This is a genomic window from Streptomyces sp. NPDC051219 (genome assembly GCF_040682335.1).
GTDB lineage: Bacteria > Actinomycetota > Actinomycetes > Streptomycetales > Streptomycetaceae > Streptomyces.
In genome coordinates this window covers 53,673-108,417 of record NZ_JBFBAS010000010.1, presented here as the reverse complement: position 1 = coordinate 108,417, position 54,745 = coordinate 53,673, and the positions used below count along the sequence as shown (strand labels likewise).

Below are 54,745 nucleotides of genomic sequence, written 5' to 3'. Positions count from 1 at the left end.
TTCGGCGACGGCAAGGCCGATGCCCTTGCTGCCACCGGTGACGACGGCGACCTTGTCCGTGAGGTTCAGCTCCATCGAGATCCCTCTGCGTCGTGAGCGCAACATGAAAAGTACGCATAAGTCGGGTTGATGCACTCAGTATCAGGCCTCCGCCGGTCTGTGCACGTGCCGATCACCACGAGTTTCGGCGCCGAAGATTCCTGAGCCCCCGGCAGCAGGTCGCCCGGCCCTGCCCTGTGCTGGTCAGCCGGCGTCCCACCTTGATCTGCATCGTCCGAGACAGCGGAGTCGGTCCCCGCCCCCGAGTCCGCCATCTGCGCGATCACCTGGGCGTGGCACGCCTGCGGGCCGCGCCAGCAGCCCAGTCGGTGCCCACGGAGCTCCGGGAGGAGAGCGAGGAGGTCCGGACGGCCGACGAGCCATTCGCGGTACCGCTCGACGACCTCCTGCCGGCTGCCGTCGCGACCGGGACGGAAGGGGCTCGCCAGCGGGGAGGCGCGGAGATCCCAGCCGCCCCGGTGCATGGCCCGCCCGACGTAGACCACATCCGCGAACTCCGGATCGTCACGGTGGCCTCTGAGATTGACGACCGTGGTGCCACTCATGTCCTCAGTCCTCCAGGCTCACCCGGCGCCCGGCAGGGCGAAGACCGCGCAGGTCGTGGTGCCGTGTGCGTACAGCTTGCCGTCCACGGCCCCGAAGACCCGGGCCTCCGCGGTGGCGGTCGTGCGGCCCACATGGATGGTCGTGCCCTCGCAGCGCAGTGTCGGGGTGTGGCCGTACACCGGGCGTACGAGATTCACTCCCTGCTGCATGGTCGCGTAGGCGCGCCGGGTGGGCAGGGCGCTCATGACCGCGGTGCCGAGGCCCCGCGGTGACGTAACTGCACGCTGCGCCGGAGAGGGGAGGTCTCCGAGGCGGCTTTGCGTGCCCGACTGGCTATAAGGTGCCCAGGACCGCGTGAACTTCGTCGAGACCATTGCGTACTCTCCCGTCGGCAAGATGCCGCGCCGGGACCTGCGCGATTCCCCGTGGGAGGGCGAGCGATGAGCAAGCGTGAGGCGGTACGGATCGAGCGGGACGGTCCCGTGTTCACCGTGATCCTGGCCCGCCCCGAGGTCCGTAACGCGGTCGACGGCCCGACTGCCGCCCAACTCGCCGGCGCTTTCCGCCGGTTCGAGTCGGAGCGGGATGCTGCCGTCGCCGTCCTGTGGGGCGAGGGCGGTACGTTCTGCTCCGGCGCCGACCTCAAGGCCGTCGGCACGCCTCGGGGCAACAAGGTCCTGGCCGAGGGCGACGGTCCGTTGGGCCCCACCCGGATGCGGCTGAGCAAGCCGGTCATCGCGGCCGTCTCCGGCCATGCAGTGGCCGGCGGACTGGAGCTGGCGGCCTGGTGCGATCTGCGGGTCGCCGAAGAGGACGCGGTCTTCGGGGTGTTCTGCCGCCGCTGGGGCGTACCTCTGGTGGACGGAGGCACCGTACGGCTGCCGCGGTTGATCGGCGAGAGCCGCGCCATGGACATGATCCTCACCGGCCGCCCCGTCCCGGCCGCCGAGGCATACGCCATGGGGCTCGCCAACCGGCTCGTGCCCACCGGCACCGCCCGTCGGGCAGCGGAGCGAATCGCGCGCGAGATCGCCGCGTTCCCCCAGCTGTGCCTGCGCCACGACAGGCTCTCCGTGGGCGAGCAGCACGGCCTGAACGAGGCGGACGCCCTGGCCGCCGAGTACCGCCACGGTATGGTTCCGCTGGCCGCGGGGGAGACGCAGTCGGGCGCCGACCGGTTCGCGGGCGGCGCGGGACGCCACGGGTCCTTCACCGAGTCGACTGCCCAGGACTGAAGTTGCCGCGCCCGGCCGAACGTAACTCGGGGATTGCGGCACCGGGTAGTCGCCCGCCGCGCGCAATGACTGTGGTCAGTGGCGGCTGCGGCGTGTGCTTGTCTTGCGGTAACCGAAGGGGCCGGGAAGATCCATTGAGGTCGTGCGCCGGCCTGTCGACGAGTAAGTACGCCTGGCACCATCGCCCTTGCCGACCGTGATGGAGACGGACTTGCGGTTGACGTTGAGGCGGACGCCCGGGAATATGCGGAAGCTCTTACGGAAGGTGACGGGCATGGTGTTCTCCTTTAGTTGATCGTTCGTCTTCCCGGAGTTCCCGTGATTACGCGGTTCGGTGCCGACGGCGGCGTGACTCCAACGCTGTTGGGCCGCCAACTGCACCAAACACGCAATCCGCAGGGGGAGTTCCAGGACATTGTGGACAACAGCGGTGCGCCGCGGAGCCGGCGGACCTCGACCGGTTGCGGGGCGTCCGCGACCGGAACGCCACCCAGGTCTGACCCAAAAGGGACTCCGGCCCCCGCCCCCGAAGTACGTGGGTGCGTTGACACCGGCCGCGTTGATCCGCAGCGGTCGGCGGGGAGTCGATCCCGTCGGAACCGGTCGTCCAGAAGCAACTGGACGGGATGGGGCGACTCCCGCACCGACGGACCAGCCGCCGGGAACTGTCGGGCCGCGCGTCGGCGTGCACGGTGGCGCCGGTTGCGGGGTCCCGTAAATGGGTGGAAAGCTGAAGTGCAGGGCCCCGGAAGGGACCTCCGCAGTCCGCTCGGCTTTGCAGGCCGTGGCCGGTCAGGCATGTGTGCACCGCGATTGCCCGCCGGGGCGATGCCGCTCGGTCCAACCAGCTCCGAGTTGTTGATCCGAAGTGCGAAAGCACTGCGGGCCTGCTGGACGGCTGTCCGTCAGCCCCCTGCCCCGGAAGGAGCGCTCATGCAGCAGGACAAGCACCCGGAGTACCGCCCTGTGGTGTTCCGCGACCGTGCGGCAGGCTACGCCTTCCTCACTCGTTCCACCGCGACGAGCGACCAGGTGATCGAGTGGGACGATGGCGAGACCTACCCGGTCGTGGATGTGGAGATCTCCTCGGAGAGCCACCCCTTCTACACCGGCAAGGCACGGACGGTGGATTCGGAGGGCCGCATCGCCCAGTTCGAACGCCGCTACGGCAGCACGGGCGACAAGCCCGACGACGGGAACGCCTCCTGATCCTCAGCGGGTACCAGGGGTCGGCTCGGCCCCGTGGGCGACATGAACGCCACCGCGGCCGTGAGGCTGAGCAGGAGGGCCAGGTGGCCGTGTGAACGAGACTGGACTCATGCAGGCCAACGATTCCGTCCGTCTCATCGTGGTCCGGCACGCGAAGGCCGCACGGCCGGACGTGCCGGACGTGGAGCGGCCACTCGCCCCCAGGGGCCGGCGGGACGCGCCGGCTGTCGGCCGGTGGCTCCGGGACCATGCCTGCGCGCCTGACATGGTCTTCTGTTCGCCGTCTCGCCGTACCCGGGAGACCTGGGAGCTGGCACTTCCACACCTCGGTACGGCGCCTCAGGTCGTCTACGACGCCAGGGTGTACCACGGCGACGGCGACGACCTGCTCGAGGTCGTACGCGAAGCACCGCAGAGCTGCAGGACCGTGTTGCTGGTCGGCCATCGGCCCGCCGTCCAGGAACTGGTGCTGGAGCTGGCCCGAGAAGAGGACAACCCGCACCTCGGCGCCGTGCGCGACAAGTTCCCCACCGCCGGGGTAGCCGTGCTCAAGGCTCCGGGGACCTGGGCAGGCCTGGCCCCCGGTAGGGCGACCCTCGCCCACTTCGCAGCGCCCCGCGGCGTTAAGGGACCACGGACGAACTGAGGTCGCTGCCGGCCTCCGCCCCTCGAATGCGAAGCAGGTTTCCGCCGGACAGGGCTCGGTGAGCTGATTCAAGGCCTGGTGCGGTCGGGCCGGCGCTGCTACGCACGGTGATGGTCCCTCCCCGGGGAGTGCTGCCGCGGGGCCGGCGGCCATCCGGGCGATGGTCTCGTCGTCCTTCCCCCGGTCGGCGGGCTCACGAGGTCGCAGCGCGTCCGCGCCTGCGGCGGCGACCGCAGCGACGTAGGCGCGCCCGCCGAGGGCGTCCAGCTGAGGGGCCCGGTGCCAGCCGAGCCGGTCGGCTTGGGCGCGTTTCATGCCAGAGCTTGAATGCCCCGATCTGTGGCTGCGGCAGCGCCCGTCAACTGCCCGGTTGGCACGACAGCGAATGCTGACTGCCGCTCCGGGCACACGGGTGAGGAACCTCAACGCAGGGAGCTCACCATGATGGTCGTCGGCATTGTCGCCGTATGTATCGTTCTTGCCGTCCTCGCCTTCTTCGTGCCGCGCATCTCCAGGCATCCGCAGCGCGGCACGCAGCGCGGCCTCGGGGTCGGATCCCGAGCCGGGAGCAAGGCGCCCGGCATCCTGGGGAGGCTGTTCAGCAAACCCTTCCGCAGCAGCTCCAAGGCTGTGAATCGCAGCGGCTCCGCCGGCCGCCGAGCCCGCGGACGTATGCCGTTCTAAGGACAATGGCGCAGACCCTGCTGCCTCTCTCCCCACATCCACATCCCCTGGCAGCCGAATCGAACAAAGCCGGGGCGCAGTCGAAAGGGAATCGATCGCATGGACCCTAACCTCTGGACTTACACGCCCACTTCCGGCCGCGAGACCGGAACCAGCCTTATCGGCTACAGGGTTGAGGCGACCGACGGCAGCATCGGCAAGGTCGACAAGCACTCCGACGATGTGGGCTCCGCCCACATCGTGGTCGATACCGGCCCGTGGATCTTCGGGAAGCATGTTCTGCTGCCTGCCGGCACTGTCTCCAGCATCGACCTCGTGATGGAAACCGTCCACGTCTCGCGCACGCGGGACGAAATCAGGAACGCGCCCGAATTCGACAAGGACAAGCACGGCGGTGATCAGGGCTACCGTGAGACGCTCGGCGGGTACTACGGCGGCTTCATGGGCTGACACATCACCCGAGGCAGCAGTGGACCGGAAGCATGGGCTTCCGGTCCGCTTTTCATGCTCCGCTTCTCATGCTCCGACGGAAATGGTCGGGTTCTGAACCCTCCCGCTCACCAGGGTGTACCAGCACTCAGCCGCTTTCGGTCCAACGGGTGGTCCGGAACGTTGTCAGGGTTCTTCGCGGTTCGCCGTCCTCGGCGAACCGGCGTCCGCGGGGTGTGTCGATGCGAGGCACCTGCTCAGACGACCGGCTGTCCCACGCCCAGCATGTTTCCCTCGCTGTCACGGAACCAGGCGCCGCGCTCACCCATCGCCCCTTTGCTCGGGTAGTTCCCGTCGATCTCGGCGATTCCGTCCCTGGTCCGCAGTCCGGGCAGGTCGACCTCCTCGAACACCACGCCGCGCCGTTTGAGTTGCGACACCACATTCTCGATGTCGTCGACTTCCCAACCCATCTGAGTGAAGGTGCCGGGCGACGCTCCCGCCGATTGGAACAGTGCGAAGTCCGCACCTGCGCAGCGATACAGCAGCCCGCCGGGTCGCTCATCGATGGGCTCAAGGCCGAGCTTCTGGGAGTAGAACCGTCGAGCCCGGTCCAAATTCTGTGCCGGCAGTCTGGTCGCCACGCGTGCCCGGGCCAGAGGGTTCTCGTCGTCTGCGTTCATGCCACCACTGTGCCGTGAACAATGGCTGGAGGGCGTGAGGCAGCTCAGGGCCACGGACAGTTACGATGGAAATCCTCCGCCGCGTCATTCGGCACGGAGCGAGCAGGATGGGTGTGAGCGGAAACCTGGCCTCGCGGGGCCGGGACTGCACGCGCTTCGGGCGGCTTCACCGGACTGCCGCCGGCTGCGGCGGCGAAGCGCGGGTGGCGCAGCGTCACGCCGTGTAGAAATGCCGAAGCGGTGGAAGCGTGAAACAGCCCGGTGCAGGTGATCATGTTGATGATCGTCTGCATGAATGCAGCAACGCGTAACGGAGGGTGTGCCATGTCGAAACCGCCGCTTCCCGAAGAGGCAGTCGCGATGTTGACGAAGGCCAATCCGGCCGTTATCACGACCCTGCGCTCGGACGGCCAGCCGGTGTCCACGGCCACCTGGTATCTCTGGGACAACGGCCGGGTACTGGTCAACATGGATGAGGGACGCAAACGGCTGCAGCATGTGCGCAACGACCCGCGGGTGTCGCTCACCGTGCTCGACGAGAGCAACTGGTACACGCACATCAGCATCATCGGGCGCGTCACCGAGCTCTACGAGGACAAGGAACTGGCCGACATCGACCGGTTGTCCCGGCAATACCTCGGCCAGCCCTACGGGCAGCGCGGTCGCCGCCGGTTCAGTGCTTGGATCGAGGTCGATCGCTGGCACGGTTGGGGCACCCTGAAGGACAGCAGCCAGGCCGGGTGACCTGAGGGGCAGCCGCGGCAACGTGCGTGCCTGGATCGCCGCGCGGCTCGTCGGCCGGCCGCCGTCGTCACTCCGGCGACCGGCGACCATGCCGCCGTCCTTGTCCCACGTCGTCCCACGTCCCGGATTCTTTCGCTCACACTTCGCCCCGGTGGAGGCAGTCCAGGACGGCCAGCTCGTCCTCGGAGAGGCGCAGTGGGCCGGCGGCCACGTTTGCGCCCAGGTGATCCGGGTTGCCGGTACCGGGGATGGCCAGCACATGTGCCCCGCGGTGCAGCGTCCACGCGAGCCGGACCTGCGCCGCACTCGCCCCGTGTGCGCGCGACGGCAAGGACCTCCTCTCTGTCGGCGTCGCGCGCGCCCATCTCGCGCCCAGCACCGGCGATCGCGTAGAACGGCACGAACGCGACACCCTGCTCACCGCAGGTCCGCAGGAACTCGTCCTGCTCGGGCCGCGCGCCGATGCCGTACTGGTTCTGTACGCAGACCACTGGCGCGATGGCCTGGGCCTCGGCGAGGTGCTCGGGGCGGACGTTGGAGCTGCCCAGGTGACGGATGAGCCCGGCGTCGCGGGCCGGCATGGGGTAGCCACTCGCCCGAGGGGTCCCGGCCCGGCCCGACCTTGGTGGTGATGACGAGGTCGTCCGGATAGGGGGCCAGGGCTTGGTTGATCAGCTCGTTGGCCGAACGCAGCGGCGAGAAGTAGAACGCGGCGGTGTCGATGTGGTTCACACCGAGCTCAACCGCGCGCCGAAGCACGCTGATAGCCCGGCCACGATCGCTCGCAGTGGCGTCGGCGCCGAACGACTCACCGTTCTGCGTCAAGCGCATCGCGCCGAAACCGATCCGGTTGACCGGCAGGTCCCCCAGCTTCCACGTGCCTGATGCCGCCGCGGCCGCAAATCGAAGTCGTACCACTTCTCGGGACCGACGACGCTGTCGAGCACCATGCGGCCACACGCTGCGGGAACAGCTCGGCATAGGCGGCTCCGAGGTAGCTGCCGTACGAGACGCCCAGGAAGCCGATCCGCTGTTCGCCGAGTGCGGAGCGTACGGCGTCCATGTCCCGTGCGGTCTGGGTGGTCGACAGATGCGCCAGGGCGTCACCGACGCCGGCGGCGCAGTCGTCCGCCATGCGCCTCAACGAGTTGAGGTACGCCTTCTCCGCCGTGTGGCCGGACGGCACGGGCTCGGGTCCGGGACTCGCGAAGAGGCCGCCCATCGAGCCGCAGCCCGCGGGCGCGCTCCGCCCCGTACCGCGCGGGTCAAACCCGATGACGTCGTACGAGCGGCGTACGCGCTCGGGCAGCTTGGCCCGTTTGGTAATGGCGTAGGCCAGCCCCGGGCCGCCGGGCCCGCCGGGGTTCACCAGCAGGATGCCGCGCCGCTCGTTGGCCGGCCCAGAGGCGCGTACCCGCGAGACGGCGATACGGATGTGCTCGCCGTCCGGGTGTTCCCGGTCGAGCGGGACGCTCAGCCATCCGCACTCCACCCGCGCGGGAGCGGGCGGGACCGGTGTGGACTCCGGGCAGGCGCCGAAACGCGGCGACGGATCCGGGGCGGCGGCGTGGACCGGCGCGATCGGGACGAGGGCGGCAGTGGTGGCCACGAGGGCGCACAGCATGCCCCAGTGGCCGTACAGCGGGAGTCACGGGTCTCGCATTCAGAGAATCGACGGTGGATCAGATGACAATGAAAACGATTACCGTTAACGTGTGGCCGAGTCAAGGCAGGCAACCCCGACGGGTGCCGCCTGCGCGTCCTGAGGTCAACCCGCGTTCTGAGAAGGGGAAGCCGTGGCCCATCTGCTGATGGTCGAGAGCTGGGTCGGATCGATGAGCAGACTTCTGCCACGAGCGATCCGTGAAGGCGGGCACGAGTTCACCTTCCTCACCCGTGATCTCCACCACTACGTGCGCTCCGCCCCTGAGGGCACCGCACACCCGCTGCTCGCGGCACGCAACGTGCTGACGGCCGACACCAACGACATCGAGGCGTTGCTCCCGCTCGTCGAGCGCGCGCACGGCGCGCTGGAGTTCGACGGGGTGATCACCTCCTGCGACTACTACCTCCCGACGGCCGCGCGTATCGCCGGCAGCCTCGGGCTGCCGGGCCCCGCTGCCGCGGCCGTCGAGAACGCCTGCCGCAAGGATGCGACCCGCCGGGTCCTCGCCGATGCGGCTGTGCCGGGTCCCCGCTTCGCAGTCTGCGCCGACATGACCGAGGCCGCCGACGCGGCGCGGGAAATCGGATACCCGCTCGTGCTCAAGCCCGTCGACCTGTGCGCAGGGATGTTCGTACGGCGCGTCGACGACGAGTCGGAGCTGGCCCGCGCCTACCGGGCGCTCGCGGACTTCCCCGTCAACGCCCGAGGCCAGCGACGTGAACCTGCAGTCCTGCTCGAAGAGCTACTCCGGGGCCCCGAAGTCAGCGTCGAGACCGTGTCGTTCGCCGGGGCGGCGCAGGTGGTCGGGGTGACCGACAAGAGCGTCGGCGGGGCGCCGGCGTTCATCGAGACCGGTCACATGTTCCCCGCGGCGCTCGCTGCCGCTGACGCCGAGGCGGCTGCGGAGACGGCGCTGCAGGCGCTCCAGGCCCTCGGCCTGGACGGGGTCGTGGCGCATACCGAGATCAAACTGACGCCCGACGGGCCCCGGGTGGTCGAGGTCAACTCCCGGCCCGCCGGCAACCGCATCACCGAACTGATCCGTCACGTCACGGGGATCGACCTTGCCGCCGCCTGCGTCGACGTCGCCCTCGGCCGCGAACCGGATCTGCGCCGACGAGCCACCGGGCTGCACAGCGCCGCCATCGGGTTCCTGGTGCCGGAGACCGGGGGCGTGCTGGAGTCCATCGACGGCTCCGACGAGGTACGTGCGGCCGTGGGACTGCTGGAGATCCAGCTCTCCGAGCCCGGCAAGCCGGTCAAGGCAGCGGGCAGCAACAACGACTACCTGGGACACGTCATGGCCGGCGATGCCGGTGGTCTAGGGGCCCGTGAAAGGGTCGAGACGCTGCTCTCGGCGCTCTGTCCGAAGGTGGTGGGCCGATGACCGCCATCACCGACGCGGATGTCACCCCGGCCTCCTACGACGACCTCGTCGACCTGGTGCTCCGCGGTGGCTTCGGGCCCGACCCGGGCACCCAGCGGATCGCCGTGGCGTTCACCACGCGCCAGGCCGTACGGCACGACGGGCGCAGCGGCGGCTACCGGAACGAAGTCCTGAGCCTGCGGCTGGCCGCAGCGGTGGGATCCTGCGCGGTCGAGCCGGGCGAGCTGCCCGACGGCGCGATCGACGACTGTGTCGGCGCCGACGTCGCCCGGCTGCTGGAGCACGAACTGCTGCCGGTGCGGGTGGCGGCGCTGGACGCCTATCTGATGCACGTCCTTCCCCATGGGCGCGCGGTCGGCGCGCTGCCCAGTGACTTGCCCGCCGGGAGCTCACTGGAGAGGTCCCGGGCGAGGGCCGAGGCCGTCGTCGATCTGCTCGATGTCACCCGGGGACGCACCGTGCTCGTCGTGGGCGTGGTCAACTCGCTGCTGGAGGCGCTACGGGCGCGTGGTCTGGCGTACATACCCTGCGACCTCAAGGGCGGCGCGACGGAGTGGGGCGAGCCGGTCCGGACCGACGCGCTGTCCGAACTGGAGCGCTGTGACGCGGTCCTCGCCTCGGGCATGGTGCTCGGCAACGGCAGCTTCGAGCCGTTGCGGGAGCACGCGCTGCGGCACGGCAAACCGCTGGTGATGTTCGCCCAGACCGGCAGCGCGGTGCTGCCGCGCTTCATCGGCGCCGGAGTCAGCGCCGTGTGCGCGGAGCCCTACCCCTTCTTCTGGCTCGACGGCGGTCCTGGAATCATCCACCGCTACGGCGGCAGTGAGCGCTCCGGAGCCGCCCTGTGACCACCGCCGTCCTCAGCCCCGCGGGCAACCGGGAACTGCTCGCCCTGCTCGGCCGTACCCCGCTCGCCCGCATCACCGTCGACCTGCCCTGCCCGCAGCCGGGCTTCTGGGCCAAGCTGGAAGGTCTCGGCGCCGGCGGCATGAAGGCGCGAGCGGCCGTCTCCATGCTGCTCGGCGCCAAGGAGCGCGGCGAACTGCGGCCCGGCGCACCGGTCGTGGAGTCCACCTCCGGAACGCTCGGCATCGGGCTGGCCTTCGCCGGCCAGGCCCTGGGGCACCCGATCGTGCTGGTCGGCGACACGGAGCTGGAGCCCTCGATGCGACAGTTGCTGCGCGCGTACGGCGCCCGGCTGGAGCTGGTCGACCGCCCGGCGGCCGAGGGCGGATGGCAGGCCGCCCGACTGGGCCGGCTGCGCGAACTGCTGTCGACGCTGCCGGACGCCTACTGGCCCGACCAGTACAACAACCCCGACAACATCGTCGGCTACGCCTCCCTCGCTGCCGAGCTGGCCGCTCAGTTGGACCACCTCGACGTGCTGGTGTGCAGCGTCGGCACCGGCGGCCACAGCGCCGGTGTGGTGGGACCGCTGCGGCGGCACTGGCCCGAGCTCCGGCTGATCGGCGTGGACGCCACCGGCTCGACGATATTCGGCCAGCCCGCCAGGCCCCGGCTGATGCGCGGCCTGGGCAGCAGCATCCACCCGCGCAACGTCGCCTACGGCGCCTTCGACGAGGTCCACTGGGTCGGCCCGGCCGAGGCCGCGGGCGCCTGCCGGAAGCTCGCTGTCGGCAACTTCGTCAGCGGCGGCTGGAGCACCGGAGCCGTGGCCCTCGTGGCCGCGTGGGCCGCTCGAATACACCCGGGAGCCGTCGTCGCCACCGTCTTTCCCGACGGACCGCATCGCTATCTCGGCAGCGTCTACGACGACGACTTCGCCGCCGCCCACGGGCTCGACCCGGCCACCGCGGCCACGCGCCCCGTCGAGATCCCGCATCCGCGGGCCGTGGAGGCCACCGGCTGGGCTCGGTGCCGCGGCGTCACCGACCCGCTGGACAGCCGAACCCCACGTACGGAAGAGAGCTCGTGAAAGTCAGTCAGCGCACCGTGCGTCTCCAACTCACCGAGCCGCTGCGCATATCCCGCTCGACGATGGCGGCCCGTGACGCCGTCTGGCTGTCCATCGAGCACCAGGGCCGGAACGGCCACGGAGAAGTCGTCGCGAGCCTGTACTACGGCCTCGACGCGGGCACCATCGCGAGGCTGCTGAATGAAGTGGCCCTGGACCTGGCCCGGTTCGGGGACCCGGAGACCGCACTGGCCGCCCTGCGTACCGGCGGGCTGCCGGCGGACGGCACGCCCCCCGCCGTGACCGCGGCGCTCGAGTCGGCGCTCCTCGACCTGGTCGGCAAGCGCGCTGACCTCCCGGTCCACCAGCTCCTCGGTACATCCGCAGCACCCTTCGCGGCGACCGCACGCACCATCGGCATCACGTCGCCGAGGCGGGCCGAAGCCCAGGCCGCCCGCCTGGTACGGGACGGTTTCTCGGTTCTCAAGCTCAAAGCGGGCACCGCCGACCCCGAGGACGACCTGAAGCGCGTACGAGCCGTGCGGGCCGCCGCTCCCCACGCCCGGCTGCTCCTGGACCCCAATGGAGCCTGGACCGTCTCCACGACGGAGAGGCTGCTGCCCCGCCTCGCGGAGCTGGGAATCGAGGCCGTGGAGCAGCCGATCGCACCCGGCGACCCCGAAGCGCTGGCGAACCTCGCCGAACGGTCGCCGCTGCCGGTCATCGCCGACGAGGACGCGGTCGGTCACGAGGACGCCCGCCGCCTCGCCGGGCGGGTACAGGGCATCAACGTCAAGCTCGCCAAGTGCGGCGGCATCACCGCCGCACTGCGGATCGCCGAACTGATCGCCGGTACCGGCACCGAGCTGATGCTCGGCTGTCTGACCGCCAGCACGCTCGGCATCGCCCCCGCCGTGCACCTTGCCGATCGCGCCCGATGGGTCGACCTCGACGGGCACCTGCTGCTCGCCCACGACCCGTGGACCGGCACAGGCGGCACCGACGGCAGCGTCCGGGCGAGCCGGAGCCCCGGCCTCGGCGTGCGTCGGCGCACCGCCGAAGGGGCAGCGCCCGAAGGGCAGCAGTCGTGAAGACATGGCATGAGATACGCGGATTCCCCCTCGCGATACGGCTCCTCCTGGTCAACCAGCTCGGCGTCAACACCGGCTTCTACCTGCTCATCCCGTACCTGGCCGTGCATCTGAGCGAGGACCTCGGGCTGTCGGCCGCTGTCGTCGGCGTCGTGCTCGGCGTACGCAACCTCAGCCAGCAGGGCCTGTTCCTCATCGGCGGATCGGCGTCGGACCGGCTGGGAGCGCGAGGCGTCATCATCGCCGGATGCGCGCTGCGCACCGTCGGCTTCGGGCTCTTCGCACTCGGCGACGGACTGGCGGTGCTGCTGGCCGCATCCGTCCTCAGCGGACTGGCCGGGGCGCTGTTCAACCCGGCCGTACGCGCGTACCTCGCCCTGGAGGCAGGGGAGCGCAAGCCCGAGGCGTTCGCGCTGTTCAGCGTCTTCGCCACCACCGGCGCGCTCATAGGGCCGCTGCTCGGCAGCGCGCTGCTGCTCGTCGGCTTCCGGGCCTCCGCGCTCACCGCGGCCGGGATCTTCGCGGTGCTCACGATCGCCCAGGCCGTTGTGCTTCCGGCACGTGAGGTCACGCCGTCCTCGAACAGCGTCCTCGGCGACTGGCGGGAGGTGATGGGCAACCGCGGCTTCGTCGCGTTCGCCGTCGCCATGGTCGGCATGTTCACCATGGAGAACCAGCTCTATCTGCTGCTGCCGGACGGCGCGCGCCGGGCCACCGGCTGGGACGGCGCGGCCGGCCTGGTCTTCCTCGTCGGCACCCTCACCAACCTCTGGCTGCAACTGCGCATCACGCGGGCGCTGAAAAGCCGGGGCACCCGGGCGAGATGGATCAGCGGGGGGCTCACCCTGATGGGGCTGGCCTTCATACCGCCGATGACGATGGCCGGGACCCGAACATCACACGGCGGCTTCGGCGACGCGGTGCTCGGCGCGCTGCCTGTCCTGGCAGGGGCCCTGCTGCTCTACCTGGGGGTCATGATCGCCCAGCCCTTCGTGATGGAGCTGATCCCCCGCTTCGGCCGACCGGAGCTCACCGGCACCTACTTCGGCCTCTTCTACGTGGTCTCGGGCGTCGCCGCGGCCGTGGGCAACAGCGTCGTCGGCTGGGCCATGGACACCGGTGAGCATGCGGGGGCGCAGTGGCTGCCGTGGGCGTGCTGCCTGGCCTTCGGCCTCGCCTCCGCCGTCGGCGTCGCCTGGCTGCACCGCCGGCGAGTGCTTCCCGCCCAAGTGACGCCCGTACCGGTACCGGCGTGAGGAGACACCTATGAGCAGCGCGAACCTGCTGACCGACAACCCGGTCCTGTACGAGGCCCGTTTCCCCGACGAGACGCGCCTGGCGGGGCGTTGGGCCGAGGACTGCCTGCGGCGGTACGCGGCAGGCCTGCGGGTCCTGGACATCGGATGCGGCACCGGCCGTGACGCCGCACACCTGCAACGGGCCGGCCGTACGGTCGTCGGCGCGGATCTGTCCGAGGCGATGCTGGAGTACGCCCGCGTGCACCACCCCGGTCCGGAGTACTTCCGGGCAGACCTGCGCGGATTCGACCTCGCGGAAGGGTCCTTCGATGCAGTGGTATGCCTCGACAGCGCCCTGCTGTACTGCCACACCAACGCCGAACTCGACGGCTTCCTGACCTCCTGCCGACGCTCGCTGGCGCCCGGAGGGCTGCTCGTCGCGGAGATGCGCAACGGGGCCTTCCTCCTCGGCCGTACGGAGCTTCTGGACAGCCCGTCGGTCAACGGATTCACCTGGCAGGGCACCGCCTACCGGTCCACCACCACGCTGCACGTCGACCGGGCGGCGCAACTGCTGCGCCGCACCCGTGTGTGGACCGCCGACGACGGATCGCCGCCGGTCGAGCAGTGCTCCGCGTGGCGTCTGCTGTTCCCCCAGGAACTGCGGCATGTCCTCGCCGTTCACGGCTTCGAGGTGCTCGCCCTGTACGACGGGCCCGGTCCTCGTACGGACCCGCCGTGGCAGGAGGGCGACACGCCGACCGCCTCGGCCGATGCCGACCGGCTGCATCTCGTCGCCCGGCTCATGCGCGCCCAATGACCCCACGCCGTCGCCCCCACGGCGACAGGCACACCCCCACGCCGTCGCCTCACGGCGGCAAGCACACCCCCGGCCGACAAGCACCCGAAGGACACCGTCATGCACGACCAACCCGTCGACAACCTCCGCTTCCCCGGTCTCCGACGCCGGGGCTTCCTCGCCGCAGCCGGCGGCGCGGCCGGCCTCGGCGCGCTCGCCCTCGCAGGCTGCGCAGGCTCCGGCAGCGCCGCCGACCCCGCCAAGGCAGACGGCAAGCCCAAGCGCGGCGGACGGCTCCGCGCCGCTTTCGCGGGCGGCGGTGCGAGCGAGACCCTCGACCCGCACCTGGCCAACCTCTTCGCCGATGCCGCCCGTGCCAAGGCCCTCTTCGACAAGCTCGCCGACTACGGACCGGACCTCTCCGCACAGCCCCGGCTCGCCTCCGCCTGGGAGCCGAACGCGGGTCTGGACCGCTGGAAGGTCACCCTGCGCGAGGCAGTCTTCCACGACGGCAAGCCGGTGACCGCCCAGGACGTCCTTCACAGCTACCGCCGCATCGGCGACCCGGCGAAGGCATTCCGGGCCAAGGCGTCCCTGGAGCCCGTCGACCTGAAGGCCAGCCGCGCTCTGGACGCGCGCACCGTCGAGTTCGTCCTCAAGCGTCCGACCGCCGAATTCCCCAACGTACTCGCCGCGTTCGGCGCGTACATCGTCCCCTCGGGTGCTCAGGACTTCGACAAGAAGCCGGTGGGCAGCGGTCCGTTCCGCTTCGTGTCCTTCACGCCCGGCAAGTCTGCCGTCTTCAGGCGCAACGACGCCTACTGGGACGACGCCCCCCACCTCGACGAGCTGGAGTTCGTCGTCGCCAACGAGGAATCGGCACGCGCCAACGCCCTGCTCGGCGGGCAGGTCGAGTACGCCCACGAACTCAACCCCGCCACCGCCCGCGCCCACGAGGACAAGGGGCAGATCCAGATCGTCCGGCTGCGCAACAGCGCCATGCAGGGCTTCGTCATGAAGACGGACCGGCCGCCGTTCGACGACAAGCGGGTTCGTGAGGCGTTCTTCCTGATCGCAGACCGCAAGGAACTGGTCGACGGCGCCCTGTCCGGCGCCGGCGAGATCGGCAACGACCTGTTCGGCAAGGGCTACGAGTATTACCCCGGCAACCTGCCGCAGCGCGAACAGGACCTCGACCGGGCCCGCAAGCTGCTGAGGCAGGCCGGCGCCGACAAGCTCAAGGTCACCCTCGACACGTCGCCGGTCGCGGCCGGATTCACCGAGGCCGCGGCGATCTTCCGCGACCAGGCGGCCCAGGCCGGAGTGACCATCGAGATCAGGACGGGCAGTAAGGACAGCTACTGGAAGGACATCCTCGACTCCGGGACCTTCGCCTCCTACCGCTCGGGCGCCATGCCCATCGAGTCCCACATCTCCCAGCGCCTGCTCACCGGTTCCACCACCAACGCGACCCACTGGAAGCACAAGGACTTCGACGCCCTGTACCAGCAGGCACAGTCCACGAAGGACAAGAAGGACCGCGCCGCCGTTTACGCACGCATGCAGCGCCGCCTGCACAGCGAGGGCGGCTTCCTGATCTGGGGCTTCGCCGACTGGATCCTCGGCACCGCCCGCAACGTCCGGGGCGTCGAGCAGAAGGCACCCGCCAACTCCCTCGACTGGGCGCGCTTCGACAAGGTCTGGCTGGCGTGACCGGACTACGGTCCTGGGTCGCCCGGCGGCTGCTGCTCGGCGTGGCGCAGACGGCAGCCGTCGTGCTGCTCGTCTTCGCCCTCACCGAGGCGCTGCCGGGCGACGCCGCCGTGGCACTCGCCGGCGACCAGCCCGACCCGGACCGGATCGCGGCCATCCGCGAGGCGATGCACCTGGACAGGGCGGTGTACGAACGTCTGGGGGACTGGGCGGCGGGGCTGGTGCACGGCGACTTCGGCACGTCACTGGTCTCCGGGCGACCCGTCAGCTCGTACATCGCGGACGGTTTCGGGCCGACGGTGCTGCTCGCCACGCTCACGCTGGTGCTGCTGGTGCCGGCCGGGGTCGGCCTCGGTGTGCTGGCCGCCCGCCACGAGGGGCGGTTCGTCGACCGGCTCGTCAGTTCGGTGACGCTCGGCGTGTACGCGGTCCCGGAGTTCGCCTTCGGCGTGCTGCTGGTCACCGTGTTCGCCCTGCGACTGGGCTGGCTGCCGCCGACCGCCGTCGGATACGGCACCGACCTGCTCGCCCACCCCACGGCGCTGGTCCTGCCCGTCGTCGTCCTGCTCTCCCGGCCGGTGTGTTCACTGGCCCGCCTGGTGCGCGCGGGCATGATCGACGCGCTCGCCTCGCCGTACGTGGCCCAGGCCCGCCGCTACGGAATCTCCGGCACCCGCGTCCGTTACACGCATGCCCTGCCCAACGCCATCGCGCCCGCCGCCCAGCAACTCGCGCGGACCGTCGACTGGTTGCTGTGCGGGGTCATCGTGGTGGAGGCGCTGTACGTCATCCCGGGTCTCGGAACGGTGCTGATGAGTGCTGTCGCGGAAAGGGACGTGCCAGTGGTGCAGGCCCTCGCGGTGGTCTTCGGAATGACCGCCGTCGCCCTCAACCTCGGCGCCGATCTGGTCGCCCACCGCTTCGCGCCCCGGGCTGGGGTGGCGGCATGACAACGCTCGCAGAGGTGCGGCCGGGACGCTTCGTGCTCGGCCTGGTGATCGCTGCCGTACCGCTCGCCCTGGCGCTGCTCGGGCCGCTCTTCACGGGCGACCCCGGGCCACGGGCGCCCTCCTTCACCATCGGCGGCGGGCACTGGCTCGGCACCGACTTCGTCGGCCGGGACGTATGGCGGCAGGTGCTGCTCGGCGGACAGTCGGTGGTCCTCGTCGCCCTGGCCGCGACCGCCCTGGCCTACTTGGTGGCGCTGCCGCTCGGGCTCGTCAGCGCGCTCACCCACCGGACATGGCTCGAAGAGCTGCTGATGCGGCCCCTGGACGTGCTGCTCGCCGTTCCGTCCCTGCTGCTGATCCTTTTGGTGGCCGCCGTCATCTCGCCGGGGGCGGTGGGCCTCTCACTGCTGGTGGCCGCCGTCAACATCCCGGATGCCGCGCGGATCGTCCGCGCGGCCGCGGCAGAGGCGGCCTCGCGCCCGGCCGTCGAGGCACTGCGCATGCAGGGGGAGACGTGGTGGCGCATGGCCTTCGGCTATGTCGGCAGGTCGATCGCGCGCACACTCGCCGCCGACGCGGGCGTGCGGCTCACAGGTGTGCTCTACCTCGTGGCCACGGCGGCGTTCCTCGGCGTCGGAGTCGCGCCGGACGCCTCCGACTGGGCGGTGATGGTGGACCGCAACCGTACGGGGCTGTTCGTCCAGCCCTGGGCCGTGGTGGTGCCCGCCCTGCTGATAGTCGCACTGACCACGGGGAGCAACTTGCTCGTCGACGCCGTGCTGGAAAAGCCTCACCGGAAGAGAGGGAACGGGCGTGAACGCGGTCGCTGAGGTCAAGGACCTTCGGGTCGAGGTCGACGGCCGGGCCATCGTCGACGGCGTCACCTTTCAGGTCCGGCCAGGGCGGGTCACCGCGCTCGTCGGCGCGTCCGGAAGCGGCAAGACGACCACGGGTCTCGCGCTGCTCGGCGAGTACCCGGCAGGTGCCCGGGTGACCGGTGACGTACGCGTATCCACCAACGGCCTCGTCGGATACGTACCCCAGCACCCCGGCGCCGTCCTCAACCCCGCACGCCGGGTCGGCGCACTGCTGCGCGACATCACCCGGGACCAGGTGCGGAGCCTGCCCAGGCCGGAGCGCCGGGCCGCGGCCCGGACGCGCATCCTGCACGCCCTCTCCGCCGCCCAGCTCCCGGACGGCGAGTCCCTGCTCCGGCGCTATCCGCACCAGCTCTCGGGGGGCCAGCAGCAGCGCGTCGTCCTGGCACAGGCACTCCTGCTCGGCGCCAGGGTGGTCGTCGCGGACGAGCCGACCACGGGGCAGGACGCGCTGACGAAGCGGCGTGTCGTCGACCAGCTGGCGGCAGTCGCCCGGCAGGGCATCGCCGTGGTCCTGCTGAGCCACGACCTGGGCGTCGTCAGGACGCTCGCCGACGAGGTTCTGGTCATGCAGGGCGGCCGGGTGGTGGAGGCAGCTCCCGCAGAGAGACTGTGGCTCGCACCTCGGCACCCCTGGACCGTCGAACTCCTCGCGGCGGAAGGTCGGATGGGTGACAGCCCGCACGCCGGCGACGGAGACGCGGCACTCCAGGTACGTGACCTCACCGCGCGTCACCGCGACGGCGCCCGCGGCGTGAGGGAGGTGGTGCGCGTCCCTGAACTCACCCTCCGCGCGGGCGAGTACCTGGCCGTAGCCGGCCGCTCCGGCAGCGGCAAGACCACGCTCGCACGCTGCCTGGCCGGACTCCACCGGGACTACGGAGGCGATGTCCTGCTCGACGGCACCCCGCTCCCGCGCAGCCTGCGCGGCCGAACCCGGGAACAGCTGGCAGCGGTCCAGTACGTCTTCCAGGACGCAAAGGCCGCGTTCGACGAACACCGTCCGGTCCTGGACCAGGTGGCACGAACGGCGGTGCGGCTGCGAGGACTGGACCCGACAGAGGCTCTTGCCGAGGCACTGAACACCCTGACCGGCCTCGGCCTCACGGAGGAGCTGGTGCGTCGCACACCCGGGCAGCTCTCCGGCGGCGAACTGCAGCGGACCGCGCTCGCACGCGCCATGCTTGCCCGGCCCCGGGTTCTGATCTGCGACGAGATCACCTCCGGGCTGGACACGGTCAACCGGCGCGGCCTCCTCGACACGCTCGCCGGGCTGCTGCGCGACCGGCCCGAACTCGCCCTGCTCCTGATCACCCACGACCTCGACGCCGCGGCGGCTGCCGCCCGGATCGCCGTCCTGGACGCCGGCGAACTGGTTGAGCAGGGCCCGGCGCGTCGAGTCCTGACCTCGCCCCGGCACCCGTTCACCGTCTCACTGCTGCGGTGTCCTCACAGGTCGGAGGGGTCGGCGTAAGAGAACCGTCAAAGGGGCGCCAATGGCCGTAAGGGACCCGTCAACGGAAGGCGTGTCCGCTCGGAAAGCGAGCTTTCCTTTAGGAGCCCGAACATTTCCGAACCTCCACAGGAGCTCACGATGGCCGACGTGGCCTTCGTCGTCACCACGATCGCGGTCTTCGCGCTGGTGGCCCTCATCGCCAAGGGGGTGGCAAAGCTGTGACCGCCGAGAACGTCGTCGGCCTCGTCGTGGCCGTCGCCCTGTTGGGTTACCTCGTCCTCGCCCTTGTGTATCCGGAGAGGTTCTGAGCCCGATATGAGCCCCTTCGTCGCTGGTGTGCTCCAGCTGCTCGCGCTGATCGCGGCGCTGGCCCTGGCATACCGTCCGCTCGGCGACTACATGGCCGGCGTCTACTTCTCGACCAGACATCTGCAGGTCGAGAAGTGGATCTACAAGGCCGTCGGCGCCAACCCCGACGCCGAGATGCGCTGGCCCGCCTATCTGCGCGGTGTCCTGGCCTTCTCCGCGGTGGGCGTCGTCTTCCTCTACCTGCTGCAGCGGATCCAGGGCAGCCTGCCCGGTTCGCTCGGCTTCTCGTCCATCGACCCGGACCAGGCGTTCAACACCGCCGCCTCGTTCGTGTCGAACACCAACTGGCAGTCGTACTACGGCGAGCAGGCCATGGGCCACGTCGTGCAGACCGGCGGCCTGGCGGTGCAGAACTTCGTCTCGGCCGCCGTCGGCATGGCTGTCGCCGTCGCGCTGGTGCGGGGGTTCGTCCGCTCGCGCACCGGTGATCTGGGCAATTTCTGGTCCGACCTGATCCGTGGCACCGTCCGCATCCTGCTGCCCATCTCGGTGATCGGCGCGATCGTGCTCGTCGCTGCGGGTGCGATCCAGAACTTCTCCGGCATCCACGAGGTCGGCCAGTTCATGGGCGGTACGCAGGAGTGGAACGGCGGCGCGGTCGCCTCCCAGGAGGCCATCAAGGAGCTGGGCACCAACGGTGGCGGGTACTTCAACGCCAACTCGGCCCACCCCTTCGAGAACCCCAACGCCTTCACCAACCTGTTCGAGATCTTCCTGATCCTGCTGATTCCGTTCGCGCTGACCCGCACCTTCGGGCGGATGGTCGGCAGCATCAAGCAGGGCTACGCGATCCTCGCCGCGATGGCGACGATCTGGGTCGGGTTCATTCTGCTGATGTGGGCGACGGAGTTCGCGGGGAAGGGCCCGGCGTTCGAGATCGCCGGCGGTGCGATGGAGGGCAAGGAGACCCGCTTCGGGATCGGTGCTTCGTCGATCTTCGCGGTGTCCACGACGCTGACCTCGACGGGTGCGGTGAACTCCTTCCACTCCTCGTTCACCGGTTTCGGCGGCGGCATCACCATGCTGGGCATGCAGCTCGGCGAGATCGCCCCGGGCGGCGTCGGCTCCGGCCTCTACGGCATGTTGATCATGGCGATCATCGCGGTGTTCATCGCCGGCCTGATGGTCGGCCGAACGCCCGAGTACCTCGGCAAGAAGATCGGCACCCGCGAGATCAAGTTCGCCGCGTGCTACATCCTCATCACCCCGGCGCTGGCGCTCTGCTTCACCGCCGCGGCGATGGCCCTGCCGACGCCTGTCGATTCGATGACGAACTCCGGCGCGCACGGATTCTCCGAGATCCTCTACGCCTACACCTCGGGCGCCAACAACAACGGTTCCGCCTTCGCGGGTCTGAACGCGGATACCCAGTGGTTCAACACCACCATCGGTCTCGCGATGCTGCTCGGCCGGTTCCTGCCGATGGTGTTCGTGCTGGCGCTGGCGGGCTCGCTCGCCGAGCAGAGGCCGGTCCCAGCGACCGCGGGCACCCTCCGTACCGAGAAGCCGCTCTTCACGGGGCTGCTGGTCGGTTCGATCATGATCATCACTGGTCTGACCTACTTCCCGGCGCTGGCGCTGGGTCCGCTCGCCGAAGGGCTCGCGTCATGACCACCGACGTCAAGAAGCATGAGGAGCCCGGCTCCATGTCCACCGTTACTCCGACCCGTGCGCCGCACCAGGACGTACCCGCCGGGCACAAGCCCGGCGGCGGCCGCGTCGGCGGGGGCCTGTTCGACCCCAAGCAGCTGCTCAAGTCCTTCCCCGATGCCGTCAGGAAGCTCGACCCGCGGGTGATGGTCAAGTCTCCCGTGATGTTCGTGGTGCTGGTCGGCTCCGTCGTCACCACCGTGCTGGCCGTCCAGGACCCGACCGACTGGTTCGGCTGGGCGATCGCCGGCTGGCTCTGGCTGACCACGATCTTCGCGAACCTGGCGGAGGCGGTGGCCGAGGGGCGCGGCAAGGCGCAGGCCGACACCCTTCGTAGGGCGAAGACCGACACGGTCGCGCGCCGGATCGTCGGCACGAACGAGGAGCGGGTGCCAGGCACCGAGCTGCGCATCGGAGATCTGGTCGTCTGCGAGGCCGGTGACACCATCCCGGGGGACGGTGACGTCGTCGAGGGCGTCGCGTCCGTCGACGAGTCCGCGATCACGGGTGAATCGGCCCCGGTAATCCGGGAGTCGGGCGGCGACCGGAGCGCCGTCACCGGTGGTACGAAGGTCCTCTCCGACCGAATCGTCATCAAGATCACGACGAGGCCCGGTGAGACGTTCATCGACCGGATGATCAGCCTGGTCGAGGGCGCCGCCCGGCAGAAGACGCCCAACGAGATCGCGCTGAACATCCTGCTCGCCTCGTTGACGATCGTCTTCCTGCTCGCCGTCGTCACGCTGCAGCCGTTCGCGATCTATGCCGGTGCCAAGCAGTCGATGATCGTGCTGACCGCCTTGCTTGTCTGCCTGATCCCGACCACCATCGGCGCACTGCTCTCCGCCATCGGCATCGCCGGCATGGACCGCCTCGTGCAGCGCAACGTTCTCGCGATGTCCGGCCGTGCCGTCGAGGCCGCCGGTGACGTCTCGACGCTGCTGCTCGACAAGACCGGCACCATCACCCTCGGCAACCGCCAGGCCGCCGCGTTCGTCCCGGTCAGGGGCACGACCGAGGCCGACCTGGCGGACGCCGCCCAGCTCTCCTCACTTGCCGACGAGACGCCCGAGGGCCGTTCGATCGTCGTACTGGCGAAGGAGAAGTACGGACTGCGCGAGCGGCACCAGGGCGAGCTGTCCGGAGCCGCGTGGGTCGCCTTCACCGCCCAGACCCGCATGTCGGGAGTCGACCTCGTCGACAACGGGGCCGGCCGCAAGGTCCGTAAGGGCGCCACCGGTTCGGTCCTCACCTGGGTCGAGGAGCGCGGCGGACACGTCTCCGACGACGCCGACGCGACCGCCAACAAGATCTCCGAAGCGGGCGGCACGCCGCTCCTGGTCGCGGTCGAGGACGACAGGGGCGCCCGCGTCCTGGGTGTCATCCACCTCAAGGACGTGGTCAAGGACGGCATGCGGGAGCGGTTCGACGAGCTGCGCCGTATGGGCATCAAGACCGTCATGATCACGGGTGACAACCCGCTGACCGCCAAGGCGATCGCGGAGGAGGCCGGCGTCGACGACTTCCTCGCCGAGGCCACCCCCGAGGACAAGATGGCGCTGATCAAGCGCGAGCAGGCGGGCGGCAAGCTCGTCGCGATGACCGGCGACGGCACCAACGACGCTCCCGCGCTCGCGCAGGCGGACGTCGGAGTGGCGATGAACACCGGCACCTCGGCCGCCAAGGAGGCCGGGAACATGGTGGACCTGGACTCCAACCCGACCAAGCTCATCGAAATCGTCGAAATCGGGAAGCAACTGCTCATCACCCGGGGCGCGCTGACGACGTTCTCGATCGCCAACGACGTTGCGAAGTACTTCGCGATCATCCCCGCGATGTTCGCCGTCGCCTACCCGAGCCTGGACAAGCTCAACGTCATGCAGTTGGCGTCTCCGCAGTCCGCGATCCTGTCCGCGGTCATCTTCAACGCGCTGATCATCATCGCGCTGGTACCGCTCGCCCTGAAGGGGGTCCAGTACCGGCCGACCAGCGCCGACAAGATGCTCCGCCGGAACCTCGGCATCTACGGCCTCGGCGGCCTGATCGCGCCGTTCATCGGCATCAAGATCATCGACCTGATCATCTCCCTCATCCCCGGAATCGGCTGATCGCCATGAGCAACTCTGTAGGCAGCACCGCGCGGCTGGTCGGCGCCGGACTCCGCGCCCTCCTCGTCCTCACCGTCATCACGGGCATCCTCTACCCGCTCGCCGTCACCGGCGTCGCCCAGGCCCTCTTCCGGGACAAGGCCAACGGCTCCGAGGTCAAGGTGGACGGCAGGGTCGTCGGCTCCGAGCTGATCGGACAGCGGTACGACCTGCCGCTGAAGGAGGGCCAGGAGACGCCGGCGCCGGACCTGAAGTGGTTCCAGCCGCGCCCGTCCAACGGTCTCGGCAGCAACAGCGTCAACACGCAGTACTCGCTGATCCTCTCCGGCGCCACCAACCGGTCCGGCGACAACCCGGAACTGATCCAGTGGGTGACTGACTCCAAGAAGGCCGTCATCGCGGACAACAAGGCCAAGGGCTACGAGCCGAAGGCCTCGGATGTGCCGGCCGACGCCGTCACTTCCTCCGGCTCGGGCCTGGACCCGGACATCTCCCCGCAGTACGCCGAGCTTCAGGTCCACCGCGTCGCCGAGAAGAACAACCTCGCCGTCGCACAGGTGGAGAAGCTGGTCAGGAAGCACACAGACGGCCGCGTGCTCGGCTTCGTGGGCGAGCCCACGGTGAATGTCCTCGAGCTCAACATTGCGCTCAAGGAACTCACCGAGAAATGACGTCTTGCGCCGGCCGGCCGGGGCCCCAACCCCTCGCCGTGCCCGTGACGGCCCCGGCGGCCCGCTCCGGCCCTCGCCGGAGCCCCGGCATAGGGTGGGGTGATGCAGGAGCAGTACCGCACGGTCGCCCGCGAGGGCGTGCACGAGACCGAGATCAGCCGGTCGCGCTTCATCTGCGCGCTCGCGCCCGCCGCCACCGAGCAGGAGGCGCAGGACTTCGTCGCACGCATCCGCAAGGAGCACCCCACCGCCACCCACAACTGCTTCGCGTACGTCATCGGCGCCGACGCCTCCGTACAGAAGGCGAGCGACGACGGTGAGCCCGGCGGGACCGCCGGCGCCCCCATGCTGCAGATGCTGGTGCGCCGCGAGGTCCGGTACGCCGTCGCCGTCGTGACCCGCTACTACGGCGGGGTCAAGCTCGGCGCCGGAGGACTGATCCGGGCGTACGGCGGAGCTGTCGGCGAGGCCCTGGACGAACTCGGCACCCTCGTCCGGCAGCGGTACCGCCTGGCCACCGTCACCGTCGACCACCAGCGCGCCGGGAAGATGCAGAACGATCTGCGGTCGACCGGGCGCGCGGTGCGCGACGTGCGGTACGGCGAGGCGGTCGCGATCGAGATCGGGCTGCCGGAGTCGGAGGTCGAGCCGTTCCGGGCGTGGCTCGCGGACAGCACCGCCGGAACGGCTGTGCTGGAGCTCGGCGGCGAGGCGTACGGGGACGTCTGAGCAGGCCGTCGTACGCCTCGCCCTTCCGGCGGACGGAGTGGTCAGGCCGCGCTGTCGAAGGTGTAGTGCGGGGTGTGGTCCAGCAGGTCGGCCGGCGTGACGTCGTTCCAAGGCCGCATGGTGTCGTGCAGGTCCACGACATTGGGGGTCCCCGCGGCCGGCAGGTAACGGGCGTCGGGGTGCCGCGCCTGCCAGTCGGCCCAGAGCTTGTCGACGAAGGCGTGGTGCAGCCAGAAGACGGGATCGTTGGGCGAGGCGCCGGTGGCCATCTGGCCGCCGACCCATATGTGTATCCGGTTGTGCAGGTTCACCCCGCGCCAGCCTTCGAGGTGGTTGCGGAAGCCGTCCGAGGAGCTGTTCCACGGGGGCATGTCGTACGTCGCCATCGCCAGGACCGAATCCGTCTCGGCCCTCGTAGGCAGCTGGCGTCCGCCGCTGCCGAGCGAACGGCGCAGGTACGTACGCCCGTCCACGCGTACGTTGAGCGGCCAGTTGCCGGCACTGTGGGCGAACGGGCCGTCGAGCACCTGCCCGTCCCTCGCGCGGCCCGTACCGCCCATGAAGTCGGCTGCCCAGAGGGACGAGGCGGTGGTGCGGTCCGCCGTCCAGTCCCAGTAGGGGAGGGCGACCGACGAGTCGACCGACTGGAGTGCCTGTTCGAACTCGATGAGGAATCTGCGGTGCCAGGGCAGGAACGACGGCGAGCGGTGGCCCACGCGGTCGCCGCTGTCGGTGTCGCCCATGATGAAGCCGTTGTGCGTGGTGACGAAGGTGTCGTAGCGGCCGCTGCGCTTCAGCTCCAGCAGCGCGTCGACAAAGCGACGCTTCTCGGTCGCGGACAGATTCGCCTGGTTCTTGCGGACGGTCATTGAGGTGTCTCTCAGCTCTTCGAGTCTTCGGGTCTTCGGCGGGACGCCGGAATCAGGCGAGTGGAACGAGGGCAGCGCCCTGCAGTTCCAGCACGGCAGCCCTGGCGACCGCGCGCGGTGTGGAGAACGTCTCGTAGTGGTTGACCACGCTGATCCAGGTCCCGTCGGCGTTCTGCATCACATGCAGTTCCTTGCCGTCGATGAACACGGCGTAGCCCGCCCCGGTCCCGTGATGGTGCGATCCCCCGTGCGCCATCCCCTTGATACGGCGTCCCTTGAATATCTCGTCGAACTGCTGCGGTCCTCCGCCGTGCTGTGCGACATCGTGCTCGCCCCGGTCGGGCCGTGATGCCGCACCGGCGACGGTGGCCGGCACGACGGCGGAGAGTGTGATCGCTGCGGCGCCCAGCGCGCGACGGCGTGTGAGTCCAGATCCGGACATGTGTGAACCCCCAGTGGTCATTTCCGGTCGACCTGGTCGAGGCCGTCCTGTGGAAATGCCTACAGGCGGGTGAGCGGCGGGTGGTAGTCCGGTCGGACGGGTTGGCCGCTATACGGACATGTCCCGATCCGAAGTGCAGAGTTGAACAAGGTTGATCTTGTGGTGTCAGCGGCCGAGTGGGGCAGGAGGTGAAAATTTTGTGGTGAAAGTCCGCTGAAACCGCAGAGCTTTCTGCGTACCCCGTCTTCGAGTGGCCGTCCTCACGCGCTCAAGCTGTCCTGAACCCGTCAGTAATAGGCTGCTCGCCCCGCTTCCGACCGACCGCCCTGGAGGCCGTCTTGTCCGCCACCACCGACCGCTCCGCCCGGCTGCTCGTCGCCCTCCTGGCCGGGGCCGGTGCCGCGCACTTCCTGGTACCGAAGCAGTTCGACGCCGTGGTCCCGGACAGCCTGCCCGGCAGCCCGCGCACCTGGACCCAGGCCAGTGGTGTGGCGGAACTCGTACTGGCCGCCGGCATCGCCACCCCCCGAACACGGCGGGTCAGCGCGCTCGCCGCGGCGGGATTCTTCGCGGCGGTCTTCCCCGCCAACGTGAAGATGGCCTATGACTGGCGGACCCGCCCGGCGCAGCTGCGGGCACTGGCATACGCGCGCCTGCCGCTGCAGGTACCGCTCGTCGTCTGGGCGAAGAGGGTCGGCGACGCCGCACGCCGCTGACGCCGCAGGCGCTGGCGCCGCCGCCCCACCGCGCGTGGTCAGAGGCGCCCGAACAGCCGGTCCCCGTGGCGCAGCACATGACGGGCCACGTTCTTGCCGAGTGTCACACCCGCCTCGTCCGCCGACCGTGTGTGGATGCCGGAGAAGATCCTCGCCTCCACGTTCTCCTCGGTCAGGCGCTGCCAGCTGGTGTACGTCCGGGTCACGCCCGGCGCGGTCGGGCTGGTCAGCTCGAACGGCGCGGTGCGCGCCCCCGCGAGCGCTTCGAGGACGCCCTCCGCGGCCCCCGAGTAGGTGGCGTGGCCACTCGGGTAGTCCGGGTGGGCCGGTGTGGAGTGCAACGGTGTCCACGCCGGATCGCGGTCCACCGCGCCGGTACGGATCGCGGTCACCGGACGCCAGCGCTCGTACGCGTACTTGCTGTCGGAGGTGGCGACCTGTGTGTCCACCAGTGCGACGTGGAACAGCGCCACCAGCCGGGCGCGCTCCGCGGCCGACCCGGCGGCCCGCTCCACCGCTACGCGCAGCGGCGTGGTGTAGAGGGTCAGCGAGGAGCCGAGCCAGAAGCCTGCCGTCTCCGTCTGCTCGGCGGTGCGGGTGGTGCTGTTCGCAGCGCCGGACGCCCGTACCTCGGCCAGATCGTCCAGGTACCGCCGGGAGTTCAGCCCGGGCGGCGGGCCGAGGCGGAACTGCGCGGGACTCTTCAGCAGGAACGGCTCGGCGAGCCGGTTTCCGTACTGGGCGGCCGGGGCGTACGCCGGCGGCGTCGGCTGCCACACACCCGGAGCGGCGGCGGGCACGGTGAACGGCGCGTTCACGGAGGCGGGATCGAGGCGGTCGCCCTCGCGCGACCGCAGGACCAGGCGCGCCTGCCGTGCGCCGGTCGCCACGCCCCGCTCCTCGGCGGGGCCGTCCGGGATCCGCCCCAGCGAGGTGCGCAGGGCGGCGTCCAGCTGCTCGGTGCGGGCCGGTACCAGCGCGACCAGCGCGTCGTGCACCGCGGAGGCCAGCGCGGCGTCCTGGTAGGCCACCCGGTCGATCCCCGCGGGCACCTGGCGCGTCGCCCGGGCGGCGGCCAGCCAACTGAGCGCCCAGGTACGGCTGTTGGTGACCTGAGTGGCCGATCCCGCCGCGGCGACGGTCTGGGCGGTGGTGTCGTACCAGTCGAGAGCCGCCGAGGCACGGCTCCTGGCGGCCGGCGTCGCGGCGGCGGACGGTACCACCGTGGAGAGGACCATCAGGGCGGCCGAGCCGAGAGCCACCAGGGCCGGGCGCGATCCGATCGGATTCACAGACACTCCTTCGCTGTTCACGCACGCGTTACGTGGCGCGGAAGTGACGGTCGACTCCGGCATCGGTGACCGCCGCCAATGTGTCGGGCGTCCAGCGGGGCGAGCGGTCCTTGTCCACCACCTGCGCGCGTACGCCCTCGGGCAGGTCCGGGCCGGTGACCGCGACGGACGAGACCCGGTACTCCTGGTCGAGGACTTCCTCCAGCGAAGCGAGCGCGCGGGCGCGCCGCAGGGCGCGCAGCGTCACCTTCAGGGCGGTGGGGGAGTGGCCGAGAATGCGGCGGGCGGCCTCCTTGGCCGCCAGTTCGCCGGCGTCCGCCGACCGGGTCAGCCGCTCGACGATCTCCTCGACCGTGTCGGCGCCGTAGCAGGCGTCGATCCACTTCCGCGCGTCGGCCAGGCCGCCATGCGGAGGGGGCTCGGCGAATGCCTGTACCGCGTCGGGAAGGGCGGTGTCCGCGAGGGAGTCCAGAAAGGCCGTGAGGCGTGCCGACCTGATGAAGTGATCGGCGAATCCGCACAGGATCGCGTCGGCCGCCCCCATCGCGTCGGCCGTGAGCGCGAGATGGGTGCCGGTCTCGCCCGGCGCCCGGCTCAGCAGATACGTGCCGCCGACATCGGGGACGAAGCCGATGCCCACCTCCGGCATGGCCACTGCGGAGCGTTCGGTGACGATACGGGTTCCCGCATGGGCCGACAGGCCGACGCCGCCGCCCATCACGATGCCGTCCATGGCCGCGACGAACGGCTTGCGGAACCGCGCTATGCGGGCGTTCAGCCGGTACTCGTCACGCCAGAACGCCCGCGCCGCCTCGCCGCCCGCCAGGGCGGAGTCGCGGATGGCGCGGATGTCTCCTCCCGCGCACAGGCCCCGCCCGCCGGCGCCGTCGAGTACGACCACAGCCACCTCGTCGTCGTACTCCCACGCGCTGAGTGCGGCGTCGATGCGAAGCACCATGGAGTGGGTGAGGGCGTTGATGGCTCGCGGACGATTGAGGGTGATCCGTCCTGATATTCCCTGCTTGTTCAGCAGTACGGCGTCATCGGTGTCATCGGCGGCGGGGGCCATCGTGCGGTTCCGTTCCGTGCGGGGAGGCGGCAGAACGAGCATACGAGGCGGATGCGAAACTTCTGGTCTGCGGGAGACCGGAGGCCGGGCGGCGCTAGCGTGGTGAGCGCGCGGAGTGGATCCCGTGTTGCTGGAGTGCTGTCGTGGGTGGGAGAAAGGGCAAACGTGCAGGTCGGAGCCGTCGAGTGAGATTCCTGCACACCTCCGACTGGCATCTGGGCCGATCCTTTCACCGGGTGAGCCTCCTTGACGCGCAGGCGGCGTTCATCGACCACCTGGTAGCGGCCGTGCGCGAGCACCGGGTGGACGCGGTGCTGGTCGCCGGAGACGTCTACGACAGGGCGGTGCCGCCCCTCGCCGCCGTCGAGCTCTTCGACCGGGCCCTGCACCGGCTCGCAGCCCTGGACGTACCGACGGTGATGATCTCAGGCAACCACGACTCCGCCCGCAGGCTCGGCGTCGGCGCCGGGCTGATCGGCCGGGCCGGAATCCATCTGCGGACCGACCCCGCCGACTGCGCGATACCCGTCGTCCTTGCCGACACGCACGGGGACGTCGCGTTCTACGGCCTGCCGTACCTCGAACCCGCTCTGGTGAAAGACGAGTTCGGGGCGGAGAAGGCCGGGCACGAGGCGGTGCTCGCGGCCGCCATGCGGAAGGTCCGGACCGACCTCGCCGGCCGGCCCGTGGGGACGAGGTCCGTCGTCCTCGCACACGCGTTCGTCACCGGAGGCGAGGTCAGCGACAGCGAGCGGGACATCACGGTGGGCGGAGTCGCCGCCGTACCGGCCGGAGTGTTCGACGGTGTGGACTACGCCGCGCTCGGCCACCTGCACGGCTGCCAGACGATCAACGAACGGGTGCGCTACTCCGGCTCGCCCCTCGCGTACTCCTTCTCCGAGACGGACCACCGCAAGAGCATGTGGCTGGTCGACCTCGGTCCGACGGGTGCGGTCACGGCGGAGCGCGTGCCCTGCCCCGTCCCCCGCCCCCTCGCCCGGATCCGCGGACACCTGGCGGAGCTCCTGGAAGATCCGGCCCTGGAGCGGCACGAAGACGCGTGGGTCGAAGCCACCCTCACCGATCCGGTCCGTCCGGCCGAGCCGATGGCCCGGCTCGCAGCGCGCTTCCCGTACACCCTGAGCCTGGCCTTCGATCCGGAACGGACCCTGTCGGACCCGCTCTCCTCCTACGCGCAGCGGCTCAAGGGGCGAAGCGACCAGGAGATCGCCGAGGACTTCGTGGCGCATGTGCGCGGCGGCGGCCCGCCCGACGACCGGGAGCGCGCGGTACTGCGAGAAGCCTTCGACGACGTACGGACGGACGAGACCGTGCGTGAGGTGGCCCGATGAGGCTGCACCGGCTGACCGTCACCGCCTTCGGCCCCTTCGCCGCCACCCAGCAAGTCGACTTCGGCACTCTCTCCGCCGCCGGGATCTTCCTGCTGCACGGTCCCACCGGCGCCGGCAAGACCTCTGTCCTCGACGCGGTCTGCTACGCGCTGTACGGCTCGGTGCCCGGCGCCCGCCAGGCGCCCGGCGCCGCGCTGCGCAGCGATCACGCCGAGGCCGGCACGCCGACGGAGGTATGTCTCGAACTCACCGTCGGCGGACGGCGGCTGGAGATCACCCGCCGCCCCGAGCAGCACCGGCCCAAGAAGCGCGGCACCGGGTTCACCCGCGACAAGGCGCAGAGCTGGCTGCGCGAGTACGACGCGGGGGCCGGCTGGAAAGCGCTCAGCCGCTCCCACCAGGAGATCGGCGAGGAGATCAGCCTGCTCCTCGGCATGAGCAAGGAGCAGTTCTGTCAGGTCGTGCTGCTTCCGCAGGGCGACTTCGCGCGCTTCCTGCGCGCAGACGCGGAGGCGCGCGGCAAGCTCCTCGGCAGGCTCTTCGACACACGTCGCTTCGCCGCCGTCGAGGAGCGGCTCGCCGAACGGCGGCGCGCCGCCGAGCAGCAGGTGCGCGCCGGTGACGAGCGGGTCCTGGCCACCGCCCAGCGCATCGCCCAGGCCGCGGGCGACTCCGCAGATCTGCGGGACTGGCCTTTCCCGCAGCTCGCGCCGGGAGAGGCGGGCGTCGCCGAGGCCGTACGCGAGTGGGCCGCAGTGGCCCGTAGCAGCGCGCACGAGCGGCTCGACATCGCCGAGTACGCACTCGCCGCCGCAGACAGCAGGGCCGCCGCCGCCCGCCGCGCGCTGGAGGACGCACGCGAACTCGACCGCCTCCAACGCCGCCACGCCGACGCGCGGCAGCGGGCCGAAGCGCTCCAGGCGCACCGTGAGAAGCGTGAGCGGGTCCGCGCGCGGCTGGCCCGCGCCCGCAAGGCCGACCAGGTCGCACCCGCACTCGCGATGCGCGAGTCCGCAGAGCGGGAGCACCGCGAGGCGAGTGCCGTCCGGGACCGGTGTCGGGCCCAGCTGCCGCCGCGCTTGGCGGAAGCCGGAGCCGGCCAGCTTGCTTCCGCCGCACAACAGTTGAGACAGGACCTCGGCACCCTGGACGCCGCTCGCCGGGCGGAGCGGCGCAGTGCGGATATCAGCGGGGAGCTACGGAGTCTCGACCGCGAGGCGCGAGCGGACGAGGAAGTCGTCCAGGAGGCGGCGGCCTGGCTCTCCGGGTGGGAAGTGACCCGTCGGACCCTTCAGGATCGCATCGACCGGGCCCAGGCCGCGGCCACGCGTGCCGAACAGCTGGCGGGCCGCCTCGAACCGGCCCGCGAGCGGCTGGAGGCCGCCCGCCGCCGGGACAGGCTGGAGCGTGAGTCGGCCGCCGCGGAGGAGGCGCTCCTGACCGCCCGGGAGCGGGCCGGGCAGGCCAGGGAGCACTGGCTGGAGCTGAAGGAGCTGCGCCTGCAGGGCATCGCGGCCGAACTCGCCGCGGCGCTCGGCGACGGCCGGCCGTGTGCGGTGTGCGGCTCCCGGGAGCACCCTGCCCCCGCCCGCCTCGAGGCCGGGCACGTCGACCGCGCTGCCGAGGAGGAGGCCCGCCGCCTGCACGGGCTGGCCGAGGAGGCCCGTACCGAGGCGGAACAGCGCCTCGGCCGGGCCCAGGTGGCGTGCGCGGAAGCGCGGGCCGCGGCAGGCGACTCCACCGAAACGGAACTCCGCGCGCTCACGGAGCAGCTGAGCCGCGAGCATGCGGCTGCCCACGAGGAGGCGGCCACCTTGCACACCGCCCGCGAGGCGCTGGCCCGGGCCGACCGGGAACACGCCGAGCGGCTCGCGGCACAGCAACGCGCCGAGCGCCACACCGCGGCACGCACGACCCGGCGGGAGATGCTCGAAAAGGAACAGTGCGCCCTGGAGGCCGAGTTGGAACGGGCCAGGGGTGGCGCGCCCAGCGTCGCCGAGCGGGCACGGACTCTGGAACACCAAGCGGGGCAGGTCACGGAGGCCGCCGACGCCTTCCGGGCCGCCGACGCGACCGCCCAGCGCCTGAAGTCCGCGGACGACCGACTCGCCGACGCCGCCTTCAAGGCCGGGTTCGACACGCCCGGGGAAGCGGCCGCCTCGGTGATCGGTGACGCGGCCCTGCGCGATCTTCAGCACCGGCTCGACGCCTGGCAGGCGGAGGAGGCACTGGTCGCGGACCGGCTGGCCGAGTCCGACACCGCCGCGGCGGCAGGCCGGCCGCTCGCCCGCCCCGAGGCCGCGCAGGCGGCCGCCGAGCAGGCCGGCCGGCACCAACGCGATGCGGTGGCCGCGGCCGACGCGGCTCGTACGCGCTGTGCCGAGCTCGCACGGCTGTCGCGGCTCGCCGAGGAGGAGATGCGCCAGCTCGGGCCGCTGCGGGAGCAGTACGACCGGGTGGCGCGGCTGGCCGCCCTCACGGCCGGCACCTCGGCCGACAACGAACGCAGGATGCGCCTGGAGTCCTACGTGCTGGCGGCGCGCCTGGAACAGGTCGCGGCGGCGGCCACCGTACGGCTCCAGCGTATGTCCGCCGGCCGCTACACCCTCGTCCACTCCGACGCCCGGGCAGGCGGCCGCGGCCGCTCCGGGCTCGGCCTGCACGTCGTCGACGCCTGGACGGGCAGCGAGCGCGACACCGCGACCCTTTCGGGCGGAGAGACCTTCTTCGCCTCGCTCGCCCTCGCGCTCGGCCTCGCCGACGTCGTCACCGACGAGGCGGGCGGCATGCGGCTGGACACGCTCTTCATCGACGAGGGCTTCGGCAGCCTGGACGACCAGACGCTGGACGAGGTGCTCGACGTACTGGACTCGCTGCGCGAGCGGGACCGCAGCGTCGGCATCGTCAGCCATGTCGCCGATCTGCGACGCCGTATCCCGGCGCAGCTCGAAGTCGTGAAGGAGCGCGGCGGCTCCGCGGTCCGGCACCGCACCGGTGGGGTCAGCGGCCGAGCGGGCGCCGCGGCAGGGGCGAGGAGTACACCACGCTGGTGGTGACCGAACCGAGTGACGCGATACGGCCCGAGACCTCCTCCAGATGCCGCATCGACCGGGCGGCGACCTTGATGACAAAACAGTCGTCGCCCGTGACGTGGTGCGCTTCCAGCACCTCGGGAGTGGTGTCCAGCAGGTCGTGGAACGGCTTGTAATTGCCGTGCGGATAGCGAAGCCGTACGAACGCCAGGATCGGCAGGCCAAGTTTTTCGTGCTCGACGACGGCCGCGTAGCCGGAGATCACACCGGCCTCCTCGAGCCGCCGCACCCGCTCGGTCACCGCGCTCGCGGACATGGAGACGGCCCGGGCGAGTTCGGCGTACGTCGCCCGGCCCTCGTGCTGGAGGACTTCGAGGATGCGCCAGTCAGTGGCGTCAGGGGAATAGCCGGCCATGGAGCAGACATAACAGGGGTTTCCCCGGCCGAACAAGTCAGGTGCCGGGGAACCTTCCTTCCTGGTGGTGATCAACGGTCGTAGATTTCTGCTCATGACCACAGCACCGCTCAGCGCAGCAACGCCCGACGCGTCCCGGTCCGCCGACCGGCCTACCACTGCCGCCAACCCAGTCCTGCGCGTTCCGCCCGCCTCCCCGGCCGCGGCCGCCGCGTACTTCGGCGCATCCCTCGCCTTCCATGCCGACGTGTCCGACGTGGCGGCGGTCCTCCGGGCCGGGGGAGAGGCCGGATTTGTGGTCCTCGACTCCCGTTCCACCGAGGCATGGGACCAGGGGCACGTGCCCGGCGCGATTCACCTGCCGACGGCGCTGATCCCCGAGCAGGCGGAGGAACTGCTCGACAAGTCCGTGCCGGTCGTCACCTACTGCTGGGGACCCGGCTGCAACGGCGGCACCCGCGCCGCCCTTGCCCTCGCTGAACTCGGCTATCAGGTCAAGGAGATGCTCGGCGGCATCGAGTACTGGACCCGGGAGGGATTCGAGGTCGAGACCTGGGAGGGACGGCAGAGGCGCGACGCCGACCCGCTGACCGCTCCCGTCGGCGCCGAGACCTGCGGCTGCTGACCGTCGACCCCCGCCGCCGAGCGGCGCGGCGAGGCGCGTCATGGTCGAGCAACGCGACGGACCCGCCCGCGGCACGCACCGCGGCCGCCTCCCCGGCGAACTGCGGATCGGGCCGGACGGCTCTGAGCGGATCGGAGCAGAAGAGGAAGCCGGTCCCCAAGGTGTAATGCCCCGTCGGAACTGAAGTGGTGGCCGGGACGGCCCGGGGGCCGGGCTCATGACGCACCGCTGAGCCCGGCCGCCCGCTCGCGGTACGTCAGAGCCGGGACAGCTCGTCCACCAGGTCGTCCAGGCCCAGCGACCCCTGCGAGAGAGCCGCCATGTGCCATGTCTTCGCGTCGAACGCGTCGCCGTGCGCCTTGCGGGCGTTCTCGCGGCCCAGCAGCCAGGCACGCTCGCCCAGCTTGTAGCCGATGGCCTGCCCGGGCATCGAGAGGTAGCGGGTCAGCTCGCTCTCCACGAAGTCCGCGGGCCGGCCGCTGTGCATGCCGAAGAATTCCTGCGCCAGCTCGGGCGTCCAGCGCTCGCCCGGGTGGAACGGCGAGTCTGCCGGGATCTTCAGGCTCAGATGCATGCCGATGTCAACGATCACCCGCGTGGAACGCATCATCTGCGCGTCCAGGTAACCGAGTCGGCGCTCCGCGTCGGTGAGGAAACCCAGCTCGTCCATCAGCCGCTCCGCGTAGAGCGCCCAGCCCTCGGCGTTGGCGCTGACGATGCCGACCGTGGCCTGGTAGCGGGAGAGCTGGTCGGCGACGTGCGCCCACTGCGCGAGCTGCAGATGATGGCCGGGTACACCTTCGTGGTACCAGGTGGACACCAGGTCGTACACCGGGAACCGGGTCTCGCCCATGGTCGGCAGCCAGGTGCGGCCGGGCCGGGAGAAGTCCTCGGACGGACCGGTGTAGTACGGCGCCGCGGCACCGCCGGGCGGGGCGATCCGCGACTCCACCTTCCGTACCCGCTCGGCGAGTTCGAAGTGCGTGCCGTCCAGGGCCTCGATCGCCTCGTCCATCAGGCCCTGCAGCCAGTCCCGGACCTCCTCCACTCCTTCGATGTGAGTGCCGTGCACGTCGAGGTGGGCGAGCGCCTCCCAGGGGCCGGCGCCCGGAAGGATCTTCTCGGCCTCGGTCTTCATCTCGCCCAGCAGCCGGTGGTACTCGGACCAGCCGTACGCGTAGGCCTCGTCGAGGTCGAGATCGGTGCCGTTGAAGTAACGGGACCAGCGGGCGTAGCGCTCACGGCCCACGGTGTCCGGCGCGCCCTCGATCGCCGGCGCGTACACGTCCCGCATCCAGTCGCGCAGTGCGACAACGGCGTCCGTGGCGCCCGCCGCGGCGGCGTCCAGCTCGGTGCGCAGGTTCTCGGGGCCGCCGGCCGCGAATTCCTCGAACCAGCCGCGGCCGGTACCCGCCCACTGGGTCAGCTGGCCGATGAAGGTTGCGGTGGGCCTAGGCCCGCCGTACAGCTTGCGTTCCAGTCCGAGGGCCAGTGAGGCCCGGTATCCCTCGAGCGCGGCGGGCACGGCGCGCAGCCGCTCGGCGATGGCGGCCCAGTCCTCGTCGGTCTCCGCCGGCGTGACGGTGAACACCTCGCGCACGGAGTGCACGGGCGAGTGGATGTTGCTGACCGCCTGCAGCTCTTCTTCGGCCTCGTGCACCGCGAGTTCGGCGGTGAGCCGTTCCCGCAGCAGGCGGCCACAGCGCCGCTCGGCGTCGCTGTCGGCACCGGGCCGCCGCTCCGCCTCGTCCAGCCTGCGCAGGGTCGCGCGGGTGAGGTCGGCCAGTTCCTGTCGGCCGGCCGGGGAGAAGTCCGGAAGTCTGCGGGAGCTCTCGGCAACTCCCAGGAAGGTGCCGGTGATCGGGTCGAGGGCGATGAGGTCGTCGACGTATGCGTCGGCGACCTGGCGGGGCAGCGGGCTGCCGCTGAAGGTGTCGGACATGCGGACATCCTCGTACGGGAGGGGGGCCCGCGTCACCACCATTCGGTCCCGGCCGGCTGTCTCGCCCACCGTCTCTCAGCCACCCGGACCGGGCGGCAGCAACGGTCCGCACTCCCACTGCTGGAAGATCAACCGGGTTTCCACCCTGGCGACTTCGCGCCGCGAGGTGAACTCGTCCAGGACGAGCCGCTGCAGATCCGCGGTGTCCGTCACCGCCACCTGCACCAGGTAGTCGTCCGGGCCGGTGAGATGGAAGAGGGCACGTGTTTCGGCCAGGGCCCGGATCCGCTCGACGAAGGGGCCGATTAGTTCCCGCCGGTGGGGCCGCACCTGGACCAGCAGCAGGGCTTCCAGCCCGCGGCCGAGTTTCGCCGGATCCAGCCGGAGCTGGTGGCCGAGGATCACCCCGGAGCGGCGGAGTCGCGCGACCCGGTCCAGGCAGGTGGAGGCGGCCACGCCTACCTCGGCGGCAAGATCCCGGTAAGTCATCCGTGCGTCGTTCTGCAGGAGACGCAGAATGTCCAGATCGACCGCGTCCAGTGCGACAGTTTCGGCCATATGCCGAACGTAGCACGGACATTCGATGCTACTTCCCGGTAACTGTTCAGAGTGCCGCCATGACGACGAACGCCTCGACCACACCCCGGGCCCTGGCCACCGAAGCCGTGCACGCCGGCCGCGAAGACCTCGCGGAGCTCGGCGTGCACGCCCCGCCGCTCGACCTGTCGACGACCTATCCCTCGTACGACAGCCGGGCCGAAGCGGCCCGCATCGACGAGTTCGCGACCACCGGCGCCCGGCCGGACGGCCCGCCCGTCTACGCCCGGCTGGACAATCCCACCACCGCTCGCTTCGAAACCGCCCTGGCGCGGCTCGAGGGCACCGAGAGCGCGGTCGCCTTCGCCAGCGGCATGGCGGCTCTCACCGCGACCCTCATGGTGCGGATCGGCATGGGGCTCCGGCACGTCGTGGCGGTACGCCCGCTGTACGGCTGCAGCGATCATCTGCTCACCGCAGGCCTCCTCGGCTCCGAGGTGACCTGGGTCGACCCCGCCGGCATCGCGGACGCGATCCGGCCCGACACCGGCCTGGTCATGGTCGAGTCGCCCGCCAACCCGACGCTCGCCGAACTCGACCTGCGGGCCGTCGCCCACGCCTGCGGATCGGTGCCGCTGCTCGCGGACAACACCTTCGCCACTCCCGTGCTCCAGCGGCCGGCCGAGAGCGGCGCGCGCCTGGTCCTGCACAGCGCCACCAAGTACCTCGGCGGGCACGGCGACGTTCTCGGCGGGGTGGTGGCCTGCGACGAGGACTTCGCGCGCAAGCTGCGGCAAGTGCGTTTCGCCACCGGCGGTGTGCTGCATCCCCTGGCCGGATACCTCCTGCTGCGCGGACTGTCCACGTTGCCGGTACGGGTCCGGGCCGCCTCCGCCACAGCCGCCGAGCTGGCCCGGCGGCTCTCCGAGGATCCGCGCATCGCCCGGGTGCACTACCCGAAGCTCGGCGGAGCGATGGTCGCCTTCGAGGTGGCGGGCGACCCGCACGAGGTGATCGCCGGGGTGCGGCTGATCACCCCGGCGGTCAGCCTCGGCAGCGTCGACTCGCTGATCCAGCACCCGGCCTCCATCAGCCACCGCATCGTGGCCGAGGGAGACCGGCAGTCGTCCGGAGTCAGCGACCGGCTGCTGCGTATGTCCGTCGGTCTCGAGGACGTCGAGGACCTGTGGCGGGACCTGGACTGCGCGCTCAGCGCCCGGCGTGCCGAGGCTGCGCCACGTGCAGGCTCTGCTCCGCGTGCGGGCTCCGCTCCGTCTCCTCGTACGGAGGACGAGACCGTACCGGCGTAGCGTCCAGCCGGGCGGTGATGACGAGCGTCCCCTCCTCGATCTGGTAGTCGAGGGGGAGGGCGAGACCGCGCATGGCGGCGACCATTCCGGTGTTGGACGACTGGGTGACGGCGTAGACGCTTTCGCAGCCGGCCTCGACCGCGAGTGCCACGAGGCGGCGCAGCAGTTCGGAGCCGATACCGCGGCGCTGCCACTCGTCCTCGATGAGCAGCGCGACCTCCGTCTCGTCCCCGTCCCAGAGCAGGTGCCCGAGGGCGACCAGCCGGCCGGAGGCGGTCTGGACGGCGAGGGTGCGGCCGAAGCGCGGACTGAGCAGGTGCGACAGATAGCGGTCGGCGTCCGCCACCGGCCCGTGGTAGCGCAGTCCGAGCGTGCGTTCCGAGCAGCGGTCGTGCATGGCCCGGGCGGCGACGAGGTCACTGACATCGGCCCGGCGCACGGTGATCTCGTTGCCCTCGGGCAGGGTCAGCACGTCCTGGCTGCGCGGGACGCGCGGGCCGAGCCGCGCGTCGAGCTCGACGAGAGCGCGGGCGCGGGCGAACTCGGTCGGAGTGAACGGCAGGTACGGGCGTTCGATGGTGATCGCGCCGCCGGACGGGTCGCGCAGCCGCATGACCGTGGCCTCCAGTACCCCTTCCACCGGCGCGTCGGCCCCGGTCGGGCGGCCGGTCAGTGACGTGGCGGGCAGCGAGTGGATGGTGCAGCGGCCGAGCAACTGGCGCAGGGCCAGCGGCAGCTCGGCGGCGTCCAGCGCGGTGCGGGTGGCCAGGCCCAGTACCCGGGTGGGGGCGTCCACGAGATCGTGGGCGTCCGCCCGCTCGATCCAGGTGTCCTGCCCGCCCGCCAGGGAGACCGCGCGGGTCAGCTGCGCGGCGGAGAGAGTGTCGGGCGCACGCAGCAGAAATTCGTCGACCGTTCCCTCGGCCAGCGGGTGCGTCTGCAGGGTCACGATGTCCGTCCTGTGCCGCGCCAGAGCGCCGCACAGCGCGGCCAGCCTGCCGGGCTCGTCCCGTACGGTCGTCCGCATCCGCCACAGGGCGGTGCTCCCGCCGGGCGTGGCGGCGGCCGAGCCCCCGTGATCAGCTCGGTGGCCGTCCGCGAAGGGCGGCGGCGCATGGCTGTGCCTTCTGGCCCACCAGGTGTGGAATGCGGCCGTGATCAGCAGTACGACCGCCGAGGCGACCAGCAGCACCGGACCCTTCGGGCCGTGCACAACCATGTTCGCGATGGCATCCGCGACGGCTACTGCGGTGAACAGCGCGGCAAGTTCGACGAGATCCCGCCGCCAGTGGTGGCGGCGGGCGGTCTTCGCGGAAGCATTGACTTCAGTCATGCCATCACTGTGCAGGCGCGGTGTTGCGTGATCACGAACGCTTTGTGACTGACGGGTTAAGTGTGCTTCTGGTCGATTAGGTGGATTTTTCTATGCCGCGGAGCCGGCACAGCTATGACAGCTCCTGACCAGGGCGCTCGGGCGGCCCGGCTGGTGTCCAGGATGACCCTGGCGACCAGAGCCGGGTTGTCGTTCATCGGGACATGACCGCAGCCGGGCAGCCGGACCAGTCGGGCTCCCGGGAGGGTGTACTTGGCACGGACGCCCTGGCGGCGCAGCAGCAGCCGGTCCCGGGTCCCCCAGGCGACGGTCACCGGAATGCCCGTGATGTCGTCCGTGAAACGCACATCGCGGCCGGCTGCGAGCGTGGCGTCGAAGCCGGTGGCCGCGCGCAGTGCGAGAGTCTCGGCGACGACCGCCTCCGGTGAACGGCGGCCGGGACGGGCATAGATGCTGCTGGTCAGCACGGCACGGCCGGCCGAGCTACGGGACATCCGTTCGATCACGGGAAGCGGCAGCAGCCGGGCCCCTGCGCGCATGGCAAGCAGCGTGGCGAAGGCGTACCGGCGCTCGGCCTCCGACCAGAAACCGGCCGGGGACAGGGTGGTGACCGAGCGGACGAGCTTCTCGCGCCCCATCTCGAGCGCGAGCAGCCCGCCCAGCGAGTTCCCCGCGACGTGCGGGCGGTCGAGCTCCAGCGCCGCGCAGAGCGCGCCGAGCGCGGGCACGACCGTCGGCAGGCCGTACGCAATCCCGTCCGGCAGCGCCGGAGACTCCCCGAACCCGGGCAAGTCCACCGCCACCACCTCCCGCTCGGCGGCGAGGATGTCCAGCACCGGATCCCATGCCTGGCGGTGGTGGCCGATGCCGTGCAGCAGCAGGAGGGGCTCGCCGGCGCCGCGACGCTCGTACGCGACGGACACTGTGCGGTTTCCCCGGGGGGACTCGATCGTGAAGGAGACCGTGGCGGTCATGCTGCTGCTCCTCGTCGAAGGGATCAGGCAGAGCTTCGAGTAGACACCCTGTCAGCAAACAATTACCGCTCAGTAGGTCCGACTTCAAGAGTGTGGCACGACGCATGGCCGAGGCACCGATTTCGCCTGGACAGGGCCCTCTTCTCTCGGGTGGGATAGGGGGGTGGCTACAGACACCGTGACCGACGTCTTCGAGGAGCACCGGCCGGTACTGACCGGCGTCGCCTACCGCATGCTCGGACGAGTGGCCGATGCCGAGGACGTCGTACAGGACGCCTGGCTGCGTTGGTCGGCCGCCGACCGGGGCGACGTCCAGCAGCCGCGCGCCTATCTGGTGCGCATCACCACGCGCCTCGCCATCGACCGGCTGCGCCAGGTCCAGTCGCGTCGTGAGGCCTACGTGGGCCCCTGGCTGCCGGAGCCTCTGGTCACCGACTTCGGGCCCACCCTCCCGGACACTGCCGAGCAGGCTGTCCTGGCCGACTCCGTGTCGCTCGCCGTGCTGGTCGTCCTGGAATCGCTCTCGCCCCTGGAACGAGCTGTGTTCGTCCTGCGGGAGGCCTTCGGGTTCCCGTTCGCCGAGATCGCGACCGCTCTCGGCCGCGGCGAAGCGGCGGTACGCCAGCTGGCCGGCCGCGCCCGCCGGCACGTGGACGAGCGCAAGCCGCGGTACGACGTGGACCCGGCAGAACGCCGAGCCTTCACCGAGCGCTTCCTCGCCGCCGCGGGCGGCGGCGACCTCGAGGCCCTGATGTCGCTGCTCGCGCCGGACGTCCGCCTCGTGGGAGACAGCGGAGGGAAGGCCAAGGCGCCCCTGCGCGTCATCGAGACGGCCGACAAGGTGGGCCGGTTCCTCGTGGGCGTCGCGAAGCAGGCCGCCGCGGACGTCGAGTTCCGCTTCCTCGAGATCAACGGCGGCCCGGCCCTCCTCGTGCTGTCCGGCGGGCGGCCCGACAGCGTCTTCCAGCTGGAGGTCGCCGACGGCCGGATCCAGTGCATCTATGCCGTCCGCAACCCCGACAAGCTCACCGGCCTCGTCCCGCGGTAGTTCCCGGTCCCCGTCCTCGCAGGAGAGCCCCACGTCCGGCTGCGACGGGGTTCTTCCGTGTGGCCTGCACGAACGCCGTGTGAACGCCGTACGGCAATGGCATCGAAGCGCCGCGTAATCGTACGAGGATTGGTCTTGACCAAGGGGATGCGCCGTCCTATCGTCGCAGGGATAGTGCAGGAACCTTTAATAAACAAGGGCGCGGAAAAGCCGCCGGGACACGGCGATTGCGGAGGATCAGGGTGGGGACCACGCAGCTGGAAACGGTGCCGGAGCCGAAGTACTGGCACCTCAAGACCGTGCTCAGCGAGGCACTCGACTCGGATTTCGCCGTCGGCGAGGTGCTGCCGAACGAGCGTGACCTCGCTGCCCGCTTCGGTGTCGCACGTGCCACGCTCCGGCAGGCGCTGGAGCAGCTGGAGCTGGAAGGCCGCCTGCAGCGCCGCCGTGGAGTCGGCACCACAGTCGCCCCGCCCCGCATGGGTGTGGCCGTCGGTTCCGGTGAGCATGTCTGGCCGGGCGCGGCCGGTGATGCCTGGCAGCCGGTGGACTGCACGGAGACGCTGCCCGCCGCGGCGGTCGCCCGCCTGCTGGACACGGAGCCGGACGAGACGGTGCACACGGTGCGCCGCACGCGGGTCAGCCGCGGCCAGCCCGTTGCGGCCGAGCTCCTGTACGTACCCGCCGCGTCCGTGCCTGACCTGCCCGCCATCGACGCCCCGGCGGGCCCGGCCCGCGCCAGAGCGGTCCTGCGCGAGCTGCAGCGCCTCGGTCTGGAGGGCCAGGACCGGGCTGTCGAGCTCGGCTCGGCCCGGGCCGACGACGCTCGGGAGCTCGACCGGCTCCCCGGTGCGCCGGTCCTGGTGGTGACCACGCGGTACTTCACCGAGGACGGCACCGCCGCGGTTTCCGTGGCCACCTACCGGGCCGACACCTGTCGCCTCACCTTCGGCGACTCCGGCGACCTGGAGATCAGCCACCACGAGCAGGAGCGCCGGGCTTCCTGACGCGGGCCCACGCCCCCGGGGCGCCCGGCCGCGCGAAGAGGTGGGCCCGCGTCCGCCCAGGGCTGCTTCCCGTAAGCGCTCGGAGCGGTCTGTGCGGCCCGTTGCCTCAACGGCGCGCCGTCACCGTTCCCTCCACCGCGAACAGCTGCTCCTCGACGTGGTCGAGCGCCAGCCGCAGCGCACCCGTCGCCACCGCCGCCTCACCCAGCAGGGACAGCGCCACCCGGGGTGGCCGCAGGCAGTAGCGGGCCAGCTCGTTGCGCAGCGGTTCCAGGACACCGTCCAGCCCGGCGGCCCAGCCGCCTACGACGACCAGCTCCGGGTCGAGCGCGAGCACCAGGGCGGCGACGTCGTGCACAAGCCGCTGGATGAACCGGTCCACCGCCGCGACGGCCTGTTCATCGCCGTTCCGGGCGTGCGCGAACACATCCGCGACGGCCTGTTCGTCCAGGGGGTGCAATGGCTCGTCCGTCGTGGACAGCAGCCTCTCCGGGGTCACATCCCGTCCGAGGAGGTGCAGGGCGCCGATCTCGCCCGCCGCCCCGCCGTAACCGCGGTGCAGGCGGCCGCCGATGAGCGAGCCGGCGCCCGGGCTGAGTCCCGCCATGACGAAAACGATGTCGTCGGAGTCGGTGGCCGAGCCCTTCCAGTGTTCGGCCACGGCCGCCGTGTTGGCGTCGTTCTCCACCAGGACGGGGCAGCGGAACGACCGGCGCAGGCGTTCGGCGAGCGGCAGTCCCGTCCAGCCGGGAAGCGCGGTGCACAGCCGTACCGTCCCGTCCGCCTCCACGATTCCGGGGCTGCCGACACCCACGGCTCGCAGTGAACCGCGCGGCACGCCCGCGCGCCTCAGGAGATCGGCGACCACGGCGCGCGTACGCTCCAGCCGCTCGTCCGAGGAGGCGGTCTCGCAGACGTCCCGGGAGCCGGCGCCAATGATCCGGCCGTCGAGGCCGGACAGGAGCGCGGCGATACGGTGCGGTCCGATCTCGATGCCCAGCAGATGGCCGGCCTCCGCCCGGAAGCGGAACCTGCGGGCGGGCCGGCCCTGCCGTCGCGCCTCACCGTCCTCAGCGGGGGCCTCGACGACGAGGCCGGCGCCGATGAGCCCTTCCACCACGCCCTCGACGGTCGGGCGGGACAGGCCCGTGACGCGCGTCAGGTCGGTGAGGGTGGGGGCGTCGGCGCTGCGCAGCGCGTGCAGTACCACCGCGGAGTTGATTCGCCGGAGCAAGGAGGGGTCCCCGCCGGTCAGCTGCCCCAACGTGTGTCCTCCCAGCTCGTACGCGTGTTTGCCGGATCGTACTCGCTGGTCGCGAGTGCGGCGAGTGGCGAGCACGCCCGACGCACGCCCGACGGGGGGCTCGGCGCGGACTCGGCGCGGGCGGACGTACGCCGACGTGCGAGCCAACCCGCGGGTTGTAAGACTGGGGCAATGGCGACCAAGGCAGTCCTCGAGGGCGGCCCGGACGATCTGCACGAGCGGATCGTCCCGATCACCCCTCCCGGACAAGAGCTGAAGATCAAGCACCGCGGCGGATACGAGCACTTCAAGCTCACGACGCGGCATCAGGACAGCCCGGAGGGGCGGTTGCCCGTCTACGAGTGGTGGGAGCGGACAGAGATCGCCGAGTGACGCCTCCCTTCGGCGCCCTTCCGCGTCAGGAGTCAAGCCGGCCTCACCGACGGCCTCAGACCTCCGGCGAGTACCAGACTCTCCGGGCTCCGTTTCCGGTCAATTCGGCATATATGCGATAGATTGCCGGTCTCCATAGACCGGTGTGCGGCCGTCATGGCCAGACCTTCGTAGCGGGGGTGACGACCTCCTTGCGGAGACGATGACGGTTCCCGAGGCGAGGTCGTGGCTCCTCGACCGCAAGATCACCGCGAACGAGGTGGGCATCGGACTGATCGACGGCACGCGTGCCTTCCTGGAGACGCTCGATCCCCGCCGGCTCGCCGAGTATCTGATCGGCGGCCTCGCCACGTCCGACCTGCCGGACGAGTTCCGGCCCCCTACGTCGCCCTCGTCCGTGAGTCGACGGGCGTCCGGGAATACCTCATGCCTCCGCTGCCCAACACCTCTACACCCGTGGCACGAACTGTTGGCGGTACGAGGGGGTGACGCTGAACCCGCTGTAGTGGCCGGCCCGTCACGACGAGACGCTGCTGATGAAGGCCGTCTACGAGTTCCACCCATGACTTCACCGGCTCCACCGTGTGGTGGGGTGATCCGGAACTCAGCTGGGGGCAGGCGACGTTCGAGGGCGGCGACATCATGCCGGTCGGCAATGGTGTCGTCCTGATGGGCATGAGCGAACGTACGTCCCGGCAGGCGATCACACAGGTCGCGGCATCGCTGTTCAAGAACGGCGCGGCAGAGCATGTCGTGGTCGCCGGCATGCCGACCGCAACCGCAGACGAACACCCTTCTGCGCAAAGCCCGAGTCGAGGTCATCACCATCGTCGGCGCCGAGCTGGGCCGAGGACGCGGCGGTGGCCACTGCATGACCTGCCCCCGCATCCGTGGCCCCGTCGACTTCTGACCGCCGGCCGCCGCGGGCCGCGCAGCCGGTGCCCGAGGCCGAGCTGCGCGCCGACGCCCGAGCACCGGGTCTCCAACCCTCTGCGGCGTGCTCTGCCCCGTCTCTGGTATGGGTGATCAGGGGCGGACAAGAACCTTCAGCGCCTCGCGGTCGTCCATGGCACGGTAGCCGTCCGGCACCTGGTCCAGGCTGATGGTGCGGTCGAACACCCGGCCCGGCTCGACATTCCCCTCGAGGATGTCGGGCATGAGCTCATCGATGTAGGCGCGCACCGGGGCGGGACCACCGGTCAAGGTGACGTTGGGGCCGAAGAGAGTGCTGACACCGATCGGGGCCTCCTCGTACTGAGGCACTCCGACGCGACTGATCACGCCGCCGGGGCGAACCACGCCGACCGCCATGTCGTATGCGTCCATGTACCCGACGGCCTCCAACACCACGTGGGTGCCGTCGCCGCCGGTCAGCTCTCGTACCTTCTCGATGCCTTCCTCGCCGCGCTCGGCGACCACGTCGGTCGCGCCGAGGTCACGGCCGAGGTCGGTGCGGTCCTTGTGCCGGCCCATGAGGATGATGCGCTCGGCCCCGAGCCGCCTGGCGGACAGCACTGCCATCAGTCCGACCGCTCCGTCACCGATGACGGTGACGGTGGTGCGCGGGTTCACCTGGGCCATCTTCGCTGCGTGGTGTCCGGTGCCGTACACGTCGGACAGGGTCAGCAGCGACGGCAGCAGGGCGGAGTCCTCGCCGACGGGCAGCTTCACCAGCGTGCCCTGCGCCTGTGGGACGCGAATAGCCTCGGCCTGCCCCCCGCCGATGCCGCCGACCCCCCAGAACCCGCCGTGACGGCAGGAGGTGTGCAGACCCTCCCGGCAGAAGTCGCAGGTGTTGTCAGCCCATGCGAAGGGTGCCACGACGAGATCGCCGCGCTTCAAGCCCGAGACGTCCGAACCGAGTTCCTCCACCACGCCGAGGAACTCGTGGCCCATCGGCGTGCCCTGCTCGGAGGCCGGGATGTTGTGGTAAGGGTGCAGGTCGCTGCCGCAGATGCACGAGCGCACGATGCGCACGACCGCGTCGGTGGGCTGCTGCAGGCCAGGATCGGGCGCGTTCTCCACGCGCACATCGCCGGGACCGTACATGAATGTTGCTTGCATGAGGCACCTTCCATAGGTATGTCGTTCAAGTGGGCCCAGGGCCCGCATCTGTGTTCCCGCCGGTGTGGCCGCTGCCCTACGCCGATCCGGTGGGAGGGGGCAGGTCTGCGGGTAGTGGCATTCGTCGTCGGTGACGCGCCGGCCCCACTGGGTTTTGGGAAGGTCGTCGCCGCAGCGGTCGCCGAACATCATGTTGTCGGCCGGTTCGACCGGCTTCGGCGCAACGCCACCGGTCGCCTTGCGCTCCGGAAACTGCTCTTCCGCCATAATGCCCTCCCTGCCTTACTCGCATAATTTCGAGGGCCACCGATGGGTGCTCCCCACGGCCGCGGTCCATTCCGTGCCGGGCTCTCTGGTGCCACGTCATCGACACTCGCATCCCCCGCACACGCCTGCAAAGGGCAGACTTTCCTCCTAGGACATAAACATCCTGCGAGAAAATCCTCCCCCCACACTTCGGGGGACCGGTGCGAACTGGTCCCATGACCCGCGACGCACACCTGAACGAGCTGGGCGAGTTCCTCAAGGCCCGACGAGCCGAGCTCAGCCCCCGTGCCGTGGGCCTGCCCGACACCGGTGGCCCGCGCAGGGCGGCCGGCCTGAGGAGGTTGCCCAGCCGGCGGCGATCAGCACCGACCCCGCTGACGCACACGGCAGAGGATTCAGCCGCAATTGCAGCGACTCCTCGACGACCTCACAGCCACGCCGGCCATTGTCATGGGCCGCCGCATGGATATTCTCGCGTGGAATGCGCTCGCGGCCGCCTTGGTCACCGATTTCGCACGGATCCCGGAAAAGCACCGCAACTACGTTCGTCTGGTCTTCACCGACCCCGCCATGAAAACGCTCTACACGGACTGGGAAACCGTCGCCCGCACCTGTGTCGCCCAGCTGCGCATGGCCGCCAAGTACCCCGCCGACCCGCGCCTGACCGCCCTCGTGGGCGAACTCTCCGTCCAGGACCCGCACTTCCGCCAGTGGTGGGCCGCCCACCACGTCGCCACACTCGGCGTGGGCACCAAGGGTTTCCAGCACCCCATCGCCGGTGAACTCCCCCTGGACTGGGACACCCTCACCGCCAGCACCGACCCCGACCAGCAGGTCGTCATCTGGACCGCCGAGCCGGGCACCCCCTCGCACGACGCCCTGCGCTTCCTCGCGTCCTGGGCTTCCAGCTCCCAGCAGGCGGCACCCGACACGGCCGGCTGACGAGGCATCTCACCACTGTGAAAATACAACGCCCGGGCCGCCGGCCCGGGCGTCACGCCGGAGAGACGAAGCCGGCTTCGTAGGCGGCGATGCCGCCAGGGTACGGTCACGCGCTCGCAGCTCGGCGAGTACCCCGCTGACGTGCGACTTGACCGGCTCCGCGCCGACGATCAGCTCTGCGGCGATCTCCGCGTTCGAGAGGCCGCGGGCCATGAGCCGCAGCACCGCCCCCTCGCGCTCGGTGAGCGTCCGCCTTCCGTGGCCGCTCTGAAACCAGGCCCACCGCAGGCATGGGGAGCCACACAGTCAGAAGCATGGCCACCTGTCGCCGCCTCTCCCGGACCAAGCTGGGCAACTGGTGGTGCATCAATGCCCGGAAGGGCCACTGGGGGGCCACGGGCAGGGCACGGCGTCACGGCGCTGGGCGGCGGCCGCCGTGCTTGCCGGCTGGTTCTCGATGAAGCACAAGGACGCCTGAACGGCGGCCAATTGTCAGTGCGGGCAGGTTTACTTCCAGCATGACCACGGCACAGCACCTGGCCACGATCGACATACTGCGCACCCGAGAGTTTCCCTCGGTGCGCGGTCGATCCGACGTCGGCTCCAGCGGGCCCGGTTACCACCTCGCGGAGTTGAGTACGAGCGAGGAGTTCTGGGAGGACGACGGAACGCGGCGTGCCCAGGTTGAGGACCAGTACGCGGCGGAGTGCGCCGCCCTCGCGCAGGCGCTGTCCGTGCGGTGGGGTGAACCCCAGGTGTTCAGTCTCTGGAGCCTGCTGATCCGCGGCATGGAGGGGGAGGGCATACCGGAGCCATGGAACCAGTTGAGCGGCAGCGTCGTCGATCTCCACCTGTGGCGGATCGAAGAGCGGTGGCTGGCGCTCGGAGTGGCCCAGTGGGCCGGGGAGCTCCCGTTCCAGCTGGTCGCAGCCGTCACCGAGATCGATCCGCCCTAGGAGGGTGCCCCGACCGTCGTCGAGGCGGGCCGGCTGTCCGGCCTCGGCTATGTGAACCCGACCGAGATCAACCAGCTCCTGACCAACCGGCTCGCTGCTTTGCCCTCCTGACAGGCCACATAAGCCGACGCGTCATCTTGATCAGGACTGGAACGCGCCGCGGAACCAACCGCGGTCCGGCTCACGGCGACAGCCGGCCGCGGCCCTCCGCGGTAGCGCGCAGCCGGCCGTATTCCTCGGCCATCGTCGCGGCCGTCCAATGGGCATTCAGACCACTGGGATTGGGCAGTGCCCAGATCCGCGTCCCGCCGATCGTCCGCTCCTGCGGCCCGATCAGCGCCTTGCGGTCCCCGAACGCCGTGCGGTACGCCGTCACTCCCACCACCGCGAGCCACGCCGGACGCAGCAACTCCACCTTCGCCGTCAGGATCCGGCCGCCCTCGCGGAACTCCTCTGCGGTGAGCTCGTCGGCCCGTGCGGTGGCCCGTGCCACCACGTTGGTGATGCCGAGCCGGTGCGTGAGCAGTTCGTCCTGCTCGTCCGGCCTCAACTGCCGCGGGGTGAAGCCGGACAGATGCAGCACCGGCCAGAAGCGGTTGCCGGGGCGGGCGAAGTGGTGCCCCGTCGCAGCCGACATCAGCCCCGGATTGATTCCGCAGAAGAGCACACGCAGACCGCCCGCGACCACATCGGGAACGACGCGGTCGCGGGCGGCCTGGAGATCGTCGGCGGTCAGAGGATCGACCCCGGCGCGTATCCGGCAGCCTCCGGGCGCTGCTTGGCGATCTCCTCGATCCTCGACACCACAGCCGCCACCTGGTCGCCTGCCGCGCCCGTGAACGACAACTTGTCGGCCATCAGTTCGTCCAGCTGCGCGCGGTCGAGCGGAATCCGCTCGTCGGCTGCCAGCTTGTCCAGCAGTTCATTGCGTTCGGCACCCTGCTCACGCATCGCCAGTGCGGCGGCGACCGCGTGCTCCTTGATCACTTCGTGTGCGACCTCCCGGCCGACCCCGGCCCGCACCGCGCCCATCAGCACCTTGGTGGTGGCGAGGAACGGCAGGTATCGGTCCAGCTCCCGTGCCACGACCGCCGGGAAAGCCCCGAACTCGTCAAGCACCGTCAGGAACGTCTCCAGCAGCCCGTCGAACGCGAAGAACGCGTCGGGCAGCGCCACCCGGCGGACCACCGAGCAGGAGACATCGCCCTCGTTCCACTGGTCGCCCGCCAGCTCACCGGTCATCGAGGCGTAGCCGCGCAGGATCACCATCAGGCCGTTGACGCGCTCGCAGGAGCGGGTGTTCATCTTGTGCGGCATCGCGGAGGAGCCGACCTGGCCGGCCTTGAAGCCCTCGGTGACCAGCTCGTGCCCGGCCATCAGCCGGATCGTCTTGGCGATCGACGACGGGGCGGCGGCCAGCTGGACGAGCGCGGTGACGACGTCGTAGTCGAGCGAGCGCGGGTAGACCTGGCCGACGGAGGTGAAGGCATGAGCGAAACCGAGGTGACCGGCGATCCGCTGCTCCAGCTCCGCGAGCTTCGAGGCGTCACCGCCCAGCAGGTCGAGCATGTCCTGCGCAGTGCCGACCGGTCCCTTGATACCGCGCAGCGGGTAGCGGCCGAGCAGATCCTCGAGGCGGCCGTACGCCACCAGCAGCTCGTCGGCCGCCGTCGCGAAACGCTTGCCGAGGGTGGTCGCCTGCGCGGCCACATTGTGCGACCGACCGGCCATCACCAGTTCCGCGTGCTCGGCCGCCAGCTTGCCCAGCCGCGCCAGCACGGCGACCGTACGGTCCCGGGCCAGTTCGAGCGAAAGCCGGATCTGCAGCTGCTCGACGTTCTCGGTGAGGTCCCGGGAGGTCATGCCCTTGTGGACGTGCTCGTGGCCGGCGAGGGCGTTGAACTCCTCGATCCGGGCCTTCACATCGTGGCGCGTGACTTTCTCGCGTTCGGCGATCGAAGCCAGGTCGACCTGGTCGAGGACCCGCTCGTAGTCGGCGAGGGCGGCGTCCGGCACCTCGATACCGAGTTCCTTCTGGGCGCGCAGCACGGCGAGCCACAGCCGCCGCTCCAGCGTCACCTTGTACTCGGGGGACCACAGGACGGCGAGCTCCGCGGAGGCGTAGCGGCCGGCAAGGACATTGGGGATGCGAGGCTTCGCAGGAGCAGCAGTCACGTGTACGGATTCTACTGGCGGTTTACGCAGGCCAGCGCCCCGGTCCTGTTTGTGGCTTACTACGAGAGCGGCGTGTCGTACGGCAGCAGCTCGGGACGCTTGCCCGGGAGGCCGTCGCCCGACGAGCGGCCGGTGAGCCGCCGTCCGATCCACGGCACCAGATGCTCCCGCGCGAACCGCAGGTCACTGCCGCGCCGGCGCACCCACCCCGGCGGCACCGCGGGAGGCAGTACGGCCTTCCAGTCGTCCTCCGCACCCAGGCCCAGTGCCTGCCACACCGCCTCGGCCACCCGCCGGTGTCCCTCGGCGGTCAGATGCAGCCGGTCGACGTGCCACATCCGTGGGTCGCCCAGCGCGGGCACGCCGTACAGGTCGACGACGAGTGCTCCGTGCCGCGCCGCGAGCTCGTCGATGAACGAGAAGAGCTCCTCCATACGCGGCCGGAACCTTTCCATCACCGGGCCGTTGCGGCCGGGGGAGCGCATGAGCACCAACTGCCCGCACGACGGCGCCAGCTTGCCCGCGGCCTCCTCCAGGAGCCCGCGCACCCTTCCCATGTCGCACTTGGGCCGCAGTGTGTCGTTGAGGCCTCCGACCAGCGTCACCACATCCGCCTGCATGGCCGCCGCCGCGTCCACCTGCTCGTCGGCTATCTGGCCGATGAGCTTCCCGCGAACGGCGAGATTCGCATACCGGAAGCCGGGGGCACGGGCCGCGAGCCGTCCGGCGAGCAGGTCTGCCCAGCCCCGGTACGAGCCGTCCGGGAGCCCGTCCGACATGCCCTCGGTGAACGAGTCGCCGAGCGCGACAAAACTGGTGTAGGTGGCATTCGATTCCATGGCGAGAGTGATCCTACCGCGCAGTAGCATGCACCCCGCCACGGCAGGGGAACGGCCGGGCACCCTGCGCGACAGGGTGCCCGGCCGTTCCGTAGGCGGCTCTCCGGTCAGATCGCGGGCGCGTTCCCGAAGAGCTCCCGCAGCACGTCCTCCATGGTCACCAAGCCGGCCAGGGTGCCGTCCACGCCGAGCACCGCCGCCAGATGCGTCCGGCTGCGGCGCATCGCGGTGAGCACGTCGTCCATGGGAGTGCCCCGCCCGACCTGCGCGATCGGGCGCAGCGCGGCGATGGGGAAGGGCTCCTCGCGCGGCCCGGCCTCCAGCGCGTCCTTGACGTGCAGATAGCCGAGGATGCGGCGGTCGTCGTCCACGACGGGGAAGCGGGAGAACCCGGACTGCGCCGACAGGCGCTCCAGCCCTTCCGGCGAGATCCCCACCCCGGCAGTCACCACGCGCTCCACGGCCAGCACCACGTCGTCGACCGGGCGGCGGCCCAGCTCCAGGGCGTCGTGGAGCCGCTCGCTCGCTCGGTCGTCGAGCAGGCCGGCGTCACTGGAGTCCTTGACCATCCGGGCCAGCTCGTCGTCGGTGAAGGTCGCAGACACCTCGTCCTTGACCTCCACCCGCAGAAGCTTCAGCAGAGCGTTGGCGAACGCGTTGATGGTGAAGATCACTGGCTGCAGCGCGCGGGTCAGGGTGACCAGCGGAGGGCCGAGCAGCAGAGCGGTCCGCACGGGCTCGGCCAGCGCGATGTTCTTCGGCACCATCTCGCCGAACAGCATGTGCAGATACGTTGCCGCGGCGAGGGCGATGACGAACGAGATCGGGTGGATCAGTCCGTCCGGCACACCCACGGCGTGGAACACCGGCTCCAGCAGATGGGCGATGGCCGGTTCGGCCACCACGCCGAGCACCAGGGTGCACAGCGTGATGCCCAGCTGAGCCGCCGCCATCAGCGCCGACACGTGCTCGAGCCCCCACAGGACGCTGCGCGCCCGGCGGTTGTCCTCCTCCGCGTACGGCTCGATCTGACTGCGGCGCACCGAAACCAGAGCGAACTCCGCCCCGACGAAGAAGGCGTTGACGACCAGAGTCGCCAGGCCGATCAGAAGCTGGATCGCGGTCATCGCACTCCCTCCGCCGACTGGTTCGCACCCGGGGCCGGGGCGTGCAGCAGCACCCTGGCCGCACGACGTCCGGAGGCGTCCACCACGTCAAGCCGCCAGCCGTTCAGTTCCACACTGTCGCCGACGGCCGGGATCCGGCCGAGATCGGTGGCCACCAGGCCGGCCAGGGTCTCGTACGGCCCGTCGGGGACCCGCAGGCCGATCGACTGCAGCTGGTCGGTGCGCGCGGCGCCGTCCGCCGAGTACAGCCGACGGCCCTCGGCGTCGTTTCCGGCGGGAGCCAGATCCGGCGTCTCGTGCGGATCGTGCTCGTCACGCACCTCGCCGACGACTTCTTCGACGATGTCCTCCAGGGTCGCGACGCCCGCCGTGCCGCCGTACTCGTCGATGACCACTGCCATGGTCCGCCGGCCGGACAGCCGGTCGAGGAGCCGGTCCACCGTCAGCGACTCCGGCACCAGCAGCGGCTCGCGCATCAGCTGCCCGACGGGGAAGCGGCGCCTGCGGTCGGCGGGCAGGACCAGCACGTCCTTGATGTGCGCGACTCCGACGACCGTGTCGAGACTGCCCTGGTAGACCGGGAAACGGGAGAGGCCCGTGGCGAGCGTCGCGTTGGCGACGTCTTCGGCCGTGGCCTGCACATCCAGTGCTGTGACCTGTACGCGAGGGGTCATCACGTTTTCCGCCGTGAGGTCCGCCAGATTCAGTGTGCGTACGAAGAGTTCGGCCGTGTCCTTCTCCAGGGCGCCCTGCTTCGCGGAGTGGCGCGCCAGGGCGACCAGTTCCTGCGGCGTGCGGGCGGAGGCCAGCTCCTCGGCGGGCTCCATGCCCAGCCGGCGCACCAGGCGGTTGGCGGTGCTGTTGAGATGGCTGATGAACGGGCGGAAGACGGCACTGAAGAGCCGCTGCGGCGTGGCGACCCGCTTGGCCAGCGCCAGCGGCGAGGAGATCGCCCAGTTCTTCGGTACCAGTTCACCGACGACCATCAGGACGATCGTCGACAAGGCGGTACCGAGCACCAGCGCCGCCGACGAAGCGGTCGAGGCCGACAGGCCGATCGACTGGAACGGGCCGCGCATGAGCTTGGCGATCGACGGCTCGGCGAGCATGCCGATGATCAGGTTGGTGACGGTGATGCCGAGCTGTGCGCCGGAGAGTTGGAACGTCAGACTCCGCACGGCCTCGAGGGCACTGGCGGCGCCGCGCTCGCCCCGCTCGACGGCCCTCTCGAGATCGCCGCGTTCGACCGTGGTGAGAGAGAACTCGGCGGCGACGAAGGCACCGCAGGCCAGGCACAGCAAAAGGGCCACGAGGAGCAGAAGCACTTCGGTCATCGGTTCACCTCCGTCCCATGGTCGGACAGGGGGAGGATGAGTGCGCGATGTCGGCTACTGGGAGGCTCGCCCATGGGCGGACGCTCACACCTTTCGATCGAAGTGGACGGTCGACCCATGGTAAAGGAGAGGCAAAGGGTCCTGCCGTCAGTCTCCGAGCGGCTTGACCCAGCGACTCCACTGGGGTTCGGGCGCGTACCCCGCCGCGGTCCAGGCATGCTGCGCGAGCTCATTGCGGTCCAGCACCATCGCGTCGCCGCGCCGCCCGCCGAGCCGTGCAAAGCGCACCTCGGCCGCCGCGAGCAGCGCCGAGGCGACACCCTGCCTGCGGTGGTCCGGGTGGACCGCAAGCCGGTACAGACGGCAGCGCCAGCCGTCGAAGCCCGCGATGACCGTGCCGACGAGCGCGCCGCCGCGCTCGGCGATGATCAGCGCCTCGGGGTCCCGGCCGACCAGCCGCTCGACGCCCGTCAGGTCGTCGCTGATGCTCTTGCCTTCCGCGGCCACCCGCCAGAAGTCCAGCACCACGGGAAGGTCCGAGGGCACCGCGGTCCGCATTCGAAGATCATTCATGGCGGCATCCCAC

Annotated in this window: 56 protein-coding genes and 4 pseudogenes (1 of these 60 running past the window's edge); 34 read left to right on the top strand and 26 right to left on the bottom strand. The window is 70.6% G+C overall.

Translation table 11 applies throughout. From position 1 onward, the window contains the following. The 3 genes in view from AB0M62_RS14630 to AB0M62_RS14620 are tightly spaced (at most 18 nt apart) and all read right to left on the bottom strand, a layout consistent with a single transcriptional unit that may run on beyond the window. Positions 1-75, bottom strand: the 5' end (the start) of a protein-coding gene (locus AB0M62_RS14630) for an oxidoreductase (RefSeq protein ID WP_366074526.1). 720 nt of this gene lie to the left of the window's left edge; only the first 75 of its 795 coding nucleotides appear in the window; the start codon lies at positions 73-75; its stop codon lies off the left edge, out of view. After that, positions 66-605 (bottom strand): DUF4326 domain-containing protein, encoded by a 540-nt coding sequence (locus tag AB0M62_RS14625; RefSeq protein WP_366074525.1) that lies wholly within the window; start codon positions 603-605, stop codon positions 66-68. The genes AB0M62_RS14630 and AB0M62_RS14625 overlap by 10 nt, the downstream gene beginning before the upstream one ends. 18 nt (positions 606-623) lie before the next feature. Then, positions 624-851 carry a hypothetical protein gene (locus tag AB0M62_RS14620; protein ID WP_366074524.1) on the bottom strand — a complete coding sequence of 76 codons (228 nt, stop codon included), beginning with the start codon at positions 849-851 and terminating at the stop codon, positions 624-626. Between the two features lie 195 nt (positions 852-1,046). On the opposite strand from AB0M62_RS14620, the gene AB0M62_RS14615 reads away from it, so the two are divergent. Continuing rightward, a complete protein-coding gene (locus tag AB0M62_RS14615) occupies positions 1,047-1,841 on the top strand; it encodes a crotonase/enoyl-CoA hydratase family protein (protein WP_366074523.1) in 795 nt (264 codons plus the stop codon). Between the two features lie 75 nt (positions 1,842-1,916). On the opposite strand, the gene AB0M62_RS14610 is transcribed toward AB0M62_RS14615, so the two are convergent. Beyond that, positions 1,917-2,117 carry a DUF4236 domain-containing protein gene (locus AB0M62_RS14610; protein WP_366074522.1) on the bottom strand — a complete coding sequence of 67 codons (201 nt, stop codon included), beginning with the start codon at positions 2,115-2,117 and terminating at the stop codon, positions 1,917-1,919. Positions 2,118-2,774: 657 nt separating this feature from the next. Between AB0M62_RS14610 and AB0M62_RS14605 the strand changes: the two genes are divergently transcribed. The 4 genes from AB0M62_RS14605 to AB0M62_RS14590 all read left to right on the top strand — a co-directional run bounded on the left by AB0M62_RS14605 (position 2,775) and on the right by AB0M62_RS14590 (position 4,830). Next, the gene (locus AB0M62_RS14605) at positions 2,775-3,050 is read left to right on the top strand and encodes a type B 50S ribosomal protein L31 (RefSeq protein WP_366074521.1); all 276 of its coding nucleotides are present in this window, start codon (positions 2,775-2,777) and stop codon (positions 3,048-3,050) included. A 91-nt stretch (positions 3,051-3,141) separates the two neighbouring features. Beyond that, complete coding sequence (locus tag AB0M62_RS14600) at positions 3,142-3,696, top strand: histidine phosphatase family protein (protein WP_366074520.1); 555 nt, start codon at positions 3,142-3,144, stop codon at positions 3,694-3,696. A gap of 441 nt (positions 3,697-4,137) precedes the next feature. Beyond that, positions 4,138-4,380, top strand: coding sequence for a DUF6411 family protein (locus AB0M62_RS14595; RefSeq protein WP_366074519.1), 243 nt, complete (start codon positions 4,138-4,140; stop codon positions 4,378-4,380). A 99-nt stretch (positions 4,381-4,479) separates the two neighbouring features. Beyond that, the gene (locus tag AB0M62_RS14590) at positions 4,480-4,830 is read left to right on the top strand and encodes a PRC-barrel domain containing protein (protein ID WP_366074518.1); all 351 of its coding nucleotides are present in this window, start codon (positions 4,480-4,482) and stop codon (positions 4,828-4,830) included. A gap of 236 nt (positions 4,831-5,066) precedes the next feature. On the opposite strand, the gene AB0M62_RS14585 is transcribed toward AB0M62_RS14590, so the two are convergent. Beyond that, positions 5,067-5,492 carry a VOC family protein gene (locus AB0M62_RS14585; protein ID WP_366074517.1) on the bottom strand — a complete coding sequence of 142 codons (426 nt, stop codon included), beginning with the start codon at positions 5,490-5,492 and terminating at the stop codon, positions 5,067-5,069. Positions 5,493-5,536: 44 nt separating this feature from the next. Beyond that, a complete protein-coding gene (locus AB0M62_RS14580) occupies positions 5,537-5,785 on the bottom strand; it encodes a hypothetical protein (protein WP_366074516.1) in 249 nt (82 codons plus the stop codon). Between the two features lie 31 nt (positions 5,786-5,816). Here AB0M62_RS14580 and AB0M62_RS14575 point away from each other — a divergent pair, with 31 nt between their 5' ends. After that, complete coding sequence (locus AB0M62_RS14575) at positions 5,817-6,236, top strand: PPOX class F420-dependent oxidoreductase (RefSeq protein ID WP_366074515.1); 420 nt, start codon at positions 5,817-5,819, stop codon at positions 6,234-6,236. 136 nt (positions 6,237-6,372) lie between these two features. Here AB0M62_RS14575 and AB0M62_RS14570 read toward each other — a convergent pair. Continuing rightward, positions 6,373-7,154: pseudogene (locus AB0M62_RS14570) on the bottom strand (aldo/keto reductase). Then, positions 7,045-7,845: an alpha/beta fold hydrolase gene (locus AB0M62_RS14565; RefSeq protein WP_366074514.1), complete on the bottom strand. Its 801-nt coding sequence runs from the start codon at positions 7,843-7,845 to the stop codon at positions 7,045-7,047. The pseudogene AB0M62_RS14570 and the gene AB0M62_RS14565 overlap by 110 nt, the downstream one beginning before the upstream one ends. A 187-nt stretch (positions 7,846-8,032) precedes the next feature. Between AB0M62_RS14565 and AB0M62_RS14560 the strand changes: the two genes are divergently transcribed. From AB0M62_RS14560 to AB0M62_RS14490, 15 genes are all read left to right on the top strand, one after another. Beyond that, positions 8,033-9,289 carry an ATP-grasp domain-containing protein gene (locus AB0M62_RS14560; protein WP_366074513.1) on the top strand — a complete coding sequence of 419 codons (1,257 nt, stop codon included), beginning with the start codon at positions 8,033-8,035 and terminating at the stop codon, positions 9,287-9,289. Continuing rightward, entirely contained in the window at positions 9,286-10,137 is an 852-nt protein-coding gene (locus tag AB0M62_RS14555; RefSeq protein WP_366074512.1) for a DUF364 domain-containing protein, read from the top strand. The genes AB0M62_RS14560 and AB0M62_RS14555 overlap by 4 nt, the downstream gene beginning before the upstream one ends. Continuing rightward, complete coding sequence (locus AB0M62_RS14550) at positions 10,134-11,225, top strand: cysteine synthase family protein (RefSeq protein WP_366074511.1); 1,092 nt, start codon at positions 10,134-10,136, stop codon at positions 11,223-11,225. The genes AB0M62_RS14555 and AB0M62_RS14550 overlap by 4 nt, the downstream gene beginning before the upstream one ends. Then, on the top strand, positions 11,222-12,295 hold the full coding sequence (locus tag AB0M62_RS14545; RefSeq protein WP_366074510.1) for a dipeptide epimerase: 1,074 nt from the start codon (positions 11,222-11,224) through the stop codon (positions 12,293-12,295). The genes AB0M62_RS14550 and AB0M62_RS14545 overlap by 4 nt, the downstream gene beginning before the upstream one ends. Then, entirely contained in the window at positions 12,292-13,551 is a 1,260-nt protein-coding gene (locus tag AB0M62_RS14540) for an MFS transporter (RefSeq protein WP_366074509.1), read from the top strand. Before AB0M62_RS14545 ends, AB0M62_RS14540 begins: the two co-directional genes overlap by 4 nt. Positions 13,552-13,561: 10 nt before the next feature. Beyond that, positions 13,562-14,353, top strand: a complete 792-nt coding sequence (locus AB0M62_RS14535; RefSeq protein ID WP_366074508.1) for a class I SAM-dependent methyltransferase — start codon at positions 13,562-13,564, stop codon at positions 14,351-14,353. 99 nt (positions 14,354-14,452) lie between these two features. After that, on the top strand, positions 14,453-16,045 hold the full coding sequence (locus AB0M62_RS14530; RefSeq protein ID WP_366074507.1) for an ABC transporter substrate-binding protein: 1,593 nt from the start codon (positions 14,453-14,455) through the stop codon (positions 16,043-16,045). After that, positions 16,042-16,995, top strand: coding sequence for an ABC transporter permease (locus tag AB0M62_RS14525; RefSeq protein ID WP_366074506.1), 954 nt, complete (start codon positions 16,042-16,044; stop codon positions 16,993-16,995). Before AB0M62_RS14530 ends, AB0M62_RS14525 begins: the two co-directional genes overlap by 4 nt. Further along, positions 16,992-17,825: an ABC transporter permease subunit gene (locus tag AB0M62_RS14520; protein ID WP_366074505.1), complete on the top strand. Its 834-nt coding sequence runs from the start codon at positions 16,992-16,994 to the stop codon at positions 17,823-17,825. The genes AB0M62_RS14525 and AB0M62_RS14520 overlap by 4 nt, the downstream gene beginning before the upstream one ends. Beyond that, positions 17,809-19,347, top strand: a complete 1,539-nt coding sequence (locus AB0M62_RS14515) for an ATP-binding cassette domain-containing protein (protein ID WP_366074504.1) — start codon at positions 17,809-17,811, stop codon at positions 19,345-19,347. The genes AB0M62_RS14520 and AB0M62_RS14515 overlap by 17 nt, the downstream gene beginning before the upstream one ends. 200 nt (positions 19,348-19,547) lie before the next feature. Further along, positions 19,548-19,637 (top strand): K(+)-transporting ATPase subunit F, encoded by a 90-nt coding sequence (gene kdpF / locus AB0M62_RS14510; protein ID WP_366074503.1) that lies wholly within the window; start codon positions 19,548-19,550, stop codon positions 19,635-19,637. A 7-nt stretch (positions 19,638-19,644) separates the two neighbouring features. Further along, a complete protein-coding gene (gene kdpA / locus AB0M62_RS14505) occupies positions 19,645-21,309 on the top strand; it encodes a potassium-transporting ATPase subunit KdpA (protein WP_366074501.1) in 1,665 nt (554 codons plus the stop codon). Continuing rightward, positions 21,306-23,456 carry a potassium-transporting ATPase subunit KdpB gene (gene kdpB / locus AB0M62_RS14500; protein ID WP_366074500.1) on the top strand — a complete coding sequence of 717 codons (2,151 nt, stop codon included), beginning with the start codon at positions 21,306-21,308 and terminating at the stop codon, positions 23,454-23,456. The genes kdpA and kdpB overlap by 4 nt, the downstream gene beginning before the upstream one ends. 5 nt (positions 23,457-23,461) lie before the next feature. Continuing rightward, the gene (locus AB0M62_RS14495; RefSeq protein WP_366074499.1) at positions 23,462-24,127 is read left to right on the top strand and encodes a potassium-transporting ATPase subunit C; all 666 of its coding nucleotides are present in this window, start codon (positions 23,462-23,464) and stop codon (positions 24,125-24,127) included. A 102-nt stretch (positions 24,128-24,229) separates the two neighbouring features. Beyond that, on the top strand, positions 24,230-24,856 hold the full coding sequence (locus tag AB0M62_RS14490; RefSeq protein WP_366074498.1) for a YigZ family protein: 627 nt from the start codon (positions 24,230-24,232) through the stop codon (positions 24,854-24,856). A gap of 41 nt (positions 24,857-24,897) precedes the next feature. Here the strand turns inward: AB0M62_RS14490 and AB0M62_RS14485 are convergent, their stop codons facing one another. Together AB0M62_RS14485 and AB0M62_RS14480 are read right to left on the bottom strand one after the other, a co-directional pair. Beyond that, the gene (locus tag AB0M62_RS14485; protein ID WP_366074497.1) at positions 24,898-25,725 is read right to left on the bottom strand and encodes a tyrosinase family protein; all 828 of its coding nucleotides are present in this window, start codon (positions 25,723-25,725) and stop codon (positions 24,898-24,900) included. A gap of 52 nt (positions 25,726-25,777) precedes the next feature. Next, positions 25,778-26,167 carry a tyrosinase cofactor gene (locus AB0M62_RS14480; RefSeq protein WP_366074496.1) on the bottom strand — a complete coding sequence of 130 codons (390 nt, stop codon included), beginning with the start codon at positions 26,165-26,167 and terminating at the stop codon, positions 25,778-25,780. A gap of 338 nt (positions 26,168-26,505) precedes the next feature. On the opposite strand from AB0M62_RS14480, the gene AB0M62_RS14475 reads away from it, so the two are divergent. After that, entirely contained in the window at positions 26,506-26,883 is a 378-nt protein-coding gene (locus AB0M62_RS14475; protein ID WP_366074495.1) for a DoxX family protein, read from the top strand. A gap of 38 nt (positions 26,884-26,921) precedes the next feature. Here the strand turns inward: AB0M62_RS14475 and AB0M62_RS14470 are convergent, their stop codons facing one another. Together AB0M62_RS14470 and AB0M62_RS14465 are read right to left on the bottom strand one after the other, a co-directional pair. Continuing rightward, the gene (locus AB0M62_RS14470; protein ID WP_366074494.1) at positions 26,922-28,175 is read right to left on the bottom strand and encodes a vanadium-dependent haloperoxidase; all 1,254 of its coding nucleotides are present in this window, start codon (positions 28,173-28,175) and stop codon (positions 26,922-26,924) included. Positions 28,176-28,203: 28 nt separating this feature from the next. Continuing rightward, positions 28,204-29,244 carry an enoyl-CoA hydratase/isomerase family protein gene (locus AB0M62_RS14465; RefSeq protein ID WP_366074493.1) on the bottom strand — a complete coding sequence of 347 codons (1,041 nt, stop codon included), beginning with the start codon at positions 29,242-29,244 and terminating at the stop codon, positions 28,204-28,206. Between the two features lie 185 nt (positions 29,245-29,429). On the opposite strand from AB0M62_RS14465, the gene AB0M62_RS14460 reads away from it, so the two are divergent. After that, on the top strand, positions 29,430-30,596 hold the full coding sequence (locus AB0M62_RS14460) for an exonuclease SbcCD subunit D (RefSeq protein WP_366074492.1): 1,167 nt from the start codon (positions 29,430-29,432) through the stop codon (positions 30,594-30,596). After that, complete coding sequence (locus tag AB0M62_RS14455; RefSeq protein WP_366074491.1) at positions 30,593-33,652, top strand: SMC family ATPase; 3,060 nt, start codon at positions 30,593-30,595, stop codon at positions 33,650-33,652. Before AB0M62_RS14460 ends, AB0M62_RS14455 begins: the two co-directional genes overlap by 4 nt. Here AB0M62_RS14455 and AB0M62_RS14450 read toward each other — a convergent pair. Next, positions 33,597-34,043 carry an Lrp/AsnC family transcriptional regulator gene (locus AB0M62_RS14450; protein WP_366074490.1) on the bottom strand — a complete coding sequence of 149 codons (447 nt, stop codon included), beginning with the start codon at positions 34,041-34,043 and terminating at the stop codon, positions 33,597-33,599. The two genes, AB0M62_RS14455 and AB0M62_RS14450, sit on opposite strands and share 56 nt — an antisense overlap. Before the next feature lie 94 nt (positions 34,044-34,137). Between AB0M62_RS14450 and AB0M62_RS14445 the strand changes: the two genes are divergently transcribed. After that, entirely contained in the window at positions 34,138-34,668 is a 531-nt protein-coding gene (locus AB0M62_RS14445) for a rhodanese-like domain-containing protein (protein WP_366074489.1), read from the top strand. A gap of 256 nt (positions 34,669-34,924) precedes the next feature. Here AB0M62_RS14445 and AB0M62_RS14440 read toward each other — a convergent pair whose 3' ends face one another. Next, entirely contained in the window at positions 34,925-36,610 is a 1,686-nt protein-coding gene (locus AB0M62_RS14440; RefSeq protein WP_366074488.1) for a DUF885 domain-containing protein, read from the bottom strand. A gap of 75 nt (positions 36,611-36,685) precedes the next feature. Beyond that, entirely contained in the window at positions 36,686-37,168 is a 483-nt protein-coding gene (locus AB0M62_RS14435; protein WP_366074487.1) for an Lrp/AsnC family transcriptional regulator, read from the bottom strand. A gap of 59 nt (positions 37,169-37,227) precedes the next feature. Here AB0M62_RS14435 and AB0M62_RS14430 point away from each other — a divergent pair, with 59 nt between their 5' ends. Further along, a complete protein-coding gene (locus AB0M62_RS14430; RefSeq protein ID WP_366074486.1) occupies positions 37,228-38,457 on the top strand; it encodes a PLP-dependent transferase in 1,230 nt (409 codons plus the stop codon). On the opposite strand, the gene AB0M62_RS14425 is transcribed toward AB0M62_RS14430, so the two are convergent. Next, entirely contained in the window at positions 38,357-39,790 is a 1,434-nt protein-coding gene (locus AB0M62_RS14425) for a GNAT family N-acetyltransferase (protein WP_366074485.1), read from the bottom strand. The two genes, AB0M62_RS14430 and AB0M62_RS14425, sit on opposite strands and share 101 nt — an antisense overlap. 56 nt (positions 39,791-39,846) lie before the next feature. Further along, positions 39,847-40,764 (bottom strand): alpha/beta fold hydrolase, encoded by a 918-nt coding sequence (locus AB0M62_RS14420; protein WP_366074484.1) that lies wholly within the window; start codon positions 40,762-40,764, stop codon positions 39,847-39,849. A gap of 163 nt (positions 40,765-40,927) precedes the next feature. On the opposite strand from AB0M62_RS14420, the gene sigJ reads away from it, so the two are divergent. Together sigJ and AB0M62_RS14410 are read left to right on the top strand one after the other, a co-directional pair. After that, the gene (sigJ, locus tag AB0M62_RS14415; RefSeq protein WP_366074483.1) at positions 40,928-41,812 is read left to right on the top strand and encodes an RNA polymerase sigma factor SigJ; all 885 of its coding nucleotides are present in this window, start codon (positions 40,928-40,930) and stop codon (positions 41,810-41,812) included. 242 nt (positions 41,813-42,054) lie between these two features. Continuing rightward, the gene (locus tag AB0M62_RS14410) at positions 42,055-42,819 is read left to right on the top strand and encodes a GntR family transcriptional regulator (protein ID WP_366074482.1); all 765 of its coding nucleotides are present in this window, start codon (positions 42,055-42,057) and stop codon (positions 42,817-42,819) included. A 106-nt stretch (positions 42,820-42,925) separates the two neighbouring features. Here the strand turns inward: AB0M62_RS14410 and AB0M62_RS14405 are convergent, their stop codons facing one another. After that, positions 42,926-44,083: an ROK family transcriptional regulator gene (locus AB0M62_RS14405; RefSeq protein WP_366074481.1), complete on the bottom strand. Its 1,158-nt coding sequence runs from the start codon at positions 44,081-44,083 to the stop codon at positions 42,926-42,928. A 171-nt stretch (positions 44,084-44,254) separates the two neighbouring features. Here AB0M62_RS14405 and AB0M62_RS14400 point away from each other — a divergent pair, with 171 nt between their 5' ends. The 4 genes and pseudogenes from AB0M62_RS14400 (at position 44,255) to AB0M62_RS14385 (ending at position 45,365) form a co-directional block, all read left to right on the top strand. Beyond that, on the top strand, positions 44,255-44,455 hold the full coding sequence (locus AB0M62_RS14400; protein WP_366074480.1) for a DUF5988 family protein: 201 nt from the start codon (positions 44,255-44,257) through the stop codon (positions 44,453-44,455). A gap of 145 nt (positions 44,456-44,600) precedes the next feature. After that, a complete protein-coding gene (locus AB0M62_RS14395) occupies positions 44,601-45,125 on the top strand; it encodes an arginine deiminase family protein (RefSeq protein ID WP_366074478.1) in 525 nt (174 codons plus the stop codon). Continuing rightward, positions 45,092-45,178 (top strand): annotated as a pseudogene (locus AB0M62_RS14390) (arginine deiminase family protein); the annotation flags it as partial. The gene AB0M62_RS14395 and the pseudogene AB0M62_RS14390, both read left to right, overlap by 34 nt. Positions 45,179-45,203: 25 nt before the next feature. Continuing rightward, entirely contained in the window at positions 45,204-45,365 is a 162-nt protein-coding gene (locus AB0M62_RS14385) for an arginine deiminase family protein (protein WP_366074477.1), read from the top strand. Between the two features lie 116 nt (positions 45,366-45,481). Here the strand turns inward: AB0M62_RS14385 and AB0M62_RS14380 are convergent, their stop codons facing one another. Beyond that, positions 45,482-46,519 carry an alcohol dehydrogenase catalytic domain-containing protein gene (locus tag AB0M62_RS14380; protein ID WP_366074476.1) on the bottom strand — a complete coding sequence of 346 codons (1,038 nt, stop codon included), beginning with the start codon at positions 46,517-46,519 and terminating at the stop codon, positions 45,482-45,484. A gap of 482 nt (positions 46,520-47,001) precedes the next feature. Here AB0M62_RS14380 and AB0M62_RS14375 point away from each other — a divergent pair. Continuing rightward, a pseudogene (locus tag AB0M62_RS14375) lies at positions 47,002-47,728 on the top strand (transcriptional regulator). A 52-nt stretch (positions 47,729-47,780) separates the two neighbouring features. On the opposite strand, the pseudogene AB0M62_RS14370 reads toward AB0M62_RS14375, so the two are convergent. After that, positions 47,781-47,974, bottom strand: a pseudogene (locus AB0M62_RS14370) (LuxR C-terminal-related transcriptional regulator); the annotation flags it as partial. 272 nt (positions 47,975-48,246) lie between these two features. On the opposite strand from AB0M62_RS14370, the gene AB0M62_RS14365 reads away from it, so the two are divergent. After that, entirely contained in the window at positions 48,247-48,684 is a 438-nt protein-coding gene (locus AB0M62_RS14365) for a hypothetical protein (protein ID WP_366074475.1), read from the top strand. 181 nt (positions 48,685-48,865) lie between these two features. Here the strand turns inward: AB0M62_RS14365 and mug are convergent, their stop codons facing one another. The 6 genes from mug to AB0M62_RS14335 form a co-directional block, all read right to left on the bottom strand. Further along, positions 48,866-49,420, bottom strand: a complete 555-nt coding sequence (gene mug / locus AB0M62_RS14360) for a G/U mismatch-specific DNA glycosylase (protein ID WP_366074626.1) — start codon at positions 49,418-49,420, stop codon at positions 48,866-48,868. Next, positions 49,417-50,859, bottom strand: coding sequence for an adenylosuccinate lyase (purB, locus tag AB0M62_RS14355; RefSeq protein WP_366074474.1), 1,443 nt, complete (start codon positions 50,857-50,859; stop codon positions 49,417-49,419). Before purB ends, mug begins: the two co-directional genes overlap by 4 nt. A gap of 59 nt (positions 50,860-50,918) precedes the next feature. Next, positions 50,919-51,698 (bottom strand): SGNH/GDSL hydrolase family protein, encoded by a 780-nt coding sequence (locus AB0M62_RS14350; protein ID WP_366074473.1) that lies wholly within the window; start codon positions 51,696-51,698, stop codon positions 50,919-50,921. A 107-nt stretch (positions 51,699-51,805) separates the two neighbouring features. After that, complete coding sequence (locus AB0M62_RS14345) at positions 51,806-52,825, bottom strand: hemolysin family protein (protein ID WP_366074472.1); 1,020 nt, start codon at positions 52,823-52,825, stop codon at positions 51,806-51,808. Then, positions 52,822-54,159, bottom strand: a complete 1,338-nt coding sequence (locus tag AB0M62_RS14340; RefSeq protein ID WP_366074471.1) for a hemolysin family protein — start codon at positions 54,157-54,159, stop codon at positions 52,822-52,824. Before AB0M62_RS14340 ends, AB0M62_RS14345 begins: the two co-directional genes overlap by 4 nt. Before the next feature lie 147 nt (positions 54,160-54,306). Further along, a complete protein-coding gene (locus AB0M62_RS14335) occupies positions 54,307-54,732 on the bottom strand; it encodes a GNAT family N-acetyltransferase (RefSeq protein WP_366074470.1) in 426 nt (141 codons plus the stop codon). Between the last annotated feature and the right edge of the window lie 13 nt (positions 54,733-54,745).

Excerpts from the sequence above, each read along its gene's own strand:
- AB0M62_RS14625 (WP_366074525.1), bottom strand. The coding sequence starts at position 605 with ATGAGTGGCACCACGGTCGTCAATCTCAGAGGCCACCGTGACGATCCG.
- AB0M62_RS14620 (WP_366074524.1), bottom strand. The coding sequence starts at position 851 with ATGAGCGCCCTGCCCACCCGGCGCGCCTACGCGACCATGCAGCAGGGA.
- AB0M62_RS14615 (WP_366074523.1), top strand. The coding sequence starts at position 1,047 with ATGAGCAAGCGTGAGGCGGTACGGATCGAGCGGGACGGTCCCGTGTTC.
- AB0M62_RS14610 (WP_366074522.1), bottom strand. The coding sequence starts at position 2,117 with ATGCCCGTCACCTTCCGTAAGAGCTTCCGCATATTCCCGGGCGTCCGC.
- AB0M62_RS14605 (WP_366074521.1), top strand. The coding sequence starts at position 2,775 with ATGCAGCAGGACAAGCACCCGGAGTACCGCCCTGTGGTGTTCCGCGAC.
- AB0M62_RS14595 (WP_366074519.1), top strand. The coding sequence starts at position 4,138 with ATGATGGTCGTCGGCATTGTCGCCGTATGTATCGTTCTTGCCGTCCTC.
- AB0M62_RS14590 (WP_366074518.1), top strand. The coding sequence starts at position 4,480 with ATGGACCCTAACCTCTGGACTTACACGCCCACTTCCGGCCGCGAGACC.
- AB0M62_RS14585 (WP_366074517.1), bottom strand. The coding sequence starts at position 5,492 with ATGAACGCAGACGACGAGAACCCTCTGGCCCGGGCACGCGTGGCGACC.
- AB0M62_RS14580 (WP_366074516.1), bottom strand. The coding sequence starts at position 5,785 with ATGCAGACGATCATCAACATGATCACCTGCACCGGGCTGTTTCACGCT.
- AB0M62_RS14575 (WP_366074515.1), top strand. The coding sequence starts at position 5,817 with ATGTCGAAACCGCCGCTTCCCGAAGAGGCAGTCGCGATGTTGACGAAG.
- AB0M62_RS14555 (WP_366074512.1), top strand. The coding sequence starts at position 9,286 with ATGACCGCCATCACCGACGCGGATGTCACCCCGGCCTCCTACGACGAC.
- AB0M62_RS14535 (WP_366074508.1), top strand. The coding sequence starts at position 13,562 with ATGAGCAGCGCGAACCTGCTGACCGACAACCCGGTCCTGTACGAGGCC.
- AB0M62_RS14530 (WP_366074507.1), top strand. The coding sequence starts at position 14,453 with ATGCACGACCAACCCGTCGACAACCTCCGCTTCCCCGGTCTCCGACGC.
- AB0M62_RS14520 (WP_366074505.1), top strand. The coding sequence starts at position 16,992 with ATGACAACGCTCGCAGAGGTGCGGCCGGGACGCTTCGTGCTCGGCCTG.
- kdpA (WP_366074501.1), top strand. The coding sequence starts at position 19,645 with ATGAGCCCCTTCGTCGCTGGTGTGCTCCAGCTGCTCGCGCTGATCGCG.
- kdpB (WP_366074500.1), top strand. The coding sequence starts at position 21,306 with ATGACCACCGACGTCAAGAAGCATGAGGAGCCCGGCTCCATGTCCACC.
- AB0M62_RS14495 (WP_366074499.1), top strand. The coding sequence starts at position 23,462 with ATGAGCAACTCTGTAGGCAGCACCGCGCGGCTGGTCGGCGCCGGACTC.
- AB0M62_RS14490 (WP_366074498.1), top strand. The coding sequence starts at position 24,230 with ATGCAGGAGCAGTACCGCACGGTCGCCCGCGAGGGCGTGCACGAGACC.
- AB0M62_RS14485 (WP_366074497.1), bottom strand. The coding sequence starts at position 25,725 with ATGACCGTCCGCAAGAACCAGGCGAATCTGTCCGCGACCGAGAAGCGT.
- AB0M62_RS14480 (WP_366074496.1), bottom strand. The coding sequence starts at position 26,167 with ATGTCCGGATCTGGACTCACACGCCGTCGCGCGCTGGGCGCCGCAGCG.
- AB0M62_RS14465 (WP_366074493.1), bottom strand. The coding sequence starts at position 29,244 with ATGGCCCCCGCCGCCGATGACACCGATGACGCCGTACTGCTGAACAAG.
- AB0M62_RS14455 (WP_366074491.1), top strand. The coding sequence starts at position 30,593 with ATGAGGCTGCACCGGCTGACCGTCACCGCCTTCGGCCCCTTCGCCGCC.
- AB0M62_RS14450 (WP_366074490.1), bottom strand. The coding sequence starts at position 34,043 with ATGGCCGGCTATTCCCCTGACGCCACTGACTGGCGCATCCTCGAAGTC.
- AB0M62_RS14445 (WP_366074489.1), top strand. The coding sequence starts at position 34,138 with ATGACCACAGCACCGCTCAGCGCAGCAACGCCCGACGCGTCCCGGTCC.
- AB0M62_RS14440 (WP_366074488.1), bottom strand. The coding sequence starts at position 36,610 with ATGTCCGACACCTTCAGCGGCAGCCCGCTGCCCCGCCAGGTCGCCGAC.
- AB0M62_RS14435 (WP_366074487.1), bottom strand. The coding sequence starts at position 37,168 with ATGGCCGAAACTGTCGCACTGGACGCGGTCGATCTGGACATTCTGCGT.
- AB0M62_RS14430 (WP_366074486.1), top strand. The coding sequence starts at position 37,228 with ATGACGACGAACGCCTCGACCACACCCCGGGCCCTGGCCACCGAAGCC.
- AB0M62_RS14425 (WP_366074485.1), bottom strand. The coding sequence starts at position 39,790 with ATGACTGAAGTCAATGCTTCCGCGAAGACCGCCCGCCGCCACCACTGG.
- AB0M62_RS14420 (WP_366074484.1), bottom strand. The coding sequence starts at position 40,764 with ATGACCGCCACGGTCTCCTTCACGATCGAGTCCCCCCGGGGAAACCGC.
- AB0M62_RS14400 (WP_366074480.1), top strand. The coding sequence starts at position 44,255 with ATGGCGACCAAGGCAGTCCTCGAGGGCGGCCCGGACGATCTGCACGAG.
- AB0M62_RS14385 (WP_366074477.1), top strand. The coding sequence starts at position 45,204 with ATGTCGTGGTCGCCGGCATGCCGACCGCAACCGCAGACGAACACCCTT.
- AB0M62_RS14380 (WP_366074476.1), bottom strand. The coding sequence starts at position 46,519 with ATGCAAGCAACATTCATGTACGGTCCCGGCGATGTGCGCGTGGAGAAC.
- AB0M62_RS14365 (WP_366074475.1), top strand. The coding sequence starts at position 48,247 with ATGACCACGGCACAGCACCTGGCCACGATCGACATACTGCGCACCCGA.
- AB0M62_RS14350 (WP_366074473.1), bottom strand. The coding sequence starts at position 51,698 with ATGGAATCGAATGCCACCTACACCAGTTTTGTCGCGCTCGGCGACTCG.
- AB0M62_RS14345 (WP_366074472.1), bottom strand. The coding sequence starts at position 52,825 with ATGACCGCGATCCAGCTTCTGATCGGCCTGGCGACTCTGGTCGTCAAC.
- AB0M62_RS14340 (WP_366074471.1), bottom strand. The coding sequence starts at position 54,159 with ATGACCGAAGTGCTTCTGCTCCTCGTGGCCCTTTTGCTGTGCCTGGCC.
- AB0M62_RS14335 (WP_366074470.1), bottom strand. The coding sequence starts at position 54,732 with ATGAATGATCTTCGAATGCGGACCGCGGTGCCCTCGGACCTTCCCGTG.